Here is a 57,671-nt window from a genome sequence, read left to right as displayed (position 1 = left end):
CCAGTAACCGGTGCACAATTAAATCAGGATAGCGGCGTATTGGTGAAGTGAAGTGGGTATAAAATTCAGCAGCCAGACCAAAATGACCAGCATTTTCTTCTTTATAGCGAGCTTGCTGCATTGTTCGTAAGGCTAACGTTGAAATGATTTTCTCCTCAGGACGGCCTTCTACAGCAGTTAATACTTTTTGTATTGCCAGCGGGTCAATATTATTGGTTTTAGTATTTTTATTTATATGCAGGCCAAAGGTTGCCAATAAATCATTGAGATTAGCAATCTTTTCTGTATCGGGCTGTTCGTGAACACGATAGATAAATGGAAGTTGTTTTTTGGCCATATGCTGGGCTACCGTTTCATTAGCTATGAGCATACATTCTTCAATTATTGATTCGCCCAAAGATCCCTCACGTTTTAATAAAGCTGTTGGGATACCCCGCTCATTTAATTTTACTTTTACTTCGGCTATATTGAAATCAATTGAACCGCGGATGTGGCGTCGTTTTTTTAATATATTGCGTAGATCGCTCAGTGTGTTTAATAAATTTAAAATATCCTTGTTGGCAGTAATTGTTTCTGGATCTTTTTCTACAAGAATTTTATTAACAAGATTATAGGTTAAACGGCGATAAACATGAATGACTGTAGGGAAGATCTTATAGGAAATAACCTGGCCGTCAGAGCCGATTTCCATTTCTGCAGCCATGGATAAGCGGTCCTGGCCGGCATTTAAACTGCATATTCCATTTGATAAACGGGTTGGCAGCATTGGAATAACACGGTCGACGAGATATACACTAGTGCCGCGTTTGCGTGCTTCGATATCCAGTGTGGAATTTTCGCGTACATAGTGGCTGACATCAGCAATATAAACACCTAATAAATAATTACCATTGTCTTTTTTGGTGACATAGACGCCATCGTCTAAATCCTTGGCATCATCGCCATCAATAGTTACAATTGGTAAATCACGCCGGTCTTCACGTTTTTTATATTCTTTTTCCATGACGGACATTGGAACGTTTTTGGCAGCGGCGGCAACTTCAGCAGGAAAATCGAGTGGCAGATCGTACTGATGAATTACAGAGAGTATATCGATACCAGGGTCATCGGCCTGTCCAAGTATCTGTATGATTTTACCTTCAGGATTATGGCGTTTGCGCGGCCATTTAGTGATTTCAACAATTACTTTAGCCCCAACAGGAGCTTTGTTGAAATTGCGTTTATGGATAAAAATATCCTTGGTTATTTTGGTATTGTCTGGTGTTACAAAGCCAAAAGCGGTGCTTTTTTCAAACGTGCCGACAATTTGTTTATTGGCACGTTCTAAAATGCGAATGATCTCACCTTCGCGAGCTCTTTCACTAGTGCTGGTCTCGTTTAATCGACAAATAACCTTGTCATTATGCATGGCTGATCCCAGCAATGAAGGGGGGATAAATACATCACCGAGCTCAGCTTCATTTTTATCCTGTGGCAAAATAAAACCATAGCCTTTGCTGTTCATGCTTAGGGTGCCGACGACAAGATTCATTTGTGCAGGTAAACCGTAAAGATCGTTGCGGTTGCAGACGATAAGGCCGTCGTGTTCTAATCTATCTAAGATTGAAAATAATTCAATTAATTCTTCATTGGTCAAATTTAAGGCACTGGCCAAAGCTTCTTCACTGACTGGTCCAGTTGCCTCATTTTCCATATAATATAAAATTCGTTCTTGTAATTCCATAATCTCTCCAATCGTTATTTTATTTATTTTGTATAAAATCTGCTATAGCAGAAAAAACTATTTCTTTTTCGCTGTCCAAAGTTATTAGATGTCCGGAATGATTCAAATGTAAAATTTTTTTACTTGGACTTTGGACATTATCATAAAGGTATTGCGCACTTTTGGGGCTGGCAGTGTGGTCGTTATTACTTTGTATTATTAGTAAAGGAGCAGTAATGTTTTTTAAATTTATTTTTAAATGATTGATGCATTCAAGTAATTCATAAACACAAATTACTGGGGTTTTTTTATAATGGACAGTATAATGTTCATCAACGCCGGGATATTTGCGAGAAGGCTTAGGAATAAAATCATCATGACATTGTTTACGCGGCGGCAATGAATTTAAGCCGCGCTGAGCAGCAATGAATAGCGGGGTGCTAAGAGCAATGAGCTTGTCAACGTGATAATCAAGACTTAGCAGCAATGATAAGATACTGCCCATAGATAAACCGATGGCGGTTATCTGCGAGCAACAGCCTTTAAGCAGTAAGTACCCATCACAGACAGATTGATACCAATCCTGCCAAATAGTGTGTGACATATCTTCAGGTGTTGTTCCATGACCACATAGACGTACACCTAAAACAGTATAGCCAAGTTTATTGAGATACTCGCCTAACAGCAGCATTTCAGAGGGAGAGCCGGTAAAACCATGTGTTAATAATATACCATTTTCTTTATTACCTGGCAGAAAAAATGGTTCAGCACCCTTTAAAATCATGATAAAATACCCCGTGGAAAGATTTTATTAAAAAAAGCTCCCTATCGTGATGATAGAGAACTTTTTTTAGGCAGTCATTTTTGCAATTATTACAGTAAGAATTCCAAATAAAATTGCAAAAACAACTGTAACTTTAGCCATTAATGCATCCAGTCCTCTGGCTTTGGAACTAAATACTGTATCGGTTTCTCCAGAAAGTCCGCCCATGCCGGCACTTTTCCCTTCCTGTAAAAGAACAGAAGCGATTAAGCCGATAGCGATGACAGCATCTATTATCATTAAAATAGTTAACTCCAAACAATAACCCTCCTAATGAGCAAAGTTTTACATTTAAACATATAATATACTTTATATTTTAGCATGTAAGAAAGTATTTGTCTATAAATAGGCAGGGTTGAAATTTTACTATATTTATTTGTATAATATTTAGAGTTAATAATAAATTTTTATAGATATTTGAGGTTATAACGATGAACAAAAAGTTACAGGCAACAGGCCTGTTAGTACTTATGCTGGCAGGAATGCTGCTGACAGCAGGCAAAGAAGGATTTTTCATCAAGTTACTGCATAATGGTTTTTTAGCGGCAATGATAGGCGGCTTAGCGGATTGGTTTGCTGTTACGGCACTGTTTAGGAAACCTCTGGGAATATCGTGGCGTACAGCAATTTTACCGCGTAATCGAGGTCGAATTATGGATGAACTTATTAATTTTATTAGTAAGGATTTATTAAATTCTAATAATATCATGAAAGACGTTATTCGTTATGATATGGGACAGATGCTTGTCAATTATTTGACAAAAAAAGGTGGGACAGAACGATTATATACTACAATAACATCTTTGGGCAGAGAACTTATAAAAAAAATGGACATTACGGCTATCGTAACTGATGTACAAAATGTTGCTAAAAAAAATGATGAAAAATTATATAAAGAAGCGATAGTTAATATATTAGCTGGAATTATAAATTCTAAGCAGCTTGATATATTTATGAAAGCCGTGGGCATTTTTATTAACACGATGCTGGCTGATAAAAAAATGCAGTCAATGCTGGAGCAGCTTATTCATGATGTTAAAAATGAATATAAAAGTGGCTCTACTTTGCGTGAGATGGCAATTGCTATGCTGGATTTAAGCGATGAAAGTATTATGCAGGATGTTTTAGGCAAGCTGAACGCTTTTATCACTAAATGGGATAATAAAGATGATGAAAACAGGAAAAAATTACAAATCTGGCTGCGTGACACATGGCTGGTAGATTTGCAGCAGGAGGACAAATATAATGAGATGTTTGCTGCGATAGGCCGCGCTATTAATAAAAATAGTGATTTTGTCCAAATAAGCAATGATTATTGGGGAAAACTATTGGCTGATAAGCAAATGCAGCAAGAATTATTTAATAAAATCAATAATATTATTGATGGTCAATTGAAAAATTTTATTAATGATAAAAATATACAGAAGGTTTTTGATGGTTGGTTAAAGGACAAGCTGGCCACATTAGTGGAAAAAAGTGCGCCATACTTGCTGAATATGATAAAAAATAAATTAAACAGTTATTCGACAGAAGAATTTACAGCATTAATTGAAGACCATATAAGCAGTGATTTACAGATGATAAGGATAAATGGTTCTTTAGTGGGCGGCATGGCTGGTATAGCACTATATGTACTTACTTATATGGCAGAAAGGTTTTGTAATTGATGAAAAAATATAATCGTGCCGATAAGGTGTTGATAGTGGCGGCTATATTATTTATTGCTGCATTATATATAAAAGTACAGTATCCTAATAATATTTTCGTACAGGGCGTTTTATTTTGTGTGGAAGCAGCCTTAGTGGGAGGGATTGCTGACTGGTTTGCGGTTAAGGCACTTTTTGGCAGACCGCTTGGCATAAGCTGGCATACAGCAATTTTGCCGCGTAAACGTCAGGCTTTTACACAGGCTACTACCAAATTAGTACAGCAGCAATTCTTTTCCCGTAAAAACATATTTTTACAATTGCGCTCATTAAATGCTGTTGATAAAATTATTGTTTGGGCAGATAAAGAGGAGTATAAAGAAATTGCTGCCGATAAAATAATAGATACGGTAAAAACGGAAATAAAACGCAGCACTACAGAAGAATTTATTAATGAGTATATAGTAAAAATAATTACTGAAAATATATCAGCAACTGAAATTAAAATATATTTGAGTGAATGGCTGCAAAAACCACAGCTCCAGCAGCAGATTCTGCACAAGGTATTGCTGGTAGCCGGTAATAAAATAGCTCAGCCGGAAAGCAGACAGTATATCGAAAAAATATTAGACGAGAAAATGAAATCTAATGTGCCGTCATTTTTATTTTCTTTGGGAAGTATGCTTGATGTTATAAATACAGCTGAATGTGCAGTATTGGTGCAGAAAAAATTAATTGATTTTTTGCAGGAAATGATGCAGTCAGAAAGCCAGGTGCATCAGGATATAAGTCTAATTATTGCCAATAATATTGATGAATTAACAAAAAAAGATGCCTATGACAATATTGTGGTACAGTTGCAGACTGCTATTGCAGAAACAGATGTTGTAAGAAAAATTATTAGGGAATGGACTAATAATGTATGTAGTGATTTTGATTTGAATGAAGAACAGAGCAGATTGCAAAGACAGCTGCGATCGTTTATTAAACAGCAATTTGATGATGTCTTTATATTATTGAAAGAAAATATATATCTGCGTAAGCAGCTGGAAAAATTTATAAATGATGTTATTGGACGATCAGCGTTGCAGGGACAAAATATGATTGGTGATATTGTAAGACGGGTTTTAATGAATATGAGTGATGCGCAATTAAATGAGATTGTTTATTCCAAAATAAGTACGGATTTAATTTGGATAAGGGTAAACGGTTCATTGGTTGGCGGCAGCATTGGTTTATTGATTTTTATCATTGCACAAATGCTTAAGTAAAAGCATTTGTAAATTATTTATAACAGATAGATACAAATAATAATTTTTTTGTTATACTATACTACAGTATATAGACTAGGAGGTTTTTGTATGGGGAGAGCGCTGATTATCGGTTGTGGTGGTGTAGCCAGTGTTGCTATACACAAATGCTGTCAAAACAGTGAGGTATTTGAGGAAATTATGATTGCCAGCCGTACTAAAAGCAAATGTGATGCTTTAAAAGAAAAATTGGCAGGTGGCAGAACAAAAATAACTACAGCACAGGTAGATGCGGATTCTACTGAGCAATTGATAAATTTGATAAATGAATATAAACCAGATGTTGTATTAAACTTAGCATTGCCATATCAGGATTTGACGATTATGGATGCTTGCTTGGCGACTAAAACTCATTATGTGGATACAGCTAATTATGAGCCGCCAGAAACGGCTAAATTTGAATATAAGTGGCAGTGGGCGTATCGGGAAAAATTTAAAGCGGCAGGAATAACAGCTCTTTTGGGCAGCGGCTTTGATCCAGGTGTAACTGGTGTATTTAGTGCGCATGCGTTAAAGCACCATTTTGATGAAATAAACTACATTGATATACTTGATTGTAATGGCGGCGACCATGGTTATCCATTTGCGACCAATTTTAATCCAGAAATAAATATTCGTGAAGTAACCGCTAATGGCAGCTATTGGGAAAATGGCCAATGGGTAGAAACAAAGCCAATGGAAATAAAACGCGAATATAGTTTTGCCGAAGTTGGACAAAAGGATATGTATCTGCTCCATCATGAAGAACTTGAGTCATTAGGATTAAATATAAAGGGCATAAAACGCATTCGCTTTTTTATGACATTTGGGCAAAGCTATCTTACACATTTAAAATGCTTAGAAAATGTAGGAATGACTTCTATTGAACCAATAGATTTTGAGGGTAAAAAAATAATACCATTGCAATTTTTAAAGGCAGTTTTACCTGATCCGGCAAGTCTTGGCCCACGCACAGTAGGTAAGACAAATATCGGTTGTATCTTTACCGGCAAAAAAGACGGCAAAGAAAAGCATTATTATGTTTATAATGTTTGCGATCATCAGGAATGTTATAGGGAAGTAGGGTCGCAGGCAGTTTCTTATACTACCGGAGTTCCGGCGATGATTGGGGCCATGCTGGTCATGAATGGCACATGGCAAAAACCAGGTGTATATAATATTGAAGAATTTGATCCAGATCCGTTTATGGACGCACTTAATAAGTGGGGATTGCCTTGGCAGGAAGATTTTAATCCGACTATGGTTGATTAAATACTTATAAATAATACCGTTGTCAATTAATTGACAACGGTATTATTTATAAGTATAGTTTATTTATGAAATAAAAAGAAGGTGTTTTAATATGCAGAATGTATTTGATGCGGCGAAAAAATTACCATCGCCGTGCTATATAATATACGAAGAATTGTTGGAAAAAAATTTACAAATATTGGCAGAGGTGCAAAGAAAAGCAAATTGTAAAATACTTTTAGCGCAAAAAGCTTTTTCTATGTATTATTTTTATCCATTAATTAGTAAATATTTGTCGGGAGCAACGGCCAGTGGTATCTATGAAGCACGTTTGACACATGAGTATATGCAGGGAGGAGAAAATCATATTTTTTCACCAGCGTATAGCGAAGTGGATTTTCCCGAAATTGTCAAAATTTGTAATCATATTGTTTTTAATTCATTTGCTCAATGGGATAAATTTAAAGAACAGGCACTAAAACAAAAATGCCAATGTGGATTGCGGATTAATCCAGAATTTTCTACGCAGGATCATGTTATTTATGATCCCTGTGCTCCAGGGTCGCGTTTGGGAATAACTTTGGATAAATTTACTGGACAGGATCTAGAAGGTATAAGCGGACTGCATTTTCATACTTTATGTGAGCAGGGTGCTGAGGATTTAGCAGCAACACTAAAAGTGATTGAAGAAAAATTCGGTAAATATTTATATAAAATGAAATGGCTTAATTTTGGCGGCGGGCACTTAATAACCCGGCAAGGGTACAATATTAATTTATTGATAGATTTAATAAAAAAAATGCAGCAAAAATATGATGTTGAAATTTATTTAGAACCAGGTGAAGCAGTAGCTCTTGATGCTGGTTTTTTGAGTAGTAGTGTTTTAGAGATAGCTGTTAATGGTCAGCAAAATGTTATACTGGATACATCAGCAGCCTGCCATATGCCCGATGTAATAGAGATGCCCTATCGTCCTAATGTTATAGAGGGCTTTATGCCGAAAGAAGAAAAATATACCTATACCTTTGGCGGACCAACATGCTTAGCTGGTGATATTATTGGTGAATATTCTTTTGCGGAGCCATTAAAGATAGGTGATAAAATTATATTTTGTGATATGGCAATTTATTCTATGGTAAAAAATAATACCTTTAATGGTATGCCGCTGCCCGCAATAGCAGCAGTTGGCAAAGATGGAAAAATAACAATTGTGAAACGATTTAATTATGACGATTTTAAAATGCGATTATCATAAATATTATATAAAATATGGATTTATGATAGCAGTAATCTGTATAATGAATTTTTATCATACTGCTATGGCTGGGGCACAGGTCGAGCTGCCGCAAATGGCAGCGCCCGTGCTGGAAACTCCACAACTGCCCGCAATTCCAATGCCTAAAATGCCTGAAATTAAATTGATTGATACTGATAAAATTTCACAGGAAATAGAAGAACATGCCCGTATAAAACAGTCAGAAGAAAAAAAACAGACAAATGATCACGATACTGATAAGAGTGACAGCAAGAATGATAGTAAAAAATCACAGGCATATGATAAAATCCGGGATAATAAATATATAAAACGTGATAATAATAATGATGATAAAAAAGAAACAGTTGATGCAAAAAAACAGCAGGTAAGTGCAGCACTGCCGGAGACTGAGCAGGCACAAACAGATAAAAAAAATCAGCAGCCTGATGCTGCTGGTAATGTATCAGCTAAAGATTTATTGCAGTCACATTTTTTAGCGGTGATGTTTTATATTTTTGCTAAAACCTCATTAGCAGCAATAATTTTATGGACCGTATTTTTATTTGTAAATAAAAGAAAGTCAGCTGTTATAGAAACAATTGTATTTTTTGTTATAAATATAATTGGCAGTATGCTGTATTTTTCATTTGTAGCTAAAATGGAAAACGGTGTTTGGCATTTTGCCGGACAGGCGGTATTAGCCAGGGAGTTTGGACTTATAATAGGAGCTTTTGCCGGCTGCATGCTGTTTATGGCGGGATTAATAAGTGCAGCTATGGTACTATGGCCTAAAAATAATAAACTTTAGAGGAGAAATATAATGAGTAAAATTCCTAAAAATTTATCAGATAAAGATATGTTTAAAGATTATAAAGAAGAAAAAAAAGAAAAATCCCTGTTTGATATTGCCCGCGAATTTGATAAGAACAATACAGCAGCAGGTAAAAAAAATAACAACAATATTAAAGACAGCTATATTGATGCAAAACTTGCTGTTGATTTGGAAAAAGAATTGCTTAAACTAAAGCTTGATTTATACAAAGAGGGTATTGTTGATTATCAAATTAAGGTAAAGCGGGAAGATAATAAAATAATATTAGTACCAATGGTTAAAAAACACAAATAATTAGTCAAGCCGATTTTGGTTTCTGCCAATTTATATGAATGTATTTATTTTGTTTTATAATGGGTTTAATACAGGCTGAAATGGCCGCATAACGTGCTAATACCCGTAAATCTTTTGCTTTGATAATGTGGCTGTAACCGAGATGTTTCATAATGTTAACCTCCATTAAATAAAAAAAATATTTAGTTTTCTTAAAAAATAAAATTCAGATTTCTTTACACACATAATACACTAAAAAAAATATTTTGACAAGAATTATTTTCAATTTTATAAATCATTATATTTTTACAGGTTGATTTTTCCGAACAAATTAGGTATACTAAATAAAAACTGGAGGTTTAGATTATGACTGAGTTTGCTGAACGACTACGAAAATATATGATGGCAGCAGAGATAAGCCAAACAAAATTATCACGACTGACGGGGATAAATAAATCATCTATTTGTGAGTATTTATCAGGCAGTTATGAACCAAAACAGCAAAATGTTTTAAAGATTGCTGCAGCACTTAATATACCACCAGAATATTTTTGGGGAATGAACCTGCTCGATAAAGCTAAAAAGGATGTTAACGAAAAGGTAAAAAAGATTCCATTGATTGGCAGTATTGCCGCGGGCAGGCCAATATTGGCTGTTCAGGATTTTGACGAATATATACCATGTGACAGTTCTTTAAAAGCAGATTTTTGTCTGCGTATTTCAGGGGACAGCATGATAAATGCCCGTATATATGATGGTGATATAGTTTTTATTCATGAACAATCCGATGTTAACGATGGTGAAATAGCTGCCGTACTGGTCGATGATAGTGCTACACTTAAACGTGTTTATAAATATGGAAATATGGTACAGCTGCGCGCAGAAAATCCTAAATATAAACCTATGGAGTTTGATCGGAAAACCTGCAGTGATATACGAATTTTGGGTAAGGCCGTAGCATTATTGGGAAACGTTATATAAAATAATTATTTGGAAGACGATAAAATGAAAAGTAATGAAAAAGCATTTAAACAAGCAGTGAATGCCTGTATCTGCAATGTTAAAGCAGCTTTAGCCATATGTCGTAAAAATTCACTTAATACCAATGCAGCAGCATTAGCATATGTTTGTCAGGCACATAATTGTGCTAAACAAGTGCAATTATTGGCAGTAATAACAGGCGATAATAATTATAAGGATTTTTATAATTATTTTATTCGCTTCAATAGAAGTTTTATGCAGGCGGCCAGTAATAATATGCCGCAAACAGAAGCGTGCGGGCAATATGAACTATTAATACAACAATATGAGAAGCTCAGTTTTTCAGACTGATAGAAAGAAGCCAGAACCGTAAGGTTGTGGCTTTTTTGCTAGAAATATGCAGTAATTGTGTTTGAGAAAAGTAATGTTTTTGGGTATAATATTATATAGAATATTATTATACTGCTGGGGGGCTTTTTATGATTAGATGCCCATATTGTGCTAAATATATCAATGAAGATGATGAGTTTTGCCGTTTTTGCGGACAGTCCTTACAAGAAAAAAAATTAGTTTGTCCAGTGTGTGGTGAACATTTGAATTTAACGATGCAGACCTGCCCAAGCTGTGGACAAGAATTAAAATCTTTATTGTTGGTGGATAAACATCTTAAATATCAAAGAGCTGTAAGACGAAAGATAATGATTTTTTCTTTGATTTTTATATTATTGGCAGCGGGAATTACTTCATATGTTTTTTTTCGGCAAAGGGAGCTGAACAATTATAATCTGCAAGTTAGTTATTATATCCAAACCGTAAATAATACCAATAAAATATTAGCGGCAATGTTTATAAAAGATAAGAATTTAACACCGGAAGAATGTAGAAAACAGCTGCAAATACAGGCGAAAAATATTGATGAAATAAATAAGAAAAATGCAGCATTATTAGTACCACAGGAATACAATAAACTTGCTGCAGATATGAAGCAGTTACTAATAAATGAAAACAATCTTATACAACAATTATTGACTATTGTTAATACGCCAGTAAAAAATTCAATTGATGCTGATGCCAATAAAGTTAAAAATAACATTAAAGAGATAAAGCGTTTGGCAGCAACAATTGCAGTTGCAGAACAAAAAATTACTATTGATAATAATTTTTTGGCAATCAATGATAATGTGCTGGCGTGGGTAAAAAAATTACGAAATGATTATGAACAAAATAATAAACAATTTACTAATATGGCACAATTTTTAGCAGCAATAGAAACTGATGTACAGGAATATGAAATAATAAAAGAAAGATTGCCGGATATTTTAAGTAATTTGCGTAAAGGCGGCTATACTTGGGCCGAGTATTTTTCTGAGCTTGATAAAGCCGAGGCTAAACGTACTGAATTGCAGGGAGCAGTTGATAATATTACGGCTAATGTTCCAGAAGGAGCGGTTTTGCGGCAGTCACTTCATAATGTTTTAAGTATTTCGCTGCAGTACGTGCGTGCAGCAAGGCAGGCAGCGCGTATTGAATTTGAAGATAATGACTATAAAGAGGCCAAACCATATTATGATAAGGCCGAGATTATTCATCAGCGCGAAGAAGATGTTTATAAAAGTTTTATAAAACAATATGATGACGAAAAAAAGAATCAGGAAAAATTGCAAATTCTAGTAAAATAGGCAAAATATAATTAGGATACGATGATTAATGATATAAATAGATAGGGAGATAACTGTGCAGGAAAAATTAACTAAGCGGGAAAATAAAAAAATACAGTCCAAAAAAAGTATTATTGAAGCGGCTACTAAATTATTTATAGAAAAAGGTATGGCTGAGACTTCTATTGCCGACATAATGAAGGAAGCTAAGCTGGGGTTAGGGACATTTTATAATTATTTTGAATCGAAGGAAACGCTGTTAAAAGAATTGCTCAACCAAATCGCTAAACAGATAAAAGAATCTTTTATGGCGATATCACAGACGTCAGCTGACTATACTAAAATATTAGAAACAGTAATACTAGAAACGGCAAATTTACTTGATAAAAATCGTTTTGTTTTACCATTATTTATTAAGGCTGCTGATAAAAGTGCACAGCCTAAAGATATGGAACACAATAATAAAACAGCACCACTGTTTAAAAATGTTTTTTACGGCATAATAAAAAAAGGTCAGGAAAACAATGAGTTTCGTGATGATATCCCAGCGGAAATTATTACGGAAATGTTTCATTCTATTTTTCAGGCTGCGGCGTTTAGCAGCTTGGAAATTCCCTTTTGTGAAAATGTTGATTATAAGGTAAAGCTCATAATTGATGGTTTGCAAAAGAAATAATGGGTCTAGGTAAATACTAGTGGGTAAAACACAAAAAGACAGGCATAACGCCTGTCTTTTTGTGTTTTGCAGTATTAAATTATTTATGTGAAGTTAAGGGCTTTTTCAATATAGCAAGAATTAACATACTAACAGCTGAACCAATGATGATAGCTGCTAAATATAGTAAAGGATTGCCAATAGTTGGAACTACGAAGATGCCGCCATGCGGTGCACGCAGTGTGCAGTCAAAAGCCATGGATAATGCACCAGCTGTAGCTGAGCCAACAATACAGGACGGAATTACACGTAATGGATCACTGGCGGCAAAAGGAATAGCGCCTTCAGTAATAAATGATAACCCCATTACATAGTTGGTAATACCGGATTTTCTTTCACTGGCCGTGAAGCGGTTTTTAAAGAAAGTGGTGCATAAAGCAATTGCTAATGGTGGTACCATACCACCGGCCATAACAGCAGCCATAATACCAAATTCGCCGTTAGCCAGCATACCAGTACCGATTACATAAGCAGCCTTATTTACCGGACCGCCCATATCTACGGACATCATGCCGCCAAATATTGCACCGACTAATACACGGCTGCTTGTGTCCATATGTTTTAAAGTATCAACTAGCCAAGCATTAATGCCGGCAACAGGTGGATTTATTATAAAATGAATAACTATACCAATAAGAAGGACACCAAATAATGGATAAATAAGAATACTTTTTATACCCTCGAGTGATTGTGGTAAAAATGCAAATACTTTTTTTAAGCCGATAATTATATAACCAGCAGCAAAACCAGCAATAAGTGCACCAAGAAAGCCTGAACCACCAGCATTGGCTAAAGCACCACCAACAAAACCAGCAACAAGACCAGGTCTGTCAGCAATACTCATGGCGATAAATCCGGCAAGAATTGGAAGCATAAAACCAAAGGATGCACCACCGACCTGCATGAAGAAAGCCGCTAAAGGAGTATTAGAACCAAATTTAGAAGGGTTAGCCGGATTAAAGGTATCAAATAAAAATGCTAGTGCTATTAAAATACCGCCGCCGACAACGAAAGGCAGCATATGGGAAACGCCGTTCATAAGATGCTTGTAGATTTGACGGCCTACGCTTTCACTTTCATTATCAATAGTCTCGCCGGAACTGTCGGCATCATGTTCATAAATTGGAGCTTTGCCACTCATGGCTGTATCTAAAAGTTCATCAGCTTTATTGATGCCGTTGGCAACTTTGGTTATGACGACAGGGCGTCCATTAAATCTGGCCATTGGGACATTTTTATCAGCGGCCACAATAATGCATTTTGCTGCTGCAATTTCTTCGGCTGTTAATTTATTTTTAGTTCCTTCTGAGCCATTCGTTTCTACTTTTATGGTGATATTTCTTTTCTTGGCATGCTGTTCTAAGCTTTCTGCTGCCATGAAAGTATGGGCGATACCAGTAGGACAGGCTGTTACAGCTAAAACTTCATAGCCGCGGGCTGCAGCTTTTTCTGTTTCGGTCGCTGCGGGAGCAAATCTGTCGGCTTCTTTATCATCAATAAGTTTTAAAAATTCTTCAATGCTCTCAGCTGCGATTAAGCTTTCCTTAAAATCACTGTCCATAAGCATGGTAGCCAAAGCACTGAGCATTTGTAAATGTTCATCATTATTGGAATCGGGGGCAGCAATCAAAAAGAATAAGTGGGCTGGATTACCATCCATTGATTCAAAGTCCATACCGTCTTTTACTACCATAGCAGCAAGTCCGGCACTTTTGACAGCGGAACTTTTGGCGTGAGGGGTAGCAATACCGTCGCCTAAGCCTGTAGTACCAGAAGCTTCTCTATCCAGAACAGCTTTTTTATAAAGTTCCTTGTCAGACAGATTACCAGTGCTGTCCATTAAGTCTACCAGCATGCTTATAGCATTATTTTTATCAGCTGGTTTGGCATTAAGCATAATGCCGTCTTTTTTTAATAAGTCAGTGATATGCATAATCGATCTCCTTTTAAATAATGATATCCTTTAGTAAATTATCTATTTCAGGTTTGGTGGCGAGATTTTCGGAAAAAGCAGAAGCCGAACCTGACGCCACTCCCATGCGAAAAGCTTCTTTATAATCATTGGTATTGATATAACCAGCAACAAATCCAGCTACCATGGAATCACCAGCACCAACAGAATTTATTAGAATTCCTTTAGGCGCAGGGCACTGCATATAGTCACCTTTTTCAGTCAGTAATATAGCACCATCACCACCGCGTGAAATCAAGATATTGCGGGCACCTTTTTCCTGTAATAATTTGGCGTGTTCTACAAGTTCTTCAACGGTGGTTAGTTCTTTACCGAAAATACCGCTTAGTTCATGATTATTTGGTTTAATTAAAAATGGGTGGTAACTTAATACATTAACAAGCAATTTCCCTTCAGCGTCAACAATAACATTTATCTTTTTGTCAGATAAGTGCTTTAATATTTTTTCATAAATATCATTCGGCAAAGTGTTGGGAATGCTGCCAGCCAAAACAAGATAATCACCATCTTGTAGAGTACTTAATTTCTCAAACAATGCATTAAGTGCATTGGTGCTGATATCAGGACCTTGACCGTTGATCTCGGTTTCATTATCAGCCTTTATTTTTACATTAATGCGGGTATTGCCTTCATTTAAATGGATGAAATCACAATGACAATGAAAAATATCAGTTAATTGTCGTTCAATTTCTTTGCCGGTAAAACCAGCAGTAAAGCCTAAAGCGGTACTATCCATACTTAAATTTTTAAGAACAATCGATACATTTATTCCTTTGCCGCCGCAAAGAAAATTTTCATAATTTAAGCGATTAATAGTCCCGGATTGGAAAGAATCAAGACGGGCTATATAATCCAAAGAAGGATTAAAGGTTACAGTGTAAATCATTGGACGAACTCCTTTTAAAATAATGGTCAAAAAAATTCGAAATAATATAAATATTACTCAGCAACAATAATATTATATTTCATATATGATGCATCAGGTTTTTTATCAGTGATAATAGTTGCTGCTGAAAGCGGCGCAAAAGTAACAGGTGTTATTTTGCCGAATTTAGAACTGTCTGCCAGGATGTAAGCTTTTTGACAGTGGTTAATGGCAGTTTCTTTCACTAAAGCTTCTTCAGTGGTTGGGGTTGTAAATCCAGCTTTCAAACTTATGCCATTCGTACCTAAAAAACCAATGGTGAAATTATAGCGCTTTAAATTAGCAATGGCCATAGCACCCACTGTTGCATAAGTAACAGATTTCATATTGCCGCCTATGATTATTGATTTAAAGCCGCGGCTTATCAGCTGGGTAGCATGTGAAACATCATTGGTAATATATACAGCATTTTTTTCATGAATGTGCTTTACTAAAAAATCAGTACTAGTACCGGCATCAATGTAAACAACATCGTTAGGCTTTATCAGATTAGCAGCAGTGATTGAGATTGATTGTTTTTGTTTAATATTAATGGATTGACGTGTTTCAACCTTATCTTCTGTTGTTAAATAATTTTCGCAGGACATTGCACCACCAAAAATTTTAACCAATATACCTTTTTTATCAAGGGCAGTTATATCGCGGCGTATTGTTGCTTCAGATGCATCAAGCATTTGAGCTAAATCAATAACACTTACGGAATGGCGTTGACTTAAAATCTGCAGGATTTTGTTTTGACGTTGTGCAGCTAACATAGCAAATTCCTCTTTTTGATTTAATTATATCCATAAAGACAATCAAAGTCAATCAAAAATAATCAATAAAACACATAAGTTGAAATGTTAACAAAATTTAATCATACTATAAAGTGTTACAGCTATACAAAACACTGGAAATGTTGTATAATTAATATGTAAATTTAATAGCCTTTTATACCTGCTAAACGTTAGATGAGGTGATTTGATGGCGATAAGACAAGTTGTAGTAGACCGAAGGGATAGTGCGATCTATCGAAATGTATTAAAAAGAGGAGGGTTTATTTCGGCTAGTTATTTGTCAATCAATGGATTTGACGCTACACGGTTAAAGAAAATGGCTTTGCAGGGTAGGCTTGACGCAGTGCGCTGTGCGATTGGTAAATCAGTTCGCTGGTATTATCAGGAAAATCAGGCTGAGCTGGCGCATTTAAAAGGTGAAGTATAGAGAAAAAAATATGGCTGCTATTTATAGGTCGGGATATGCCGGCCTTTTTTTATTTTACCATTTATGAATATATATGTTATAATAATGAAGTATTTTAATTAAATTTGTATATTTGTGGTGTTTGATATGAATGAAAATCAGAAGACTGCTCAGCATTGGCAAGATGCTTTAAGCTGGATGCAGGCTTATATGAAGTCTTTTTATAGTGATAATGAAGAGATTCAAAAAGCAATATTGATAAAGGAAGAACATACAAAAAAAGTTGTTAATTTGTCAGAAAAATTGGCAGAACATCTTAAACTAGATATGCATGATGAATTTTTAATTAAATTTATTGGTCTTTTTCATGATATTGGCAGGTTTAAGCAATATACGCTTTATAAAACTTTTAATGATGGCAAGTCGGTAAATCATGCTGCATTGGGATTGGAAATATTACAGGAAATACCTATAATGCAAAAATTATCATCAGATGATTGTGAGCTTGTTAATTTTGCAATTGGTAATCATAATGCCAAGCAAATAGAAGCTGCAACTGACCCGCGTAAGATAGCTTTTGCTAAAATGATTCGAGATATTGATAAGCTTGATATATTTCGTGTCTTAAAACCATATCTTACTTATGATGATATAGAACCGTGCAGTTTAGATTTTATTGAACAGTTTAAGGCTGGCGGTCAATGTGATTATCAAAAAATGCGTACGCAAAATGACCGTAAATTAGTTCGTTTGCTATGGATTTATGATTTGAATTATTCGTGGACACTGCAGCAGATATTGCAGAAAAATTATATTGAAGAAATAATTAAAAGTTTGCCACAGACAAATGATATGCAACAGGGCTTTTCTATTTTGTATAAATATATTAAGAAGAAAGCTGCGCAGCAGGATATTGTTTTTTCTTAATATAAATATTTATACAGCGTAAAATCCATATGAGAGTTGTTAGCTTTTTTATGGTTATAAATACAATATTGTCATAAGACTCATTTAGAGAGAAAATATATATAATGTGTTTTTATGTCGAAAATTAAAATTAATGAGGGATAGTCAATGCCAGACAATGTAAAACTTTTATCTAATTTTATTCATAATATTATTGATGAAGATTTAAAAGAAGGAAAATATGCCGAAGGAATTCATACTAGATTTCCGCCAGAGCCTAATGGATATTTGCATATTGGACATGCAAAATCAATATGTATAAACTTTGGTACAGCCCAAAAATATAGTGGCTTATGCAATCTTCGTTTTGATGATACTAATCCGACAAAAGAAGATGTGGAATATGTGGATTCGATACAAGAAGATGTAAAATGGCTTGGTTTTACATGGCAGGATAGAAAATTTTATGCGTCGGATTATTTTGATCAATTATATGGATTTGCCGTAAAACTGATCGAAAACGGCAAAGCCTATGTTTGTGATTTAACGGCAGATGAAATTCGCCAATATCGTGGAACATTAACTGAAACTGGTAAGGAAAGCCCATATCGCAACCGTACAGTGGAAGAAAATTTAACATTGTTTGCTCAGATGAAAAATGGTGATTTTGCTGATGGAACAAGAGTTTTGCGGGCTAAGATAGATATGAGCTCACCCAATATAACAATGCGGGATCCAGTCATATACCGAATAGCACATATTCATCATCATCGTACCGGTGATAAATGGTGTATTTATCCAATGTATGATTTTGCCCATCCATTATCTGATGCTATTGAAAATATAACTCATTCGATATGTACTTTGGAATTTGAAGAACATCGTCCGCTATATAATTGGCTGCTTGAGTCATTAGGATTTGATATAATGACAAGACCAAAACAGATAGAATTTGCCCGACTGAATATTACTAATACAGTTATGAGTAAAAGAAAATTACGTCAGTTGGTTGAGGGGAAATATGTTTCTGGCTGGGATGATCCGCGTATGCCGACTATTTCAGGATTCCGTCGTCGTGGTTATACGCCTGAATCAATCCGTGATTTTTGTGAACAAATCGGTGTAGCAAAAAGCAATAGCCTTGTCGATGTGGCTATGCTGGAACATTGTGTACGGGAAGATTTAAATGAAAAAGCCGATAGAGTTATGGCGGTGCTTAAGCCGTTAAAGGTAGTCATTACCAATTATCCTGATGATCAGTGTGAATACTTATTGGCAGATAATCAGCCAAATTCCGATAATCACCGTTATGTACCGTTTACCAAAGAGCTGTATATTGAACAGACTGATTTTATGGAAGAGGCACCAAAAAAATTCTTCCGCTTAAAACCTGGTGGGGAAGTACGTTTAAAGCATGGCTATATAATAAAATGCACTGATGTTATAAAAGATGATGCGGGTAATATTACTGAGATACATTGCACTTATGATCCAGATTCCAAGACTGGCGGAGCAACAGCCGGCCGTAAAATTAAAGGGACGCTGCACTGGGTTAGTGCTCAGGAATGCCTGACAGCACAGGTGCGCTTATACGATTATTTATTACGTGAGGATGAAGATCCGGAAAAAGATTTTATTGCTAATTTAAATCCTAATTCTTTAATCACCATAGATGATTGTAAGATTGAACCGTCGGTAGCTTGGGCGGCAGTCGGTACAAAATATCAATTTTTGCGTCAGGGCTATTTTTGTATTGATAAAGACACACAAAAAGATCATTTAGTCTTTAATCGTATAGTGGGATTGCGCGATAGCTGGGCTAAAATGGCTAAAAAATAAGTGCTTTGCAGACAATTAATAAATTAATTATTATTACCCAAAACACTATGATGATAGTCATAGTATGCATACTCAATTATTAAAATACCGCCATGACACTATGGTAAAAATCAAACAGGGAAGGTGTAGGAATGTTAGAAACAAAAGCTATACTCGCTATAGTGATTTTTGTTTGTATTTATGTGTTAATTATTTCTGAAAAAATACAAAGAACGGTTATTGCTTTATTTGGCGCAATGATTATGATTTTATTGGGAATAATAACCCAGGATCAGGCGATCCATCATATCGATTTTAATACGATTGGATTACTGACCGGTATGATGATAATTGTCAATATAACAGCAGAAACGGGTTTGTTTAATTATTTGGCGATATGGGCCGTTAAAAAGGTAAAGGCTAATCCCATAAAGTTATTATTGGCTCTTGCCACTTTAACGGCAGTTTGTTCGGCCTTTTTGGATAATGTCACAACGGTTTTACTTACTGTGCCAATAACTTTTAGTATTACTTCGCAGCTGGAATTACCAGTTTATCCTTACTTGGTAGCGCAAATTTTATCTTCTAATATCGGTGGTACAGCAACGCTGATTGGGGATCCACCGAATATTATGATTGGCAGTGCTGTAAAACAGCTTGATTTTATAACTTTTTTAGATAATTTAGGTGTTGTTTGCACGATTATTTTTATTATTACTATGGCACTTATGATATTTATTTATCGCAAGCAGTTACATACTTCTAATGAGCTCAAGGCCAAAATTATGAGTCTCGATGAAAAAGCACAATTAAAGAGTCCGCGTTTGATGAAAAAATGTTTATTTGTTTTGGCGATAACAGTGGCTGGCTTTACGATTCATGGTGATTTAGGACTGGAGTCAGCGACGATAGCCATGAGCGGTGCATGTTTGCTGATGCTTATAAGTATGAGTGGCAGAGAAAAGATTATTGCCCGAGTGTTGAGTAACTTGGAATGGCTGGCTATTTTCTTCTTCGCTGGATTATTTATACTTGTAGGCGGTTTGGTGGAAACAGGTGTCATAAAAATGGCGGCAGAAAAGGTTATGAGCCTTACGCAGGGGAATTTACCGCTGACAACAATGCTGGTGCTATGGGTAAGTGCAATAGCTTCATCATTTGTTGATAACATACCGTTTGTTGCTACGATGATACCGATGATTAAAGATATGGGTTCGATGGGAATAACTAATCTTGAGCCCTTATGGTGGGCATTATCGCTAGGTGCTTGCCTGGGGGGGAATGGTACTATTGTTGGAGCCAGTGCCAATGTAATAGTCATTGGCATGGCGGCGCAGCATGGCAGGCCGATTAAATTTTTGGAATTTATGAAAATAGCATTTCCGATGATGATATTATCAATAATAATAAGCAGCCTGTTCTTATTTATTGTATATTTATGATATGGCAAGAAACTGTCACACTTTTAATAGGTGTGGCAGTTTTTTTATAAAAAAAATCAGGGTAAGCATTTTGTGCTTTCCCTGATTTAAAGCTGAAAGAATTAATTATCAGATATTACTTTTTTCCACGGAATCAAATATATCAGTTATTTCTTTGGCCGGGACTTTATCGATTATGCTTACAACATAAATTGCCAGCAATGAGAAAATAAACCCAGGAACGATTTCGTAAAGTCCCCAAATAGCAAAATGCTTCCAAACAATAACAGTTATACCCCCGACTAAAATGCCCGCTATTACACCGAGATTGGTGGTGCGGCGCCAAAATAATGCAGCCAGCAGTGCTGGACCGAAAGAAGCGCCAAAACCAGCCCAGGCATAAGACACCATATCTAAGATAAGACTCTGTGGATTCATACCGACAAAAACGGCAATAGAGGCAATTATAATTACAGAAAGACGACCGACCCATACAAGTTCTTTGGGATTAGTCGGTTTACGAATTACTGTTTTATAAAAGTCCTGCGCGAAGGCAGAAGCGGCAACTAACAACTGGGAGGAAGCAGTGCTCATAATAGCGGCTAAAACTGCCGATAGAATAAGACCGGCTATAAAAGGCGGGAAAATATCATTGGTAAGTACTAAAAAAACAGTTTCAGTAGCGCTGCCGTTTAAGGTTGAGGTCAGGAAAATTTTGCCGACCATACCGACAAGCACGGAAGCACTTAAGGAAATAATTACCCAGGTCATGGCGATATGAGAAGCTTGTTTTAACTCCGAAGAAGCTTTTATCGCCATAAAGCGAACGAGAATATGCGGCTGACCAAAATAGCCAAGTCCCCAGCCTAATAATGAAATTATTTCAATAAATCCCATATGAGTATTGTCGGGTTTTATAAAAGGATTAAAGACATGCGGTGTCATTAACTGCATTGCTGAAAAACTATTGGTAAAGCCGCCTAACATCAGCATGGCAAAAACCGGAACGATGATAATAGCGATGAACATCATAACGCCCTGGATAAAATCAGTCCAGCATACGGCTAGAAATCCACCGGCAAAGGTATAAAAGACGATAACAAATGCACCTAAAAATAATGCATATTCGTAAGGTATATTGAATACCGTATGGAAGAGCTTGCCGCCGGCAACAAAACCGGAGGAGGTATAAATAATGAAAAAGATGAGGATAAAAATGGCAGAAATGATGCGCAGGGCATCGTTTTTGTTATGAAAACGATTTTGGAAAAAGTCTGGTAAGGTTAGGGAATTGTTAGCCAGTTCCGTATACTTTCTAAGCCGTTTGGCAACAAATGCCCAATTGGCCCAAGTGCCTAAGGCTAGTCCTAAGGCAATCCATATGGCGTTTAACCCGGCAACATAGGCAAATCCAGGCAGCCCCATCAGCATCCAGCCACTCATATCGGAAGCTTCTGCACTCATGGAAGTAACCCATGGTCCAAGTTTTCGTCCGCCTAGGATATAATCAGACATATTATGGGTGCGATGGTAATAATAGGCACCGATAAACATCATCAATAAGAGATAACAGGCAAACGCTAAAATAATAGCAATGTTATTGAACAAAGAATCAACTCCTAATAAAATATATGAATGTAAACTTATCAATAATATTATGTATTTTGGCAGCATTATAAAATAGGTGAGATATTTGTTTTTTAATATAGATGAAATGATACCATAAATCTAAAATTTATTTATAAGCAATGTAGTAATTATATAATTTTTTTTACTTGCATTGCAACCTAAAAAAATATTATCTAGGCATGAAATCTTTTTATTAAAAGGAAAAACCATCGTTTTAAAAGAAAAAACATTAAAAAACACAAACTTTTACTGAAAAATGTTGACAAAAATACCAAAAAGTACTATCCTGTAATAAATCAATACAGCCTAGGCAAAGAAGCCTTGTTAAAGTGTTTACTTTAACAGGGCTTTTTTTCGTTGGGCAATTTGATAACTGCATTTATACATTTTTTTATGCAGACAATAAAGACGGGAAAGGATGATTTTTATGAAAAAATTTAGTTTGGCACTTACTGCACTGACGTTTATGGCAGTTACTGCTCCAACGGCTTTTGCGGCTGCACAGGGGACGGCAAAATATGTTTCGGCAGATACTACCTGGACATTGATTGGTGCATTTCTTGTTTTTGTTATGCAGCCGGGGTTTGCCATGGTAGAAACAGGACTAACCAGAGCTAAAAATGCTGCTAATATCGTAATGAAAAATTTTATGGATTTTAGTATTGGCAGTGTGGTTTTCTGGGTTGTGGGTTTTAGCTTGATGTTTGGCAATGATATATCAGGCATCATTGGCGCACCGGATTTTTTCTTAAGCAATTATACTGGTGGGGATGCACCTTATCCAGCACTGACTTATTTAATTTTCCAGACAGTTTTCTGCGCAACAGCAGCAACAATTGTTTCTGGAGCAATGGCTGAACGTACAAAATTTTCGGCGTATTGCGTATACAGCTTAGTAATCAGTGCTGTTATTTATCCAATATCTGGTCACTGGGCTTGGGGTGGCGGCTGGCTTTCTACTTTAGCTGTACCGTATCATGATTTTGCTGGTTCTTCCGTAGTTCATATGGTTGGTGGTGTTGCAGCACTGATTGGTGCATCGCTGTTAGGGCCGCGTATTGGTAAATATAATGCGGATGGAACACCTAATGCTATTTTAGGCCATAGCATGCCGCTGGCTGCTTTAGGTGTGTTTATATTATGGTTTGGCTGGTTTGGCTTTAATGGTGGGTCGACAGTAAGTGCTACTGGAGATGCCACTTTATTATCAATAAGTAATATATATGTAACGACTAACTTAGCAGCAGCAGTTGCTGCCTGTACGGTTATGATACTGACATGGGTACGCTATGGTAAACCAGATGTATCTATGACTTTAAATGGTGGTTTAGCTGGTCTGGTTGGGATAACTGCCGGCTGTGATGCAGTAAATCCTTTTGGCGCCTTTGCTATAGGCCTTATCTGCGGGATTGCCGTGGTATTTTCAGTGGAATTTTTTGATAAGATTGCCAAAATTGATGATCCGGTTGGGGCAATATCTGTCCATGGTGTCTGTGGCGCCTTAGGAACTATCTTAACCGGCATATTTGCTGTAGATGGTGGATTGTTATATGGCGGCGGAACAGCAATGCTGGTAACTCAGATAATTGGTGTTGCAGCTATTGCTGTATATGTAGCTGTAGCGATGTTTATAATCTTTAAAATCATTGATGCTGTTATCGGTCTTCGTGTCAGCAAAGAAGAAGAAATTGAAGGTCTTGATATTCGTGAACATGGTCTTGTGACAGCTTATGCCGGTTTTGGTTTTGAAAGAACAGGAGCTGCTAATATTACTGGTGCACCAATTAATATTCCATTATCGGTAGTGGAACACGATAATGAAGTGCCGGTTGAACACAAACCAGCAGTTACAACTTCTGATGGTCATAAATTAACCAAAATATCCATTGTGACATCAGAAGAACGTTTTGAATTATTAAAAGATGCGCTGGAACAGTTAGGGATAACTGGTATGACAGTAACCAAGGTAATGGGCTTTGGCATACAAAAAGGCCATAAGGAACTTTACCGTGGTGCAACAATCAAATCGCAGCTTTTACCTAAAGTAAAAATAGACTTAATTGTTTCGGCAATACCAGTTGATTTGATTATAAAAACAGCCAAAGATATTTTGTATACGGGTAAATATGGCGATGGTAAGATATTTGTTTATGATGTGGAAAATGTTTTAAAGATACGTACAGGTGAAGAAGGCTATGCTGCATTGCAGGATAAGCCTATAGAATAAAATTGTAAGTTGAAAATTCCCTTATAATAGATGAGGTGTTTCTTATTAGTTTATGTCTGCTGAAACATTTCATACTATTAGGGGAATTTTTTCTTACATGTTATAAAAATGAAAAGAGACGAAAATAGAAGAAAATCAGAGATTTTATCTGTAAAATGAAATAAATATAAAATACTTAAAAAAAATCGATAAAAGTATTGACACTTTTGTTGATTTTAAGTATAATGTTTTTTGTTGGCAACAACAAATATATGAAATTCCTTGATAGCTCAGTTGGTAGAGCAATCGGCTGTTAACCGATCGGTCGTAGGTTCGAGTCCTACTCAAGGAGCCAATTATATTCCTTGATAGCTCAGTTGGTAGAGCAATCGGCTGTTAACCGATCGGTCGTAGGTTCGAGTCCTACTCAAGGAGCCAATTATATTCCTCGATAGCTCAGTTGGTAGAGCAATCGGCTGTTAACCGATCGGTCGTAGGTTCGAGTCCTACTCGAGGAGCCAAAACGGGCCTCTAGCTCAGTTGGTTAGAGCCACCGGCTCATAACCGGTTGGTCGCAGGTTCGAGTCCTGCGGGGCCCACCAACCTGAACATAAATGCAAAGCATATGCTTTGCATTTTTTTGTTGTGCAGGGATTTGCTCTTTTTAACGATAACTGTTATAATACTTAACAAATAATAATTATTATAATTAGCTAGCGGTAACATAAATAAATTTTATTGTTTAACGATGAGAAAATTGTGTCTGAGGGGATAATTGAATTATTGTTAGTAAATATAAACTGATTTATGAGTTGTTTTATATGGATTATAATATATAGGAGGTTTTTACTATCAACTTTAAACAGATAGAAAAAGAAGATAAAGCGGTATTTGATTCGTACTTTAAAGCAAGATACTATGAGAATTCTCATTTTAATTTTACTAATCTTTTAATGTGGCGCAAACCGTATAATATGATGTGGTGTGTTGAAGACGACGTTTTGTTTTTGAAGGCACAATGGGAAACTGATGAATTTGCCATGCAGCCCTTCGGTCCGGCTGACAAAATGCAATTGGCAATAAAAAAATGGCTGGCATATTTTAAAGAGATAAATAAACCGCTTATTTTTTATGGCATAGAAGAATCGATGGCTGAAGAATTAAAAAAATATCCTGATGCTGAATTTACAATTATTGAGGATGAGGATAATTTTGATTATGTATATAATAGTGAGGATTTAATAAAGTTAGGCGGCAGAAAATTTCATTCCAAAAAAAATCATTTGAATAATTTCCATAAAAATTACCCTACGGCTGAATACGTTCCTATTTGTGAAGATATAATAACACTGTGCAAATTGACTGTTAATGGCTGGTATAAGACGCGCAGCCAGGACCTGCCGGATGATCCGTTTATTGCGGAAGAAAGAAATGCGATAATTGAGGTACTTAATAATTTTTCTGAGCTTAATCTAAAGGGCGGAGCAATAATGGATGGTAAACGTGTGTTGGCGTTTACGTTCGGTGAGCAGCTAAATGACGATACAGCTGTAATCCATGTAGAAAAGGCTGACCCTGATATTAATGGAGCCTATACCTTTATAAACCAAGCATTTGTTATGCATGAATGGGCGGATATGAAATTTATAAATCGCGAGGAAGATATGGGGATTGAGGGGCTGCGAAAGTCAAAAAAATCATATCGACCAGTGAAGATGATAAAAAAATATTTGGCAGAGATAAAATAAATATTATTAAAGCTGATGCTGTAAAAGGCATTGGCTTTTTTAGTGATGGGTGTATAATAACATGATTGCCCTTTTAATTATTAATAAAAAAGATATTTTATTAATTTATTGTTGGCTTTTATCAGTCAGTACGCTATAATAACTTATATGTTTGCAAAAAAGGAGTCGAAATGGAGAAGGTTATTTTAAAAGTAGAAGGCTCGCAGACCGATGCATTAGGGGAAACGACAAACATAAAATTTATGTCAGAAGGGCAGTACTACTATAAAGATGGTACCGGGTACGTTTTATATAATGAAATGGACTCACGTGGAATGGAAGGTACTAAGACACTTTTGAAAATTGCCGATAATACGGTGCGGCTTGTACGAAAAGGAAAAGTGGCACATGAACAGTTTTTTTCATATGGAGAAAAAAGTGATAGTAATTATCGTACACCGTTTGGCGATATAAAGATTACTGTATATACAAAGAAACTAGCGATTGACAAGGGCTTGATTTCTAGCAGTATACATATAATTTATGACATGTCAATTGATGATGCATGGCAAAGTAATAATGAATTGCACGTAGAAATTACTGCAGCCGATAAAACAAGTGAGTATTTAAATTAATGGGGAGGATTGTTTTTTGAATATCCAAAAGCTGATAATAGAAGCAATAAAAGAAGCGGTACAAAAAAATATTGATGCAAAAATTTTCCCGCAGGCACAGATTCCTGATATAGTACTAGAAGTGCCGCCGCAAAAAGACTATGGTGACTTTGCCACTAATTTTGCAATGCAGTCAGCACGTGTATTTCACATGGCTCCGAGAAAGATTGCTGAAGAATTGATAAAACAAATAGAGTCTGAATATCTTGTTAAAGCAGAGATAGCAGGCCCGGGTTTTATCAATTTTTATTTGAAGGCAGAAGTTGTTCACAATCAGCTAAAAGATGTTATCGATAAAGGGTTATCTTATGGAAATCTGCCAGCTAAAGAACATGCCAGAATACAGGTTGAATATGTGAGTGCTAACCCCACAGGACCATTGCATGTTGGACATGGTCGTGGTGCAGCATTTGGCAGTGCACTGGTTAACTTACTGCGGGCAGCAGGGTATGATGTACAAAGCGAATATTATATCAATGATGCTGGTAACCAGGTAGATAATCTTGCAGCCTCGGTTAACGCCAGATATCTTGAGCTTTTGGGAAAAGATACTGAATTCCCGGAAAATGGCTATCATGGACATGATATTATTGATACGGCACAGCGTATTATTGATAAAGAAAATGATAAATATTTATCAATGGATAATGATGAACGTTTAGCAATATTTAAGGAATTGGCTTTAAAAGAAAAACTGGCAGCATTAAAAGAAGATTTAGCAGCTTTTAATGTTCATTTTGATAAATGGTTTAGTGAACGTACGCTGCATCCTGCAGCGGTTGAGGATGCATGCGCAGTACTTATGAAAAATGGTGCTATGTATGAAAAAGATGGTGCAAAATGGCTTAAATCAACTGAATATGGTGATGATAAGGATCGTGTGGTAATTCGTGATAATGGTGTACCGACATATCTCGCTGCTGACATTGCCTACCATAAAAACAAATATGAACGAGGCTTTGATAAACTTATAAATATTTGGGGTGCGGATCACCATGGTTATATTTGTCGTGTAAAAGCGTCAATGAAAGCTTTGGGCTTTGATGCTGATAAGCTGGATGTGCTTTTGTTACAGATGGTAAGCTTATATCGCAATGGTGAGCTTGTTAAGATGTCAAAACGAACCGGTCAAAGTGTAACTTTATCGGAACTCATTGAAGAAGTGGGTAGCGATGCAGCCAGATATTTCTTTATAATGCGCTCATTGGACAGCCAGCTTGATTTTGATCTTGATTTAGCTAAATCGGAATCCAGTGAAAATCCAGTTTACTATGTCCAATATGCACATGCCCGTATTTGCAGTATATTCCGCCAAGCTAAAGAAGCCGGAATTACTGTAGATGAAAATACTGATTATAGTTTGCTTACAGATGAAGCAGAACAAGCACTGATGAAAAAGATATTGTCATATACCGATGAAATAAATTCAGCGGCCAGAGATTATGCCCCGCATCGCATTGCTAATTATGCCCATGATTTAGCCGCTGATTTTCATAGTTTTTATAATAAATGCCGCATTATCGGGGTGGATATGCCGCTGGCACAAGCACGTTTAGGCTTGGCCGCTGCTGCTAAAAATACTATAAACCATGCCCTTAATATACTCGGTGTGAATTCACCGGAAAAAATGTAAAAGATAATTGAGAGGAAAGATACTTAATGGATTTCACCAACAAACCAGAAGTGGACGTAGCTTACTATATTTTGTCTGAGCTGGGCGATACAATGTTTTACAAAGATTTGATTATGCAGGTAATAGAGAAGAAAAATAAACCAATACAGTCTTTATCGACAGCTATATCAGAAATATATACACTTATAAATATGGACAGCCGTTTTCGTCATGCTGGTAATGGTATGTGGCAGCTTTCTGAGTGGATTACACAGGAATAATAAATATAAGATTTAAATAAAAATAATATAGATTAATTATTGTATAATGGAGGAAGAAATGGCAAAGTATATTTTTGTTACGGGCGGAGTGGTATCGTCATTAGGGAAAGGAATAACAGCAGCTTCATTGGGACGCTTGTTAAAAAGCCGCGGTATAAAAGTTACTATTCAAAAATTTGACCCGTATATTAATATTGACCCAGGTACAATGAGCCCTTATCAGCATGGTGAGGTTTTTGTAACTGATGATGGGGCTGAAACGGATTTGGATCTTGGCCATTATGAACGTTTTATTGATATTAGTTTATCCAAGGCGTCTAATATTACAACAGGTAAAATTTATTGGTCAGTGCTAAATAAAGAACGTCGTGGTGATTATTTAGGCAGTACTGTACAGGTTATTCCACATATTACCAATGAAATAAAACAGCGTGTTTATGATGTAGCCGCTGCTGATGGTGCCGATGTAGTAATAACTGAAATCGGTGGAACAGTTGGTGATATTGAAAGTCAGCCATTTCTTGAAGCAATTCGTCAGGTAAAAAAAGAAGTTGGTAAAAATGATGCATTATATATTCATGTAACATTGGTTCCATATATTTCAGCTGCTGGTGAACTTAAAACAAAACCGACCCAGCATAGTGTAAAAGAACTAAGAAGTATTGGTATTCAGCCGGATATTCTTGTATGCAGATCGGAAAAAGAAATATCAGCTGATATGAAAAAGAAATTAGCATTATTTTGTGATGTTGATGTTGAGGCTGTTATTGAAAATAAAACTGCTTCAACAATTTATGAAGTACCGCTTATCATGCAAAAAGAAGGACTTGATAAGATTGTACTGCAGAAAATGAACATGGATTATAGTCCAGCCAATATGGAAGAATGGGAACGCATGGTCTATAAAATAAAAAATCCTAAACAGCGTATTAAAATCGCGGTAGTTGGTAAGTATGTGGAATTGCCGGATGCTTATATTTCTGTTACTGAGGCCTTGCATCATGCCGGTATATCGAATGAAACCGATGTTAAAATTACATGGGTTAATGCTGAAAAAATCGAAAATAATGAAGTAGAATTGGATGAAGCTTTTGCAGGCTGCAGGGGAATTCTTGTGCCGGGAGGATTTGGCGATCGTGGTGTAGAAGGTAAGATAACGGCAATTCGTTATGCCCGTGAACATAAAATTCCGTTTTTAGGACTTTGCCTGGGGATGCAGTGCTCTGTTATTGAATATGCGCGTAATGTATGCGGTATGGAAAATGCCCATAGTACAGAGTTTAATAAAGAAACACCATATCCGGTAATAGACTTGATGCAGTCACAGCTTAATGTGGAGGATAAAGGCGGTACTATGCGCTTAGGAGCATATCCATGCAAATTAACTGAAGGCAGTCATGCTGCAACAGCTTATGGACAGGCACAGATAGAAGAACGTCATCGTCATCGTTATGAATTTAACAATAAATTCCGTCAGATTCTGCAGGATAAAGGCATGGTTATTGCCGGCACCTTACCAGACGATAGTTTGGTAGAAATTGTCGAAGTTAAGGATCATCCTTGGTTTGTAGCGTCACAATTCCATCCAGAATTAAAATCACGTCCTAACAGACCACATCCATTATTCCGTGATTTCGTTAATGCGGCATTAAAATATGGAAATTAAATAAAATTACTGCCACCTGCTGCTGCGGGTGGCTTTTTGTTTTACATAGAAAAAACCACAGCTTATTGCGGCTATGGTTTTAATAAATGGATTTTATAATATATTTTTATTGATAATAAAGGTGCTGCTTAATTCATAAAATAATTTAAGTCCATAAAAAATAATAACAATGCCGCAGGCTAGATTTATTCTGGCAAAAATAGTACGGCTTATTTTGTGCTTGAAAGTGGAAACAAGAAAAGATAACCCAATAAACCAAATGAATGAGGCGCTGATGATACCACTGAGAAAAAGGATGGCTTGATTGTTATTGAAAATAGCATGAAAAGCTCCTAACATAATCGTACCGTCAACAATGGCCTGGGGATTGCACCAGGTGACAACACACGACTTATAGATAGTTTGCGTAAATGAGAGTGGAACAGTGTCAGTATTCGTATTTAGTGCAGGGTGCTGTATTAATTTATAGCCGATATAAATGAGTAAAATACTGCCTAGGCTAAGCATGATTAATTTTAGGGCGGAAAAATAATCTATCATGGTACCAATGCCAAAAAAACACGACAGGGATAACGTTATATCAAAAAAAATAACTATTAATGCCGAAATTATGGCACGGTGGCGATTGTGATTTATGGCAGTATTTATTACATATAAATTTTGCATACCGATGGGAGCTAGATAAGCCAGCCCGATAAGTAACCCTTCAAGAAAATAATACATAGTGTTCCTTTCCAACCAAAAACAGGTTAATATTTAATTTATAGCAATATTATAGTATAATTAAACTTATAAATATCCAACCAAAAAAATATTTAAAACCAACCAAAGGAAATACAATGAACAGTAAAAATAAACTTGATTTACCGGTGAGCTGGAAAGCTAAGGAATACACGATTAAGCCATTATATCAGCAGATTGTGGATTTCGTTTGTCAAAAAATTGCCTGTGGTGAATGGAGTATAGGGACAAAATTGCCACCGCAGCGCAAATTAGCCGAAATTTTTGGCGTCAATAGAAGTACGGTGGTTACGGCTATGGAGGAGCTGGCTTCGTATGGAATTATTAAGAGCTATGGTCGTTTAGGCACGAAGGTTGAGGCTAACACGTGGTCGGTAATGCTAACCTCATCATTGGATTGGGGGAAATATATAAATTCAGGTGCTTTTAAGGCTAATAATCATATTATCCAGGAAATAAACCGCTTAGAATTTAAACCTAATATATTGCGGTTGGGAACAGGAGAAATTGCGCCTGACTTATTTCCTTATAAAATGTGGGATAAAGTTTTGAGTAAAATCAGTAAAAAACATATTAAATTTGGTTATTTGGAAACGTTAGGCTCCATACAATTACGACAGGCATTGGCAGATCATTTGCATAAGCAAGGAATGAAAAATATAACAGCAGATAATATATTAATAACATCAGGATCACTGCAGGGGTTGCAATTGATATCGGTGGGGCTTATGCAGGAAAAAGCCGCTGTTTATATGGAAATGCCGACGTACCTAAAATCGTTGGAAGTATTCCAGTCGGCCGGGATGAAACTGCAAGGGATAGGCCTTGATAAGCAGGGGATTAAATATTGGCAGATACCATCAACTGTTAAAGATATTAATGAGAAAAAATTTCCGATATTATATACGATACCAACCAATCACAATCCAACAGGAATTAATATGTCCTTGTCACGCAGACAGGAATTGATAAAATTTTGTCAGGAACGGCAATTGCCGATTATAGAGGATGCTGCCTATCAGGAACTGAATTTTAAAAAAGTAATGCTGCCGTCACTAAAATCATTAGACAGAAATGATTTAGTAATATATTTAGGAACAGCATCTAAAACACTGGCACCGGGTCTTAGGGTGGGCTGGCTGGTAGCAACGGAAGCTATTGTGCAGCGACTGGGTGATATAAAAATGCAGATGGATTATGGAACCAGTTCGATTTCACAATTAATTTTGGCAGAATTTATTAACAGTGGTTTATATGAAAAACATTTATCAAATTTATGCGTCGAGCTGCAAAAACGCTGTAATAATGCCTTAGCGTTCATAAAAAAATTATTTGGTGATATTGCCGTATGGAATAAACCACAGGGGGGCTTTTATATATGGCTGACCTTTAATAAATATATTCCAATTGAAAAATTGTTTTTTATGGCGGTACAAAATAATATTTTGATAGCACCGGGAGATGTTTATGATTTTAAGCCCAATAACTCCTTGCGTATATCATATGCCTATCTTAACTGTGAGGAATTTGGCATTGCGATAACAAAATTGGCAAAAATAATAATGAAACTACTGTAAAATAAATACGCCTGTATAAATTGGATTTAACACTAATTTATACAGGCGTATTTTCTATTAATAGTTATCAAGTTTGGTAATTAAAATTTTGTCAATACGAGTTCTATCCATATCAACAACTTCAAATTTTAGATTCTGCCAGATTTTGTATTCGGCGGTTTTTGGAATATAGCCAAAATATGAGGTTAAAAAGCCGCCAATGGTTTTATAGTGACCACGTTCTTCGCCGGGTAGCTCCTCAATGTCAAATTTTTCCTTAAAGTCATCGATATCATATAATCCGTCAATATACCAAGAAGTTTCAGTACGCTGAATTATTTGTACAGCTTCCTTTTCTTCAACAGATGAAATATCACCAATTATTTCTTCAACGATATCTTTTAAGGTTATTAAACCGACAACACCACCATATTCATCTACAACAACAGCTTCGTGGATATTGTTGTCGCGAAATTTTTCCAGGACGCGAAATGTTTCCATGGAACGGGGGACAAAGATGGGCTTCTTTACAAATTTAGCCAAATCACATAAATCATTGGATAATGCAGCGTTTAATATATCCTTGGTGTAGATGATTCCTAAAAGATTATCTAAATCATCGCGGCCAATTAAAAAAAGTTCATGAGGGTTTTTTCGGATGACATTAAGATTGGTTATTAAATCATCTTCAATATCAAGCCAAATTATTTGGGTACGTGGTGTCATTAAGGAGTAGGCTGTCTGATCGCTCATATGGAAAATGCTGTCAACCATATCCTGCTCGGCTTTTTCAAATGTTCCTTCTTCTGTACCACGTTCTATGAGATCTTTTACTTCGTCTTCAGTAACGGAATCGTTATCGGGGGGGTTAGAACCGGTTATCATTAGAATAAAATTTACAGCATAGGATAAAAAAATGATTGGCGGCTGTATAACTTTATTAAAAATAACTAGAAAAGATAAATTGTGTATGATATAAAATTCTGGTTTTATCTGTGCTATCTTTTTGGGCAAATGATTAGCAAACAATATATCTATAAATAAAGTGATGATGGCACCAAGCAAAAAGGCCAGTTCATAAGAATAGGTGAATTTTATGGGCAATTTTTCCATTAGGTAATAGAAATAGGGGATGGTTGCAAAAAACGTTATTATACCAATGAAAAAATTTAGACAGATGGTACAAATGGAAAAACCTGTCAGTAAATTATCGGTTTCGTCAATGATGACAGCAGCTTTTTCTAAGCGTATATCATTGTTGTTAAGATTTTTTTCTAACTGACTCTTATGCGATTCGACAAGAGCTGTGCGCAGTAGGATAAAAAAACTATTGATAAAAAATATAATAATCAGTAAAATAAAAAATAAATCGGTCTCGGGAACGTCCACGAGAAAGTCACATCCTTATAAGTAAAGTTTTTTTTATTATAGCATAAATAGTGGTTTATTATCAGATAGTGGTTATAATATTTTTGTCATTGTAAGAAAAATTAATAATTACTGTACTTGGAGTGATAGGGCCGGAAAAATGGGGAAAAGTAAATATAGTATAAAATTTTTAATATGATTTTTTTAATTTAAGTATTGACATTTATTTTGTATAGTGTATAATAATATCCGTTGCTGTGGTTGATAGCAAACAAGCGGGAATAGCTCAGTGGTAGAGCACCACCTTGCCAAGGTGGGGGTCGCGAGTTCGAGCCTCGTTTCCCGCTCCATAATATGCGGAAGTAGCTCAGTGGTAGAGCACCACCTTGCCAAGGTGGGGGTCGCGAGTTCGAGCCTCGTTTTCCGCTCCATAATATGCGGGAGTAGCTCAGTGGTAGAGCACCACCTTGCCAAGGTGGGGGTCGCGAGTTCGAGCCTCGTTTCCCGCTCCATATCTGCGGAAGTAGCTCAGTGGTAGAGCACCACCTTGCCAAGGTGGGGGTCGCGAGTTCGAGCCTCGTTTTCCGCTCCAGAATATAATCCCGGCTATATGCCGGGTTTTTTTGTTTTATATATAAAACAAAATTATTTATGGGATAAATAAATAGTACTATTTTTACAGATATAAAAGTATGATGACAGCTAGTCCGTTACAGCATGTAAAGGCTTGTATTTGCAAAGGGTTTATGTTATTATGCTTATAGTATATTAGGTGTACTGCGGCCTTCATTCCCAATGGGTCGTTTTACATTATAATTTTAGGAGGTTATTTTATAAAATGAAAGTCAGTACAGAAAAAGCAGACAGCCAGAAATTGGTTCTAACTATAGAAATGCCGGCAGATGAACTTGCCAAGGCTGTAACAGCTGCTTGCAAGCAGTTAGGTAATCGTGTTAATATCCCAGGATTTAGAAAAGGTCATGCACCTAAGCATATTCTTGTTCAAAATATTGGTATGCAGACTATTTTGGATGAAGCTTTTGAAATTCTTGCACCTAAAGCTTTTGATGAAGCTTTAGCTCAGGAAAAAGTTGAACCAGTAGATCGTCCGCAAATTGAAATTGTTACTTTAGAAGAAGGTAAAGATGTAGTATTTAAAGCTACAGTTACAGCAAAACCTGAAGTTACTTTGGGTGATTATAAAGGTCTTACGATTGAAATGCCAAAAGCTGAAGTAAGCGATGAAGAAATTGATGAACAAATCAAAAATATGCGTGGACATCATGCTAAAATGGTAGATGCTGCTGAAGATGCTGTTGTTGCAAATGACAATTTTGTAACTTTAGATTTCTTAGGTACTGTTGATGGTGAAGCTTTTGAAGGCGGCGAAGGTAAAGATTATCCGCTTCAGATTGGTTCCGGCCATTTTATTGCTGGATTTGAAGAACAACTTATTGGCTCTAAAGTTGGTGAAGAAAAAGATGTATCTGTAAAATTCCCTGAAGAATATCATGAAAAATCTTTAGCTGGCAAAGATGCAATGTTCCATTGCAAAATAAAGGCTATTAAAATACAGGAACTTCCTGAATTAAATGATGAATTCGTAAAAAGTTCTACTTCTTATGAAACAGTAGAAGATTTAAAGAAAAATTTACGTGAGAATATGATAAAATCTGCACAATCACGTGCTGAAGGCGAATTAAGAAACAATGCTATGAAAGCAGCAGCTGATAATGCAGCTGTAGAAATACCTGATGTCATGATTGATAATCGTGTAAACAGCATGCTTAATGAATTAAATGCCAGCCTTGAACAACATGGCATGAAAATGGAACAATATCTTCAATACAGCAACACTGATATGGCTAAACTTCGTGATTCATATCGTGAGACAGCACAACAGGCTGTTAAGACTGATCTTGTTTTAGAAACTATCGCAGCAGCTGAAGGCGTTAAAGTAGAAGATAAAGAAGTTGATACTGAAATTGCTTTAATGGCAGCACGTTATGGCAGCACTGCCAAAGAAGTTAAAAAGATTATAACTAAAAATGGTTATATTGCTAGCCTTTACGATACAATTCGTCGTCAAAAAGCTGCACAGTTTATTGTAGACAATTTAGCAAAATAGTTGTATAATTCTCCGAAAAGGGAGGAGTGAGTCGTTATGAATTATGTACCAATGGTCGTTGAACAGTCAGGCAGAGCAGAACGTGCATATGATATTTATTCACGCTTACTAAAAGATCGTATAATTTTTCTTGGTGGTCCTATTGATGATAATGTTGCTAATGTAGTAATAGCACAATTGTTGTTTTTAGAATCGGAAGATCCTGATAAAGACATACATTTATATATAAACAGCCCTGGCGGTGTTGTTACTGCAGGACTTGCTATTTATGATACTATGCAGTACATAAAGCCAGATGTATCCACTATATGTATGGGACAGGCAGCTAGTATGGGTTCGCTGCTGCTGACAGCTGGAGCTGCCGGTAAACGCTTCGCATTGCCTTATTCCCGTATAATGATACATCAGCCACTGGGTGGTGCGCAGGGACAGTCTACTGATGTTCAGATACAGGCGAAAGAATTATTGCGGGCCAGAAAAATTTTGAATGAAATCCTAATGCGTCATACCGGTCAAAAGGAAGAAAAAATCGAACTTGATACCGAACGCGATAATTTTATGTCTGCGGCTGAAGCTAAGGCTTATGGGCTTATCGATGATGTTATAATCAGACCAGAAGATGCTGATAAAGCCAAGAAATCGGACAATAAATAAGAGCTTCGTCTTATTTCCAAGGAAGAGGTGATAAAAATGTTAAAATTCGGTGACGAAAAAGGCCAACTCAAATGTTCGTTCTGTGGTAAACCACAAACACAGGTTCGAAAGCTCGTAGCAGGACCTGGTGTATACATTTGCGATGAATGTATTGAATTGTGCAATGAAATAATAGAAGAAGAGTTAACTGACGGAATCGAAGTGGAACTTAAAGATATACCCAAACCCAAGGAGATAAAAGTTATACTTGACCAATACATTATTGGCCAGGAAGAAGCCAAAAAGACCTTGTCTGTAGCGGTTTATAATCATTATAAACGAATAAATGCAGGGTTAAAGCATAATGATATCGAATTACAAAAATCTAATATTCTTATGCTGGGACCTACTGGTTCAGGAAAAACCTTATTGGCGCAGACTATGGCACGGATAATTAATGTCCCTTTTGCTATTGCTGATGCTACATCGTTGACTGAAGCCGGCTATGTTGGAGAAGATGTGGAAAATATCTTACTCAAACTTATACAAGCAGCAGATTATGATATAGAAAAAGCAGAAAAAGGCATAATATATATTGATGAAATCGATAAAATTGCCCGTAAATCAGAAAATCCATCAATAACACGTGATGTTTCTGGTGAAGGAGTACAGCAGGCATTATTAAAGATTTTAGAAGGAACCGTTGCCAATGTGCCACCACAAGGCGGCAGAAAACATCCACATCAGGAATTAATACAAATTGACACGACTAATATATTATTTATTTGCGGTGGAGCTTTTGATGGTTTGGAAAAAATCATTGAAAATCGTCGCGGTGAAAAAAATATGGGATTTGGTGCTGAGGTAAAGAGTCATAAGGTCTATAATACCGGGGAAGCTTTTCACCATGTTTTGCCGGAAGACTTTTTGAAAAATGGCTTGATTCCAGAGTTTATTGGTCGTTTGCCAATTGTAGTAACACTTGATGCCTTAGATGAAGAGGCTTTAATAGATATTTTAGTGAAACCCAAAAATGCACTAGTAAAACAGTATAAGAAAATGCTGGAAATGGATAGTGTTAATTTGGAATTTGACAAGGAAGCATTAAGGTCAATAGCGAAGGATGCTATGAAGCGAAAAACTGGGGCACGTGGCTTACGTTCAATAATTGAAAAAATAATGCGCAATGTTATGTTTGAGATACCTTCGACAAAAGGTGTTACTGCTTGTCGTATTACCAAAGAGGTTGTGGAAGAGGGTATAGATCCTTTGTTGACTTATGGTAACAAGAAGAAGCAGCCTGCGAAAAAAGCAATAACAAGTGAAGAATCAGCATAAATATTATTGCCGTTAGTAATCTTAAACTAGATGTTTCTGGTAGTATATAATTGACAAGAACCGTGAGACACACGGGGTTAGCTCGCTTAGGCTTATAACGATAGTTATATCGAACGAGAACCCCCCACTTTAAATGATAAAACCTTAAGTGTTGGGAATATGTCACAGAGTTGTTATATCTATAGGGCTGAAAAAGTAGGAGTACTTTATTAGCTGCTTGGCAATGATGGTTCCTTATAAAGGAATTATCTGCAAAATATAGATATAGCAGCTCTTTTTATTATATTGAAATTTTGCAGGCAGGGAATTTAATACTTTTTAATGAATTAACTATAATAATAGTTTAAAGATATTTAATGATTCTTTCTAATGTATAAATACCAATTGAGTAGAGTTCTTAGTAAAAAATTATAAATTTTAGAGAGGAAGTGTATTAGATGGCAAAAGAAGAAAAAAGAAAGAAATTGCCGTTGCTAGCACTCCGAGGAATAGTTGTATTTCCTTATGTAATAGTTAATCTTGATGTAGGACGTGATAAATCTGTAGCAGCATTGGAAGAAGCTATGGTGCATGAGCACAAGATAATGCTTAGTGCCCAAAAGGATGCTGCGGTAAATGATCCTGGCGTCGATGATATATATGAAGTGGGAACTGTGGCAGAAATACGACAGCTTTTGAAATTACCAGGCGGCTCTATGCGTGTTTTGGTAGAAGGTATGTACCGGGCTCAGATTACTGATATTAACTTTGGTGAAAAATATAATGAAGCAGAGATTATCGAGTATAAGGAAGATAAGCAGGATGACTCGATAAATATGGAAGCTTTGACGCGTGGCGTAGTAAGCCAGTTTGAAAAATGGGTGAAATTGAGTAAGAAAATTCCACCGGAAACATTAGTGTCGGTGGTTATGATAGAAGATGGTGGTCATTTATGTGATTTGATTGCCAGCCACATGAATATGAAATTAGAGGATAAGCAGGATTTATTATCTTTAATTGACATTACAAAGCGTTTGGAAAAACTTTATGCAATTTTAACACGCGAAATGGAAATTTTAGGTATTGAACAGCAGATTAGTCAGCGTGTTCATAAGCAGATGGAAAAAATCCAAAAAGAATATTATCTGCGTGAACAATTAAAAGCAATTCATAAAGAATTGGGCGATAGAGATGGACAACGACCTGAAGTTGATGAATATAAAATACGAATGACTAAAGGCAAGTATCCAAGCCGTGTTATGGAGGTATTAGCTAAAGAAGTAGCACGCTTGGAAAGAATGTCACCGGCATCAGCAGAAACGGGTGTTGCACGCTCATATATTGAGTGTTTATTGGATTTACCATGGAATCGTACCAGTAAAGAAAAGCTTAATATTGATGCGGCCAGAGATATTATGGAAAAGGATCATTATGGCTTAAAGAAAGTCAAAGAACGTATTTTGGAATATTTGGCTGTGCGCAAATTATCCAATGGGAAGAAAGCTCCGGTAATTTGTTTGGTAGGTCCACCAGGTGTTGGTAAGACTTCTTTGGCCTCATCCATTGCTAGGGCAATGGGAAGAAAGTTTGTTCGGGCATCATTAGGTGGCTTGCGTGATGAAGCTGAAATCCGCGGTCATCGCAGAACATATGTAGGATCAATGCCGGGCAGAATAATAAATGGCATTAAAACAGCCGAAAGCAAAAATCCTGTATTTTTACTTGATGAAATTGATAAAATTGCGGCTGATTTCAGAGGTGATCCAGCAGCTGCACTGCTCGAAGTGCTCGACCCAGAACAAAATAATACTTTTTCTGATCATTATGTGGAAATCCCCTTTGATTTATCACAAGTGTTTTGGATAGTAACTGCCAATAATATAGCAAGAGTACCACGTCCTTTGCGTGATCGCATGGAAATTATAACATTGGAAAGTTATACCGAAGAGGAAAAATATCAGATAGCTAAGCAATATTTGGTAAATAAACAGATGGAAGCAGCTGGTTTAAAGAAAGCACAATTGCAGTTTATGGCGGGATCTTTGCAGAAAATAATAGCGGATTATACTAGAGAATCTGGTGTGCGTGAGCTGGAACGTCAAATTGGTGCTGTATGCCGGAAAATTGCTAAAAAAATTATTGAAGAAGAAAAAGATAAAATTCGCATTACTGCTAAAAATTTAGAAGAATTTTTAGGACGTGCTAAATATGCCCGTAATAAAGCTGAAAAGAAAGCTGAAGTAGGTGTATGCACAGGACTGGCATGGACAGAAGTAGGAGGGGATATTTTACCTACAGAAGTCACTGTCTTAAAAGGCAAAGGGCATTTAATATTAACCGGTCAATTAGGTGATGTTATGCAGGAATCCGCTAAAGCCGGACTTTCCTATATAAGAAGCCGCAGTGAAGAGTTAGGGCTTGATGAACAATTTTATGAAAAGAAAGATATTCATATTCATTTGCCGGAAGGAGCTATTCCTAAGGATGGCCCATCAGCGGGTATAACAATGGCTACAGCAATGATATCGGCGCTTACTGATAAAAAAGTTCGTAGTGATTTAGCCATGACTGGCGAAATTACGTTGCGTGGTCGTGTACTACCGATCGGCGGGCTTAAAGAAAAAACGCTAGCTGCTTATCGTGAAAAGATATATACAATAATTCTGCCGCAGGAAAATGAAAAAGATATTGAAGATATTGATGAAGAAGTCAGAGAAAAAATGACCTTTATACCAGTTGCCAGTATGGATGAAGTTTTGAAATATGCATTGGTGGACGAATGATAGAAAATAAAAAAGAAATGATAAATATAATTGGTGCTGAATATATAGCATCAGCGGTAAAACCAGAGCAATTTCCTGAGGAAAAAATGCTGGAAATTGCTTTTATTGGTCGATCCAATGTTGGTAAATCATCATTGATTAATTCGCTTACGCGTACACGCAATTTAGCGCGGATAAGCGGTACGCCGGGAAAGACACAGACTATAAATTTTTTCAAATTACGTGCTAAATATTACGAAGATGAATCGGTAAAAGATTTTTATCTAGTGGATTTACCAGGCTATGGTTATGCTAAAACAGGTAAATCTGCCCGAAAAATATGGGCTTCGTTTATCGAAAAATATTTTCTGACATCTGAGCAGATCTATTGTGTATGTCAGCTTATTGATATACGACATGACCCTATGCAGTCGGATATAGATATGTTTAAATGGCTGGTAAAAAATAATTTACCAGTTTTCGTAATAGCAACTAAAGCTGATAAAATTAGTAAAAATGCCGTAAATAAAAATATTGCGCGCATAAAAAAAGCTTTAGGAGTGCCTGAACTTATGATATTGCCGTATTCTTCCGTAAAAAATGACGGCCGTTCATATTTACTTGACTTTATAGGGGAAGCTTTGGTAGAATAATTATATTAAATATGAATCAGATTCAATTATATAATTATAAATACGAGGTAGATAAATGCTGACACTATCAGACAAAAAGATTTTGAATGCTATACAGACTAATCTGCCATTGACCCCACAGCCGTTTGCTGATTTAGGCAAAATCATTGGCCTGTCTGAGCAAGAGGTTATAGAACGGCTCAATAAATTAAAACAGGCTGGATATATTAGGCGAGTAGGTCCTTTTTTTGATTCTGCTAAGCTTGGTTATAGTGGGACATTGGTAGCATTAAAGGTAAAGGAAGGCTATATGAAACAAGTTGCCAGCGCGATAAATAATTATGAGGGAGCAACACATAATTATGAGCGCAAGGGGAAATATAACTTATGGTTTACTTTGCTGACACATAGTGAGCAGGATCGTGATGAGATTTTGTCAAATGTACGGAAACTGCCAGGCGTAGAGGCTGCAATGAATTTGGTTTCTCGGAAAAAGTATAAAGTAAATGTAAAATTTAATTTGAAGTAGGTAATGATATGGATACATTGGATAAAAAAATTATTAGAGTAATGCAAAATGATTTTCCTCTTGTAGCTAATCCCTATGAAGAATTAGCAAAACGCATTGGGATAACCGAGAGCGAATTATTACAGCGTCTGACTAAGTATAAAGAAAATGGCCAAATTCGTAAGATGGGTGCAGTACTGGCTCATTATACAGCTGGTTTTTCGGCAAATGTGCTTTGTGCATGGGTGGTTCCTGCGGAAAAGATGGATGAAATTGGCCGGGCAATGGCTGCTAATGCAGCTGTATCACACTGTTATGATAGAACAACTACACCGGACTGGCCCTATAATGTTTATACGATGATTCATGCAACCACTAAGGAAGAATGCGACGATATCGCTCAGACCTTAGCACAGGAAAATGGCTTAAATGAACGGGTTATGCTTTACAGTGTAAAAGAATGGAAAAAAACAAGCATGCGTTATTTTGAAGATGAAAAAATAGCACAATAAATAATTTTGGACTGCCATAAAGAAAGATGCTTTATGGCAGTTTTTTTTACATGCATAGTACGAAAAAATATAATTAAATGAAAGGAAAGTGAAAAAATTTGTTTAAACCAGCAGAAAATATGGATAATATTAGAAATAACCCGCATTTAAAAACAGAACGACTTAGTTCTATTGTAGAACGTAAAAGTGAATTTACGGAATGCTTTGCCCGATTAAAAGATATGATAGGTGAAGAGGATTTTGTTAAATATATCGAGCCTATCCATAATTTGTCTAAAAATGATAATACTTTACTTATTACAGCAGGCAATGAACTGCAAAGAATCCATATTCAGGATTTAACACCAGCGTTAAAACAAGTATTCAAGGTAAAAGTGGTAAAAGTTATCGGGATAATGAAGACAATGTTTTAATTAAAAAGGTTTCTATCCAAGGAATTATTAGGGTGGAAACTTTTTTATTGATAAAAAAGTCATTAAAGATTATAATTTATCTTAGACTGTTTTGACTTATAGGGGATTGTTTGATAAAATTTTACGTAGTCTATTCATAACGGAGAATAGGCTGCCAATATATTTGTTATTAACAATACTTAGTCTAATGCATAAAAATGTCTTTACTATAATAAGAGGTGACATATTTGTTAGGTTTTTTAAAAAGTTTATTAGGAGATAATAACGAAAAAGAAATAAAACGCATGCGCAAAATTGTGGAAGCAATAAATGCGCTGGAACCAGAGTATCGCAAGATGAGCGATGGTACATTGTGCGGAAATACTGAAAAATTCAAAACGCGTATAGCTAATGGTGAATCTTTGGATGCAATATTGCCAGAAGCTTTTGCTGTTGTACGTGAAGCATCACGCCGCAAGCTCGGGATGCGCCATTTTGATGTACAGCTTATAGGGGGTATCTGCCTGCATGAAGGTAAGATTGCCGAAATGAAAACAGGTGAAGGGAAAACCCTTGTAGCGACAACAGCTGTTTACCTTAATGCCTTATCACAAAAAGGTGTTCATATGATTACAGTCAATGATTATCTGGCTAAACGTGATAGTGAGTGGATGGGGAAATTATATCGTACACTTGGTTTATCAGTAGGCCTTATTACGCATGATATGGATTTTGCTGAACGTAAATTTGCCTATAACTGTGATGTTACATTTGGTACTAATAATGAATTTGGTTTCGATTATCTGCGTGATAACATGGTTATCTATAAGGATCAGATGGTGCAAAGAGATCTCAATTATGCTATTGTCGATGAAGTAGATAGTATTTTAATTGATGAAGCCCGTACACCACTTATTATTTCAGGTCCTGGTAGTAAATCAACCAATATGTATTCAATTATGGCAAGAGCAGTAGCACCTTTAAAAGAAGGCGAAGATTATACGCTCAATGAAAAAGAAAAGAATGTATCGCCATTAGAGTCAGCTGTAAGCAAGATCGAAAAGGCCTTAAACATTGAAAATCTCTATGATACAAGTAATATTGAAATGTCACATTGCTTTACCCAGGCATTACGGGCTAAGGCACTTATGATTCGTGATAGGGATTATGTAGTGCGTGATGATGAAATTGTTATCGTTGATGAATTTACCGGACGCCTTATGTTTGGCCGTCGTTATTCTGATGGTTTACATCAGGCTATTGAAGCTAAGGAAAATGTAAAAATTCAGCGTGAATCACAGACTTTGGCAACAATAACATTCCAAAATTATTTCCGTATGTATGATAAATTATCAGGCATGACAGGAACAGCTAAGACTGAAGAAGATGAATTCCTCAAAATTTATAAATTGCCGGTTATAGTAATTCCTACTAATAAACCTATTCAGCGTTTAGATCATCCTGATGTTATTTATAAAACGAAAAAGGCTAAATTAAAAGCAGTTGTAAATGCCATCAAGGAATATCACACTAAAGGTCAGCCGGTTCTTGTTGGTACAACTTCAATTGTGCAGTCAGAGGAACTGGGCGATTTACTAAAAAAACATCATATTCCGCATAACGTTTTAAATGCTAAATACCATGAACAGGAAGCGCAGATTATTACTAATGCTGGTCAGGCGGGAGCTGTTACTATTGCTACCAATATGGCAGGCCGTGGTACAGATATTACGCTGGGTGAGGGTGTTAAAGAAAACGGCGGGCTCCATATCATTGGTACGGAACGCCATGAATCACGCCGTATTGATAATCAGCTGCGTGGTCGTGCTGGTCGTCAGGGTGACCCTGGTTCATCACGTTTTTATCTGTCACTTGACGATGATTTGATGCGTTTATTTGGGTCAGACAATATTGCCAATATCATGGATAAACTTGGTATGGGCGAAGATGATCCGATTGAACACAAGCTGGTTACGCGTTCTATTGAACAGGCGCAAAAGAAAGTGGAAGCACGCAACTTTGATATTCGTAAGCATGTCCTTGAATATGATGATGTTATGAATCAACAGCGTGAAGTTATTTATGGACAACGTCGTACAGTACTGACCAGTGAAAATTTAAAAGATAATGTTTTACAGATGATTCATGAAATTATCGATGATGAAATGGATTTGTATGCTAATGAAAAACTTTATCCTGAAGAATGGAATATTGCTGATTTAATAGAAGATGCAGAAAAAGTTTATGCTGTACAGGGAAAATTACAGCAGGGTGGGCTGGAAAGCATGAGCCGTGACGAACTAAAAGAAATGTTATACAACATGGCTGATGAGAATTATAAAGCACGGGAACAGATGTTTGGCGAAGAAAATATGCGTGAATTAGAAAAAATAATCATGCTTAAAGTCGTTGATAATAAATGGATGGAACATCTTGACGAAATGGATATGCTGCGTGAAGGAATTGGACTTCGTGCTTATGGACAAAAAAATCCAATTGTTGAATATAGAACAGAAGCTTATGATATGTTCCAGGCTATGATTAATAATGTCAAGGAAGAAGTAGCTAAGCTGATGTATCGTGTTAATATCGTACAGGAACAACAAAGTCAGCTTGAAGACCATTTGCAGACAGCAACAGCATCACATGGCGGCGATGAGACTGAAGAAACTAAGAAGAAACCAGTGGTGAATAAAGAAACAGTTGGCAGAAATGACCCGTGTCCTTGTGGCAGCGGAAAAAAATATAAAAACTGCTGTGGACGTAATAAATAAAAAAATACAGCAATAGCCTATCTGGCTGTTGCTGTATTTTAAGAAATACCGGAGCGGGTATAATTTTATATAAATTTTAAGGATGTGAAAGACAGTGTTAGAAGATTTACGTACAACAATTGTAGACGTCAAGAAAAAACTGGATGAAATGGGGGCTTCACTTTGACGTCGCTCGCAAAAAAGAAAAAATAGCCGAGCTAGAATATAAAATGGGTGAACCAGCTTTTTGGGATGATCCTGAAAAAGCCCAGAAAGTATCTACAGAATTAAACGCATTAAAAGATGGTGTAGAACGTTACGAAAACCTTATCAATAAATATGAGGACATGCAGGTATTATGGGAAATGGGCATGGAAGATAAGGATGAAAGTGTCTGTGCTGAAGTTGAGGGTGATATAAAATTCATTCGTACACAGTTAGAACAGCTTGAACTGGAAATACTTTTATCAGGCCATTATGATGCTAATAATGCTATTTTAACACTGCATGCTGGTGCGGGCGGAACAGAAGCACAGGATTGGACACAGATGCTGCTGCGTATGTATGGTCGCTGGGCAGAAAAAAATGGTTTTTCTGTAGAAACAGCTGATTTATTACCAGGCGATGAAGCCGGTGTGAAATCGGTTACTCTGATGATAAAGGGGCATAATGCCTATGGTTATTTAAAGGCGGAAAAGGGCGTACATCGTCTTGTTCGTATATCACCATTTGATTCGAATGCTCGCCGTCATACATCCTTTTCAGCTTGTGATGTAATGCCGGAAATCGATGATAATGTGGAAGTCAATATTAACATGGTAGATGTTCGTGTTGATACTTATCGCGCCAGCGGTGCTGGTGGGCAGCATATCAATAAAACGGATTCAGCTGTTCGTATGACCCATATTCCAACTGGGGTTGTAGCTCAGTGTCAAAACCAGCGCTCCCAGCTGCAAAATAAGGAACAATGTATGCGGTTGTTGCGTGCTAGATTATTTGAGCTCGAACTACAGAAAAAAGAAGAAGAACTGTCTAAGTTGGAAGGCGACCAGCAAAAAATAGAATGGGGCAGCCAGATACGTTCATATGTTTTCCATCCATATAATATGGTAAAGGATCATCGTACTAATGTAGAAACAAGTGATACTCAAGGTGTCATGGACGGCGAAATAAACATGTTCATTGAAAATTATTTGCGGGCAAAGGCAAATAAACAAATTTAATATAGTTGATAGTGCAGGTGATAAATTTGCGAAAAGGTTTAGTTGTTGTTTCTTTAATAATAATAGTGTTAACAGTGCTGACTAATTTACTATTACCTAATTATATATCTTTTACAATACGAAGTTATTTAAAGGATAATATGAAGGCACAGCATATATATGGCGAGATATACACACATCCATCATTTATGATTGCTAATGGTAATATTGATAAAATTTCTTATACAGCGGATACAGCACTTATTGGAGAAACCGAGGTACATGATTTATCATTAGTTGGAACCAATATAAAAATAGATATGAGTTCACTGCTGGAAAAGCATTTAAAGATTGCTAAAGCTAAAAATATCACGATGTCATGTACTATTGACGAAAAGTCGTTAGAAAAATTATTAGCTAAACGTATAAGTAAGGTTCATAACGTAAATGTTGATATTATGCCTAAATTTGTAACAGTAAAAGCAGAAATTCCATTATTGGGGAATAAAATATTAGCTAATATGCGGGGAAATCTTTATACTAAAGATGGCAATATCTACTTTAAAGTTTCAGAACTTGATGTAGAGAATGATTTATTGGGAAAAATCAGCTTAAACAGCATGGAAAATATCCTATTAATTGATAAAACTAAATTGCCGTTTGATGCACAGATTGATACTGTAACACAAAGAGAAAATAAGCTGGCTATTGTAGCAAGTGCTCACAAAGAATAGACAAGGTGGGGAACATTTTGAAAGTTTTCAATTACAACCGTTGGTTTGTGTTGCTAATTGCAGTAGGTTTGGTGGCTGGATTAATAATCAGTTTTCAAAGATATCATATAGAACAAAGTAATAAGACTGTTGAGCTAGTGCTCGACTATGAAGATGTATTAGAATTAGCAGAAGATGAAGGCTTACCACCATCCGAAGTACTTGCACAGGTGAAAAAAGCAGGGATAACATCACTGGCTGTTTACGAAACAACATTTAAAAAATTAAACGTTAATGGAAAAGCCGCAGCAACACCAGGCAGCGAAATATTGCGAGCTTACTATAATGGAACATTGACTGATCCGGCTTGGCGAGAATTAGCAGAAAAAAATGAGATAAAAGCTGAGCAGATATATGTCACAGGTCATGATGCACAGACTTTTAAGGAAATAAAAGAAGATTTATTACTGCGCTTAGGGGCAAATAGAGTCCATCCAACAACAGTAGGCAGTCAAGAGGTATTAGTGGTAAAAGACCGCTATGAAGATTTTGAAAAAATGAATATTGGTATGCCAACTGATGAAATGAAAGCAGTAAATGCTGCTGGCTTTTATGTAGTGGCTCGTCCAAGCAACTATACTGATATTAATAAAGAAAAAATAGATGCTGTTTTTTCTCGTTTAAAAGGTATAAAGGTATCTGATATTGTATTTTCTGGTAAGGCAACATTGGGTGCACCTGATTTATCCGAGTATACAGTAGAACAGATGAAAAAACGTAATATAACACTTGGTATGATAGAAAATGTAACACAGCTGCAATTTTATCCGCAAGCAGGTCTTTTGGATTTGGCCAAAGGTTTGGATTATAAAGCAGCACGCCTTTATGTAATTCCTGAAGGTGAGCAGCCTAAATTGAAGATGGCAGATGCTGTTGAACGTTGGAGCAATACCGATGAAGAAAGAAACATTCGCATCGATTTACTAAAACTCTATAAACAGCCTGCACCAAATATGTCGTTGTTTGAGACCAATATGAAATATTTCAGTGCTGTCAAAAACAAACTTGAGGCTAAGGGTTTTAAAATTGGGCCGGCAAGTACTTTCAATGAATATCAGGCTAATCAGGGACTTAGAATACTTTTAATGCTGGGAGTTTGTGCAGCGGGAGTTTTATACCTGTCGCTTATTATTCCAGGTTTTAAAATGAAATATCAGTATGCATTGTTTATTATTGCATCACTTATCTGTGTAATTCCCTTAGCCATGGGACATGGCAATAAAATACGCTTGATAGGAGCATTGGCATCAGCTAATTTATTTCCCGCGCTATCAATGATTTGGGTGCTGGAACGATTAAAAAACCGTGATCGCAGTGAAGATAAATCAATTATTGCTGCTATTGTAACGGCGGTGGTGGGGATAATTGTTGCCAGTGTAATATCATTTATGGGTGCAGCATATTTATCAGGATTATTATCTGATGTAAGATACTTCCTTGAAATTGACTTTTTCCGTGGTATTAAATTGACCTTTGTTTTACCAATGATATTGGTGGGGATAGCACTTTGCCAGCGCTATAATATTCTGGATGACAATAATCCACTGGTACCAATGAAACTTATTGAGCAGATAAAATATTTACTTAATATGAAAGTATTAGTGAAGACACTGATGATATTCTTCTTTTTATTAGTTGTATTAGTGGTGTTTGTTGAACGTTCTGGTCATACAGCTGGCTTCCCAGTGCCGGGAATTGAATTAAAAATTCGTGCTATATTAGAACGGGCATTTTTTGCGCGGCCGCGCTCCAAAGAATTGTTTATTGGTCATCCGGCATTTATTATTATGGTGATAGCTTGGCTTAGAAAATGGCCGGTAATGTTATTTGGCATAATAGTTTTTGCAGCAACTATTGGACAAGGATCAATGATTGAAACTTTTGCGCATATGCGTACACCAATGTATATGTCATTAGTTCGTGGAATAGATGGCATTGTTTTGGGGGCATTGCTTGGTATTATAGCGGTATTGCTGTTGGAAGTATGGCGATACGTATCTTCTCGTTTAGAGAGGAGGAAAAATATCGGGCATGAATAACATTGTAGTTTCAGGGTATTATGGTTCAAAAAATGCCGGTGATGAAGCAATGCTTGCCGCAATGTTGGAAGTTTTTACAGAACTTGACCCTAAAACAAAATTTACGGTTATATCGGCAAATCCTGAGGATACAAAGAAAAGACATGGGGTAGATTCAATCGGTTGGCTCGATATATTGGCAATAATTAAGACCTTAAAGAAATCTGATTTACTGCTAAGTGGTGGCGGCAGTTTGCTGCAGAATGTAACAAGCGGCCGCAGTTTGTATTATTATTTGGGAATATTATTTTTAGCTAAATTACTTAATACGCCAGTAATGCTTTATGCCCAAGGAATTGGTCCTGTTTATGGCTGGCTGCCGCGTAAGCTAATGAAATGGATCTGCAGTAGAGCTAAGTATATTACAATTCGCGATGCTGGTTCACTCAGTGAATTAAAGCAGCTTAAAGTGACTAAACCGGCAATAAAAGTGACAGCCGATCCGGTTTTAGCTATTCATCCAGTAGCTATTGATATTGGTCGCAAAATATTGGCAGCTAACAAAGTGCTTTTAACAAAACCAATAATTGGCATTTGTCCTAGAGAATGGCGCGGTCTTAAGCATTATAAATTAACATTGGCAGCGCTTGCTGATAAAATCAATGAGAATTTTGCGGCACAAATTGTTTTCATACCAATGCAGTTTCCAGAAGATGTAAAAGTATCGGGAAAAATAGCATCATATATGAAAACAAAGCCCATAATCTTAAACGATGAATACACTACAGGCGAGTTACTATCATTGACGGGCAATATGGATATGCTTATATCTATTCGCCTGCATGCATTGATATTTGCTGGAGTTATGGGTGTGCCGATGATTGGCTTATCATATGATCCTAAAATAGATAGATTTTTAAATTCTATTGGGGAAAAAGCAGTAAATACACTTGAAGATGCTGATGTAGATAAAATATTGCATGAATTCACCCAAAAATGGCGTAATAAAGACGAATTCAAAGCAATGAATAAGAATCGTTTGGCACAGTTGCGAAAAGATGCTTATAGCAATGCAGAAACGGCACTTTCACTGTTAATAAAAAAATAATAGGTATATTATAAATCATAATTAAAAAAATACTTGTATTTTTAATAATTATGATTTATAATATATAACGTACTTAAGGAACTGACTCACTAGCTCAATTGGTAGAGCATCTGACTCTTAATCAGCAGGTTCGGGGTTCGATTCCCCGGTGGGTCACCATGTAAATTCAAGGCTTCTCGTATTCGGGAAGTCTTTTTTGTTGTAAAATGATGTCAAAAATGATGTCAGCTTGTATAGAAATAGCTTAATTAAATTTATATACTTAATAACTAGGAGATATTATCATGAATAATGACTATATTTTAAATTTACTTGCTTCTCAGGTCAAACATGAAAGAGAAAAAGGAATAAGATTGTTTGCTGAATATGGTGCTTCAATAATGCCGGTATTGAATGATAACTTTTATAGTGACAATACACGATTAACAAGTAGTATTATTAATATAGTATCTAAATTAGGTGATAATAAAATAATTGAATTATTTCATTGGTTTAATACATATTACATAAAGTATTATAATATGTTTGAGAAAGCACATTTGGGAATATTAAATGACACTAGTAATCACATAACCAATTCTTTGATTAAATATGTAGTAAATGATAGAAATTTAGACCAAATTATTAAATATATTTCTGAGATTTCTATAAACGCAAGAAATATCAGAAAAGATGCTTTATATAAGTTTACAGAAGAATATACTAGCATTTTAAATGAAAGGGATATAACGTTAAGGTTTAACTATAGTTACATCAGTAAAAATATATTAGGAAGCTATAATTATCCATTACAGGATTTTACTCGTATTATAAGATCATATATATTAAAAAATAAGAATAGAGAAAATATTTATAAACCATTAACAGATGAAGAGATCGAATTAATTATAGATTTTCCGATTGAAGATAAAATGTTATTTAATTATAAAGCTGTTTTAGCTTTATTTAAAAAAGTAGAAACATTAACGTATCACTCATACTGGTGTTATTTGTTAAAAAAGGCCAGTGAAAAAGGATGCATTACAGATAGGTCTAGAGTATCTAAAGTTTTATGTTTTACTAACGAGTCGGAAGTTACATTAAAAACCCCAGAAATGTTGATCAATAGATACAAGAGATGTGACAATGTTTTAGAAAAAGTTGATGTTTTATGTGAAATTATTTATATGATAAATGCAGGGGAAATAATACCTGATTTTAATTATTATAGAGAATATAAAAACATATTTAATGAGTATATTATTTGTTTAAATGAAGCTTCTGATGAGAATTTGATAACTGAATTTCACGAAAAAATAACATTATTGTCAAGGCGATTATTTCCATTTAGCGTAAATTTGATATTTGCATATATTACTTTTCTTGAGAAAGAAGAAAGAGCTAATTTTTTAAAAAAATTAAAATTTATTTTAGATGGTTTTTTTATTAATAATGACTTATGGCAGCAAGAGTTAATTAATTTAATGGAATTTATTGTTTTTAAAAGTACTTATAATAAAATATATTTTAATGATGTGGTGAATTTAAAATATTGTCTTGACTATAATAGGGGAGAAATAAATAGAGAACATTTACTAGAATATATAGGAAATGATGACTGGATGGGAAAGTTACCTACTGAAAAATTTACAAGAAATCTAACACGTCCTCTATGTGGTTTGTTTTTACTGCTTAGTTATGGCGATATTAGAGCAATCCCTATTTTAAAAAAATTAATTTACTACCTTTTAAAGACTAATGAATTAATTATTGATTTAGTAGACTTTAATAATTTAAATTTCTACTTGGAAAGTTTTTGTAAAAGCCAGTTAGAATTGAATAAAATAGTTGGTAAAAAACGTGATTTATTCTTTTATTTGGGAAATAAATGGGAAGTTATTTGTAAACAAATTGCTAGGGAAAAATATGGAAAAATACACTATCATGCTGTATTGCCAAATGGAAGTATACCAGATATTTGTATAGATAAAGATGTCTCTAATAAAATAAAATATTCACATATTATTATTGAATGTAAAAAATCATTCTATTTTACTATGTGGGGAAATAATTATAATATAAATGAAAATGAAACTACTGAAAAATATAAACCATTTTGTGATGAATTACACTATTGGCTATTAGATAAGAAAGCAGAGAATATTAATAATGTACATCCAAATATTAAATATTATTATGCTGAGGAATTCGTAAAAGATGTTTCCTTAAGTAAAAATATACGTCAAGACATACTTAATATTTTAAATGAATCACAAGAATCTCAAAAAATTGAAAAAAATCTATATAATAAAATTACATTAGGGATGTATAATGTGATTTTAGATGGTTTGGATATGTTAAAAATGCTAGTTGTAAAATAATTTAATATTTTATATTTTATTAGCTTTTTCTATACTAGAAGATAGAATATTATTCATCAAAGCAACGGTTTCTTGTTCAGCATTTTGTAATAAATGGGCGTAGACTGTTTGAGTTATAGTGCCGTTAGAATGACCTAACTTGCCTGCAACAGTTGTAATATCTGCACCAGCATGTAAGAGATAAGTAGCTGCCATATGTCTAAGACTGTGAGGGCTAATTGCTGGCAAATTATTTTTCTTAGCAAATTTACGTAACCAAATATTCATACTATCTGGATGTGATATATTGCCATCCCATGTTGTGAATATGAAGTTTTCATTAAAATCAGGATTACCACACCATTTATTAGCGAGTGTAATCTGTTCTTTATGTTTTATTTTTTTATAAACAGATAATAAATCAATCAATTCGTTAGATAAACTTAAAACTCTGTTAGAGCTATCTGTTTTAGGAGGTTTTAAGCTTAAGCCTTTACGGGGAATATATTGTACTGTTTGACAGATAGTTAATTTCTTTTCAGTGAAATTGACATGTTTCCATTGCAATGCGATAGCTTCTCCACGACGCAGTCCTAATGATAGACAAAGCATAGCCCAAAGTCGATGCTTTAGATTTTCCTGCCGTAAAGCAATCAAGAATATACCTAATTCTTTAGGTGATAGTATCTTTTTAGTATTGCGATATTTGAATTTTGGGGGATCGACAGCATCGGCAGGGTTATTTAAAATGAATTGCCACTGTGTAGCCTTTTTTAATATTAAATGCAATAAAGTATAGTGCTTGCGTATAGAGTTGTCAGATAGTCCGCCAGGACGATTATCTAAACGGGGACATGTTCGTAATTGATCTAAAAAAGCAAGGATATGCTTAGGCTGTAATTTATCTATAGGCATATGACCTAAAGCAGCATCAATACGACGAAATAAATCATCATAACTTAATACTGTTTTATCACGTTTTTTCTGTGCTTTTAAGTAATTATCTTTCCAGTAAGAATAAAAGCTATTTAAAGTCATAGACTGTGGATTAACATAATTTTTCTTAGCTATTTCACCAGCTAAGATTTTTTCATATTTTAAAGCTTCTGTTTTATTTTCTGCACGTATCGTTTTAGTTATTCGGATACGTCTGCCTTGTGGATCGCTGCCATTATTTATAGTTATTTGCCAGCTGTTTTTTCCTCGTTGTTGTACAGGCATATAAAATCACCTTCTAATTATTATTTATGGGGAACTTTGTAGAGAATAGAAAAAAGTGTTCCGGTTGATAATTGATAAAGTGTTGTTGAAGTTTACAAACAAGGACTATTGAAAATAGGACGAAGTCTAGATCCTTGTTTGTAAACAAAACAGCACTATTTTTATAAAAACCGGATTACTTTATAAATGTATATGAGACTGTATTTTAGTAGCAATAGAATTAATAGTTTTACTGGTGTTTAATTTTTGTGAGGCTTCTTTTATTGAATTTATGCTGAATTCAGCGGCATTTAAGGGCTTTTTAAGTATGCTGTGTTTAATTGAGTTTTTAGATATGTTTTTATTACGCAAGCTAGTGGATTGTTTGATCAAGAAATCATCTGAAGTGATTTTCTTTTGCCACTGTTTAATTTGATTACTAATGTTGCTTATATTATCAGTATAAATACTTATACCATTTTTTGCTCGACTGATATTAACATAATAAGCATTACGAGAATTTAAAGTAGTGTTTTTACTATTTATATTAACTATGGCTTTGTTTACAGTCATACCTTGAGATTTATAGCCAGTAAAACAATAACCATAATCAAGATGTTGATAGTTATTCATATCAATATTAAAGGATTTGCTATTGCTGGAAATAGTCATAAAATTGTTATTTATAGCAGTTATCTTTCCTAATTGTCCATTCATGATATTTAGTTTATGATTATTTTTGGTAAAAATAATTTTGTCACCAGGTGCAAAACTTTTGATTGTTTTTTCATTTTTATTAGATATAACAGCAAATCCTTTTTGATTATTTATATCAATTTGTCCGCTTCTTATTAAGGCGTCTCTTATTGATTCGTTTAATGTATTACGTTCAGTGTTTTTAGCAGTTAGGACAATAGTAGTGTCTTGTTCAGGCAATGATAATGAAGTATATTCTTTAGTTATTAACTTAAAACGTGTAATAGGTGATTTGATTTCTTTAATGTTTTTGGCTAGTAGGGAGATACTTTTACTTATATCACCGCTTACAGATTCTTTTACAGCATTTAAAAGTATTTCATCTGATTGCCGCCTTATATCAGTCAAATATGATGTAGAAATTTTACCAGATTGAACTAAAGATTGATAAGCATTACCTGGTCCAATGGGATTAAATTGATTATAGTCACCGACCAATAAGATCTTAGCATTTTTTGCTATAGCAGCTTTTTGTACAGATAAAAATAAATTATTATTTAAAGTGCCTGCCTCATCAATAACCCATAGTTCTTTGCCTGTAGGCTTCAGATTTGAGAAGTCCCAAGTTTGTTTTAGATCCGATTCTATAGAGATGTTAGTAGTTCTTTCTAAATGATTAAGAAAACTGTGTATTGTGGTACTTTTAATACCAGCTGTTCCTAGTCCTTCAGCTGCTTTACCAGTAAATGCCATGCCGCTAACTGTATAGCCATGTTTTTCAAACAATTCTCTAGTAGAATTTAACATATATGTTTTTCCTGTGCCGGCAAGACCCTGTACAGCGCTAAATTGCATATTGCTGTTAGCTATATTTAAGATAGCTTGTTTTTGTTCACTGGTTAATGAAAGATGCTGTTGACTAATAATATTATCTAAATCTTTTTTAGCATCTGTTATATTTTGTAGTTTAGAAGTGTTGGTGATATTGCTCATTATTTCTTCTTCTACGGCAATATTATTAGCAGTGGTATAGAAAGTTGTAGTATCAGCTATATTTTTTTGTGTACCTAAGTTGATCAGATCAGAGTTTTCAAAATGGGTAGTAAAATCACTTCTGTTCATGCCCAAAGTACAACCTTCTGCAAGTACGGCACGCTCAAGTTCTTTTCTTGTAAAAGCAAATTTTTGATTAGCAATACTATCAACGGCTTGATTAAAAGCATTATTTTTTTGAGAAGTGCTTATTTTTATTTTCAGTGGATTTTTATCAATGCTTATTTTACCATTTATTTGTTTTTGCCAGGACTTTTCCAGTAAAGAGAAATCTTTATTAATTTTTGCTTGGCGTGTGAGTAAAGTTGCTTTATCGGAAGCAAGGGCACTATTTGTGCCCCATTCCTTTAATTTTTCATTGATTTGTTGTCGACGAGTAGAAAAATTATCAATCCAGTCCTGTTCAATATTATCTAACTCAAAAAATCCTTTTTCGGTATCGGTTATATGACAAGAATAGCCAATGTCTTGTAGGTTTTTAGCTAGACGATTGCGATAGAGTTGACCATATAGAATCTTATTAGTATAAAGATTTTCATTTGATATAGCGTATTCTTTTCCATTGTATTCAGTTCGATTAAGTACAACACAATGTGTGTGCAGCTGCATATCTTGTTCACGACTAACAAAATGATTAAATTTAGCAACAGCTATTTTTCCTGTTAACACACGTTCAGTAATTCTGTTTTTAGTTATACGAGCTTCGATCTCATTAGCTTCTATTTCTTTAATAGTATCTGTTACAGCTTTATTATGTGCTTGTATCATATCTGCTTTTTTCTCATTATCTAATATCATTGCTATAGAAACTGACTTAGGTGCTGAAAAAGTTAAATCGTAAGCTGCACGTTTAGAATTTGGCATTGATTTTAGAGCATTGTCGAAATCCTTTGGTGAAAAACCTTTTTCGTTGCTATATTTCTGTGTTAAATTTCCTTGCCATTCGTCATCTTTATTTAAATTGCGCGTATAATAATCGTCTTCACTGTAGTACGTACTAGCTTGATTTAACCCAATATTATCTATACTTAGCATGATTTTATAGCCTGCCTTTACTTAAATAGCTTAAAATTTAAAAATAGGTGTTTGGGATTCTTTGTCTGTCCCCTTTTTTTCTGTGACTATGACATTTGACGTATTAGTAGAAGCTGCATTTATTTCTTCATCGGTAGCTATTTTATTAAAAAATGGCAAATAATACGGGGCAATATCGGGTAAATGATTATTACTGAACTGTATTTTGGCGATTGGATAAGCTCCTATTTTGACATAAGCACATCCCACTTGCAATTCTTGTAGTTCGCCTGGTAAAACTATAGCTTCAATATTTCTGTTTTCTGTTAGATTTTTGTTTGTGCTTGTTGAAAAACCGAAACCTTTATCACTATGTCCTTTACTTTTGTTTATCTTTAATTGTTCAGAGTTACCTAAAGCTCTTGAATGTAGCCGCTAACTTCCTTTGACCATGCCTTGCCCACGGCTTTTGTCCATGGCAGGCTGGAATTGCTCTCTTGAATTGTCTCTTGCCCGGGTATA

Annotated in this window: 48 protein-coding genes and 9 tRNA genes (1 of these 57 running past the window's edge); 44 read left to right on the top strand and 13 right to left on the bottom strand. The window is 35.5% G+C overall.

What is annotated here, in order from left to right; translation table 11 throughout:
• The 3 genes from rnr to secG form a co-directional block, all read right to left on the bottom strand.
• On the bottom strand, positions 1-1,723 hold the 5' portion of the coding sequence (gene rnr / locus HNR32_RS04935; RefSeq protein WP_183860264.1) for a ribonuclease R. Its footprint begins 608 nt before the window's first position; the window shows 1,723 of its 2,331 coding nt (coding positions 1-1,723); it begins with the start codon at positions 1,721-1,723; the stop codon falls past the left edge of the window.
• Positions 1,724-1,742: 19 nt separating this feature from the next.
• Positions 1,743-2,486: an alpha/beta hydrolase gene (locus tag HNR32_RS04930; protein ID WP_183860262.1), complete on the bottom strand. Its 744-nt coding sequence runs from the start codon at positions 2,484-2,486 to the stop codon at positions 1,743-1,745.
• A gap of 66 nt (positions 2,487-2,552) precedes the next feature.
• Positions 2,553-2,765 (bottom strand): preprotein translocase subunit SecG, encoded by a 213-nt coding sequence (gene secG, locus HNR32_RS04925; RefSeq protein WP_183860319.1) that lies wholly within the window; start codon positions 2,763-2,765, stop codon positions 2,553-2,555.
• A 191-nt stretch (positions 2,766-2,956) separates the two neighbouring features.
• On the opposite strand from secG, the gene HNR32_RS04920 reads away from it, so the two are divergent.
• From HNR32_RS04920 to HNR32_RS04895, 6 genes are all read left to right on the top strand, one after another.
• Positions 2,957-4,192 (top strand): DUF445 domain-containing protein, encoded by a 1,236-nt coding sequence (locus HNR32_RS04920; protein WP_183860260.1) that lies wholly within the window; start codon positions 2,957-2,959, stop codon positions 4,190-4,192.
• Positions 4,192-5,442 (top strand): DUF445 domain-containing protein, encoded by a 1,251-nt coding sequence (locus HNR32_RS04915; RefSeq protein WP_183860257.1) that lies wholly within the window; start codon positions 4,192-4,194, stop codon positions 5,440-5,442. The genes HNR32_RS04920 and HNR32_RS04915 overlap by 1 nt, the downstream gene beginning before the upstream one ends.
• 90 nt (positions 5,443-5,532) lie before the next feature.
• Positions 5,533-6,732 carry a saccharopine dehydrogenase family protein gene (locus HNR32_RS04910; RefSeq protein WP_183860255.1) on the top strand — a complete coding sequence of 400 codons (1,200 nt, stop codon included), beginning with the start codon at positions 5,533-5,535 and terminating at the stop codon, positions 6,730-6,732.
• A 91-nt stretch (positions 6,733-6,823) separates the two neighbouring features.
• A complete protein-coding gene (nspC, locus tag HNR32_RS04905) occupies positions 6,824-7,966 on the top strand; it encodes a carboxynorspermidine decarboxylase (RefSeq protein ID WP_183860253.1) in 1,143 nt (380 codons plus the stop codon).
• On the top strand, positions 7,938-8,774 hold the full coding sequence (locus HNR32_RS04900) for a hypothetical protein (protein WP_183860251.1): 837 nt from the start codon (positions 7,938-7,940) through the stop codon (positions 8,772-8,774). Before nspC ends, HNR32_RS04900 begins: the two co-directional genes overlap by 29 nt.
• 12 nt (positions 8,775-8,786) lie before the next feature.
• Positions 8,787-9,092 carry a hypothetical protein gene (locus HNR32_RS04895; RefSeq protein WP_183860249.1) on the top strand — a complete coding sequence of 102 codons (306 nt, stop codon included), beginning with the start codon at positions 8,787-8,789 and terminating at the stop codon, positions 9,090-9,092.
• Positions 9,093-9,096: 4 nt separating this feature from the next.
• Here the strand turns inward: HNR32_RS04895 and HNR32_RS04890 are convergent, their stop codons facing one another.
• The gene (locus HNR32_RS04890) at positions 9,097-9,243 is read right to left on the bottom strand and encodes a hypothetical protein (RefSeq protein WP_183860247.1); all 147 of its coding nucleotides are present in this window, start codon (positions 9,241-9,243) and stop codon (positions 9,097-9,099) included.
• A 194-nt stretch (positions 9,244-9,437) separates the two neighbouring features.
• Between HNR32_RS04890 and lexA the strand changes: the two genes are divergently transcribed.
• From lexA to HNR32_RS04870, 4 genes are all read left to right on the top strand, one after another.
• A complete protein-coding gene (gene lexA, locus HNR32_RS04885) occupies positions 9,438-10,052 on the top strand; it encodes a transcriptional repressor LexA (RefSeq protein WP_183860245.1) in 615 nt (204 codons plus the stop codon).
• A 24-nt stretch (positions 10,053-10,076) separates the two neighbouring features.
• On the top strand, positions 10,077-10,403 hold the full coding sequence (locus tag HNR32_RS04880; protein WP_183860243.1) for a hypothetical protein: 327 nt from the start codon (positions 10,077-10,079) through the stop codon (positions 10,401-10,403).
• A 128-nt stretch (positions 10,404-10,531) separates the two neighbouring features.
• Positions 10,532-11,731, top strand: coding sequence for a zinc ribbon domain-containing protein (locus tag HNR32_RS04875; RefSeq protein WP_183860241.1), 1,200 nt, complete (start codon positions 10,532-10,534; stop codon positions 11,729-11,731).
• A 55-nt stretch (positions 11,732-11,786) separates the two neighbouring features.
• On the top strand, positions 11,787-12,386 hold the full coding sequence (locus tag HNR32_RS04870; RefSeq protein ID WP_183860239.1) for a TetR/AcrR family transcriptional regulator: 600 nt from the start codon (positions 11,787-11,789) through the stop codon (positions 12,384-12,386).
• A gap of 79 nt (positions 12,387-12,465) precedes the next feature.
• Here HNR32_RS04870 and HNR32_RS04865 read toward each other — a convergent pair whose 3' ends face one another.
• Genes HNR32_RS04865 through HNR32_RS04855 form a run of 3 tightly spaced genes read right to left on the bottom strand, consistent with a single transcriptional unit; the run spans position 12,466 to position 16,077 of the window.
• Positions 12,466-14,358, bottom strand: coding sequence for a PTS fructose transporter subunit IIABC (locus HNR32_RS04865; protein ID WP_183860237.1), 1,893 nt, complete (start codon positions 14,356-14,358; stop codon positions 12,466-12,468).
• Positions 14,359-14,371: 13 nt separating this feature from the next.
• Positions 14,372-15,283, bottom strand: coding sequence for a 1-phosphofructokinase (pfkB, locus tag HNR32_RS04860; RefSeq protein ID WP_183860235.1), 912 nt, complete (start codon positions 15,281-15,283; stop codon positions 14,372-14,374).
• 53 nt (positions 15,284-15,336) lie between these two features.
• The gene (locus HNR32_RS04855; RefSeq protein WP_183860233.1) at positions 15,337-16,077 is read right to left on the bottom strand and encodes a DeoR/GlpR family DNA-binding transcription regulator; all 741 of its coding nucleotides are present in this window, start codon (positions 16,075-16,077) and stop codon (positions 15,337-15,339) included.
• A gap of 208 nt (positions 16,078-16,285) precedes the next feature.
• Here HNR32_RS04855 and HNR32_RS04850 point away from each other — a divergent pair, with 208 nt between their 5' ends.
• The 4 genes from HNR32_RS04850 to HNR32_RS04835 all read left to right on the top strand — a co-directional run bounded on the left by HNR32_RS04850 (position 16,286) and on the right by HNR32_RS04835 (position 20,670).
• Entirely contained in the window at positions 16,286-16,525 is a 240-nt protein-coding gene (locus HNR32_RS04850) for a hypothetical protein (protein ID WP_183860231.1), read from the top strand.
• 126 nt (positions 16,526-16,651) lie between these two features.
• Positions 16,652-17,431 (top strand): HD domain-containing protein, encoded by a 780-nt coding sequence (locus HNR32_RS04845; protein ID WP_183860229.1) that lies wholly within the window; start codon positions 16,652-16,654, stop codon positions 17,429-17,431.
• Between the two features lie 147 nt (positions 17,432-17,578).
• Positions 17,579-19,249: a glutamine--tRNA ligase/YqeY domain fusion protein gene (locus HNR32_RS04840; protein WP_183860227.1), complete on the top strand. Its 1,671-nt coding sequence runs from the start codon at positions 17,579-17,581 to the stop codon at positions 19,247-19,249.
• Positions 19,250-19,380: 131 nt separating this feature from the next.
• Positions 19,381-20,670: an ArsB/NhaD family transporter gene (locus HNR32_RS04835; protein ID WP_183860225.1), complete on the top strand. Its 1,290-nt coding sequence runs from the start codon at positions 19,381-19,383 to the stop codon at positions 20,668-20,670.
• Positions 20,671-20,778: 108 nt separating this feature from the next.
• Here HNR32_RS04835 and putP read toward each other — a convergent pair whose 3' ends face one another.
• Complete coding sequence (gene putP, locus HNR32_RS04830) at positions 20,779-22,257, bottom strand: sodium/proline symporter PutP (RefSeq protein WP_183860223.1); 1,479 nt, start codon at positions 22,255-22,257, stop codon at positions 20,779-20,781.
• A gap of 448 nt (positions 22,258-22,705) precedes the next feature.
• Here putP and HNR32_RS04825 point away from each other — a divergent pair, with 448 nt between their 5' ends.
• The 10 genes from HNR32_RS04825 (at position 22,706) to pyrG (ending at position 30,444) form a co-directional block, all read left to right on the top strand.
• Positions 22,706-24,505 carry an ammonium transporter gene (locus HNR32_RS04825; RefSeq protein WP_231038153.1) on the top strand — a complete coding sequence of 600 codons (1,800 nt, stop codon included), beginning with the start codon at positions 22,706-22,708 and terminating at the stop codon, positions 24,503-24,505.
• 258 nt (positions 24,506-24,763) lie between these two features.
• A tRNA-Asn gene (locus HNR32_RS04820) sits at positions 24,764-24,839 on the top strand.
• Positions 24,840-24,846: 7 nt separating this feature from the next.
• Positions 24,847-24,922, top strand: a tRNA-Asn gene (locus tag HNR32_RS04815).
• Between the two features lie 7 nt (positions 24,923-24,929).
• A tRNA-Asn gene (locus HNR32_RS04810) sits at positions 24,930-25,005 on the top strand.
• Positions 25,006-25,009: 4 nt separating this feature from the next.
• Positions 25,010-25,086: transfer RNA gene (locus HNR32_RS04805), tRNA-Ile, on the top strand.
• Positions 25,087-25,335: 249 nt separating this feature from the next.
• A complete protein-coding gene (locus HNR32_RS04800; protein ID WP_183860315.1) occupies positions 25,336-26,232 on the top strand; it encodes a DUF2156 domain-containing protein in 897 nt (298 codons plus the stop codon).
• Positions 26,233-26,402: 170 nt separating this feature from the next.
• A complete protein-coding gene (locus tag HNR32_RS04795; protein WP_183860221.1) occupies positions 26,403-26,846 on the top strand; it encodes a YwiB family protein in 444 nt (147 codons plus the stop codon).
• 16 nt (positions 26,847-26,862) lie between these two features.
• Positions 26,863-28,518, top strand: a complete 1,656-nt coding sequence (gene argS, locus HNR32_RS04790; RefSeq protein ID WP_183860219.1) for an arginine--tRNA ligase — start codon at positions 26,863-26,865, stop codon at positions 28,516-28,518.
• Positions 28,519-28,544: 26 nt separating this feature from the next.
• On the top strand, positions 28,545-28,778 hold the full coding sequence (gene rpoE / locus HNR32_RS04785) for a DNA-directed RNA polymerase subunit delta (protein ID WP_183860217.1): 234 nt from the start codon (positions 28,545-28,547) through the stop codon (positions 28,776-28,778).
• Positions 28,779-28,836: 58 nt separating this feature from the next.
• The gene (gene pyrG, locus HNR32_RS04780) at positions 28,837-30,444 is read left to right on the top strand and encodes a CTP synthase (RefSeq protein WP_183860215.1); all 1,608 of its coding nucleotides are present in this window, start codon (positions 28,837-28,839) and stop codon (positions 30,442-30,444) included.
• A gap of 93 nt (positions 30,445-30,537) precedes the next feature.
• Here the strand turns inward: pyrG and HNR32_RS04775 are convergent, their stop codons facing one another.
• On the bottom strand, positions 30,538-31,167 hold the full coding sequence (locus HNR32_RS04775) for a LysE/ArgO family amino acid transporter (RefSeq protein ID WP_183860213.1): 630 nt from the start codon (positions 31,165-31,167) through the stop codon (positions 30,538-30,540).
• 116 nt (positions 31,168-31,283) lie between these two features.
• Here HNR32_RS04775 and HNR32_RS04770 point away from each other — a divergent pair, with 116 nt between their 5' ends.
• On the top strand, positions 31,284-32,762 hold the full coding sequence (locus HNR32_RS04770; protein WP_183860211.1) for an aminotransferase-like domain-containing protein: 1,479 nt from the start codon (positions 31,284-31,286) through the stop codon (positions 32,760-32,762).
• A 57-nt stretch (positions 32,763-32,819) separates the two neighbouring features.
• On the opposite strand, the gene HNR32_RS04765 is transcribed toward HNR32_RS04770, so the two are convergent.
• The gene (locus HNR32_RS04765) at positions 32,820-34,130 is read right to left on the bottom strand and encodes a hemolysin family protein (RefSeq protein ID WP_183860209.1); all 1,311 of its coding nucleotides are present in this window, start codon (positions 34,128-34,130) and stop codon (positions 32,820-32,822) included.
• A gap of 254 nt (positions 34,131-34,384) precedes the next feature.
• Here HNR32_RS04765 and HNR32_RS04760 point away from each other — a divergent pair.
• The 19 genes from HNR32_RS04760 to HNR32_RS04670 all read left to right on the top strand — a co-directional run bounded on the left by HNR32_RS04760 (position 34,385) and on the right by HNR32_RS04670 (position 53,207).
• Positions 34,385-34,459: transfer RNA gene (locus HNR32_RS04760), tRNA-Gly, on the top strand.
• A gap of 6 nt (positions 34,460-34,465) precedes the next feature.
• A tRNA-Gly gene (locus HNR32_RS04755) sits at positions 34,466-34,540 on the top strand.
• A gap of 6 nt (positions 34,541-34,546) precedes the next feature.
• A tRNA-Gly gene (locus HNR32_RS04750) sits at positions 34,547-34,621 on the top strand.
• Positions 34,622-34,626: 5 nt separating this feature from the next.
• A tRNA-Gly gene (locus HNR32_RS04745) sits at positions 34,627-34,701 on the top strand.
• Between the two features lie 246 nt (positions 34,702-34,947).
• Entirely contained in the window at positions 34,948-36,237 is a 1,290-nt protein-coding gene (tig, locus tag HNR32_RS04740) for a trigger factor (protein ID WP_183860207.1), read from the top strand.
• 36 nt (positions 36,238-36,273) lie between these two features.
• A complete protein-coding gene (clpP, locus tag HNR32_RS04735; RefSeq protein ID WP_183860205.1) occupies positions 36,274-36,891 on the top strand; it encodes an ATP-dependent Clp endopeptidase proteolytic subunit ClpP in 618 nt (205 codons plus the stop codon).
• A gap of 36 nt (positions 36,892-36,927) precedes the next feature.
• On the top strand, positions 36,928-38,208 hold the full coding sequence (gene clpX, locus HNR32_RS04730) for an ATP-dependent Clp protease ATP-binding subunit ClpX (RefSeq protein ID WP_183860203.1): 1,281 nt from the start codon (positions 36,928-36,930) through the stop codon (positions 38,206-38,208).
• Between the two features lie 437 nt (positions 38,209-38,645).
• Complete coding sequence (gene lon / locus HNR32_RS04725) at positions 38,646-40,970, top strand: endopeptidase La (RefSeq protein WP_183860201.1); 2,325 nt, start codon at positions 38,646-38,648, stop codon at positions 40,968-40,970.
• Positions 40,967-41,602 (top strand): ribosome biogenesis GTP-binding protein YihA/YsxC, encoded by a 636-nt coding sequence (gene yihA, locus HNR32_RS04720; protein WP_183860199.1) that lies wholly within the window; start codon positions 40,967-40,969, stop codon positions 41,600-41,602. The genes lon and yihA overlap by 4 nt, the downstream gene beginning before the upstream one ends.
• 55 nt (positions 41,603-41,657) lie before the next feature.
• Positions 41,658-42,110 (top strand): siroheme decarboxylase subunit alpha, encoded by a 453-nt coding sequence (gene ahbA, locus HNR32_RS04715; RefSeq protein WP_183860197.1) that lies wholly within the window; start codon positions 41,658-41,660, stop codon positions 42,108-42,110.
• 8 nt (positions 42,111-42,118) lie between these two features.
• Complete coding sequence (gene ahbB / locus HNR32_RS04710; protein ID WP_183860195.1) at positions 42,119-42,601, top strand: siroheme decarboxylase subunit beta; 483 nt, start codon at positions 42,119-42,121, stop codon at positions 42,599-42,601.
• 98 nt (positions 42,602-42,699) lie between these two features.
• Positions 42,700-43,014 (top strand): DnaA N-terminal domain-containing protein, encoded by a 315-nt coding sequence (locus HNR32_RS04705; protein ID WP_183860193.1) that lies wholly within the window; start codon positions 42,700-42,702, stop codon positions 43,012-43,014.
• A gap of 227 nt (positions 43,015-43,241) precedes the next feature.
• Positions 43,242-45,767 (top strand): preprotein translocase subunit SecA, encoded by a 2,526-nt coding sequence (gene secA / locus HNR32_RS04700; RefSeq protein ID WP_183860191.1) that lies wholly within the window; start codon positions 43,242-43,244, stop codon positions 45,765-45,767.
• 94 nt (positions 45,768-45,861) lie between these two features.
• Positions 45,862-46,969 (top strand): peptide chain release factor 2 gene (prfB, locus tag HNR32_RS04695; RefSeq protein ID WP_183860189.1). Its coding sequence is split into 2 segments (ribosomal slippage): positions 45,862-45,930 and positions 45,932-46,969, totalling 1,107 coding nucleotides; the frame shifts between segments, so codons are not numbered across the junction.
• A 26-nt stretch (positions 46,970-46,995) separates the two neighbouring features.
• Positions 46,996-47,682: an LmeA family phospholipid-binding protein gene (locus tag HNR32_RS04690; protein ID WP_183860187.1), complete on the top strand. Its 687-nt coding sequence runs from the start codon at positions 46,996-46,998 to the stop codon at positions 47,680-47,682.
• Between the two features lie 17 nt (positions 47,683-47,699).
• The gene (locus HNR32_RS04685; protein WP_183860185.1) at positions 47,700-49,760 is read left to right on the top strand and encodes a DUF5693 family protein; all 2,061 of its coding nucleotides are present in this window, start codon (positions 47,700-47,702) and stop codon (positions 49,758-49,760) included.
• A complete protein-coding gene (csaB, locus tag HNR32_RS04680; RefSeq protein WP_183860183.1) occupies positions 49,753-50,847 on the top strand; it encodes a polysaccharide pyruvyl transferase CsaB in 1,095 nt (364 codons plus the stop codon). Before HNR32_RS04685 ends, csaB begins: the two co-directional genes overlap by 8 nt.
• A gap of 83 nt (positions 50,848-50,930) precedes the next feature.
• Positions 50,931-51,006, top strand: a tRNA-Lys gene (locus HNR32_RS04675).
• Between the two features lie 125 nt (positions 51,007-51,131).
• Positions 51,132-53,207 carry a hypothetical protein gene (locus HNR32_RS04670; RefSeq protein WP_183860181.1) on the top strand — a complete coding sequence of 692 codons (2,076 nt, stop codon included), beginning with the start codon at positions 51,132-51,134 and terminating at the stop codon, positions 53,205-53,207.
• A gap of 9 nt (positions 53,208-53,216) precedes the next feature.
• On the opposite strand, the gene HNR32_RS04665 is transcribed toward HNR32_RS04670, so the two are convergent.
• The 3 genes from HNR32_RS04665 to HNR32_RS04655 form a co-directional block, all read right to left on the bottom strand.
• On the bottom strand, positions 53,217-54,407 hold the full coding sequence (locus HNR32_RS04665; protein ID WP_183860179.1) for a tyrosine-type recombinase/integrase: 1,191 nt from the start codon (positions 54,405-54,407) through the stop codon (positions 53,217-53,219).
• Positions 54,408-54,587: 180 nt separating this feature from the next.
• Positions 54,588-57,170, bottom strand: a complete 2,583-nt coding sequence (gene mobF / locus HNR32_RS04660) for a MobF family relaxase (protein WP_183860177.1) — start codon at positions 57,168-57,170, stop codon at positions 54,588-54,590.
• A gap of 30 nt (positions 57,171-57,200) precedes the next feature.
• On the bottom strand, positions 57,201-57,419 hold the full coding sequence (locus HNR32_RS04655) for a hypothetical protein (protein WP_183860175.1): 219 nt from the start codon (positions 57,417-57,419) through the stop codon (positions 57,201-57,203).
• Positions 57,420-57,671: the final 252 nt, after the last annotated feature.

The organism is Pectinatus brassicae, from assembly GCF_014201835.1.
Lineage (GTDB): Bacteria > Bacillota > Negativicutes > Selenomonadales > Selenomonadaceae > Pectinatus > Pectinatus brassicae.
The sequence above is the reverse complement of the archived record's forward strand: the minus strand, read 5'-3'. Positions and strand labels throughout refer to the sequence as shown.

Bases quoted from the DNA above. Each gene is read 5' to 3' on its own strand.
- HNR32_RS04845 (WP_183860229.1), top strand. From the start codon at position 16,652: ATGAATGAAAATCAGAAGACTGCTCAGCATTGGCAAGATGCTTTAAGC.
- nspC (WP_183860253.1), top strand. From the start codon at position 6,824: ATGCAGAATGTATTTGATGCGGCGAAAAAATTACCATCGCCGTGCTAT.
- secG (WP_183860319.1), bottom strand. From the start codon at position 2,765: ATGATAATAGATGCTGTCATCGCTATCGGCTTAATCGCTTCTGTTCTT.
- HNR32_RS04835 (WP_183860225.1), top strand. From the start codon at position 19,381: ATGTTAGAAACAAAAGCTATACTCGCTATAGTGATTTTTGTTTGTATT.
- HNR32_RS04855 (WP_183860233.1), bottom strand. From the start codon at position 16,077: ATGTTAGCTGCACAACGTCAAAACAAAATCCTGCAGATTTTAAGTCAA.
- HNR32_RS04890 (WP_183860247.1), bottom strand. From the start codon at position 9,243: ATGAAACATCTCGGTTACAGCCACATTATCAAAGCAAAAGATTTACGG.
- pyrG (WP_183860215.1), top strand. From the start codon at position 28,837: ATGGCAAAGTATATTTTTGTTACGGGCGGAGTGGTATCGTCATTAGGG.
- tig (WP_183860207.1), top strand. From the start codon at position 34,948: ATGAAAGTCAGTACAGAAAAAGCAGACAGCCAGAAATTGGTTCTAACT.
- HNR32_RS04910 (WP_183860255.1), top strand. From the start codon at position 5,533: ATGGGGAGAGCGCTGATTATCGGTTGTGGTGGTGTAGCCAGTGTTGCT.
- HNR32_RS04840 (WP_183860227.1), top strand. From the start codon at position 17,579: ATGCCAGACAATGTAAAACTTTTATCTAATTTTATTCATAATATTATT.
- HNR32_RS04850 (WP_183860231.1), top strand. From the start codon at position 16,286: ATGGCGATAAGACAAGTTGTAGTAGACCGAAGGGATAGTGCGATCTAT.
- rpoE (WP_183860217.1), top strand. From the start codon at position 28,545: ATGGATTTCACCAACAAACCAGAAGTGGACGTAGCTTACTATATTTTG.
- HNR32_RS04795 (WP_183860221.1), top strand. From the start codon at position 26,403: ATGGAGAAGGTTATTTTAAAAGTAGAAGGCTCGCAGACCGATGCATTA.
- HNR32_RS04770 (WP_183860211.1), top strand. From the start codon at position 31,284: ATGAACAGTAAAAATAAACTTGATTTACCGGTGAGCTGGAAAGCTAAG.
- HNR32_RS04825 (WP_231038153.1), top strand. From the start codon at position 22,706: ATGAAAAAATTTAGTTTGGCACTTACTGCACTGACGTTTATGGCAGTT.
- HNR32_RS04775 (WP_183860213.1), bottom strand. From the start codon at position 31,167: ATGTATTATTTTCTTGAAGGGTTACTTATCGGGCTGGCTTATCTAGCT.
- HNR32_RS04915 (WP_183860257.1), top strand. From the start codon at position 4,192: ATGAAAAAATATAATCGTGCCGATAAGGTGTTGATAGTGGCGGCTATA.
- HNR32_RS04880 (WP_183860243.1), top strand. From the start codon at position 10,077: ATGAAAAGTAATGAAAAAGCATTTAAACAAGCAGTGAATGCCTGTATC.
- mobF (WP_183860177.1), bottom strand. From the start codon at position 57,170: ATGCTAAGTATAGATAATATTGGGTTAAATCAAGCTAGTACGTACTAC.
- clpX (WP_183860203.1), top strand. From the start codon at position 36,928: ATGTTAAAATTCGGTGACGAAAAAGGCCAACTCAAATGTTCGTTCTGT.
- HNR32_RS04920 (WP_183860260.1), top strand. From the start codon at position 2,957: ATGAACAAAAAGTTACAGGCAACAGGCCTGTTAGTACTTATGCTGGCA.
- HNR32_RS04670 (WP_183860181.1), top strand. From the start codon at position 51,132: ATGAATAATGACTATATTTTAAATTTACTTGCTTCTCAGGTCAAACAT.
- ahbA (WP_183860197.1), top strand. From the start codon at position 41,658: ATGCTGACACTATCAGACAAAAAGATTTTGAATGCTATACAGACTAAT.
- HNR32_RS04895 (WP_183860249.1), top strand. From the start codon at position 8,787: ATGAGTAAAATTCCTAAAAATTTATCAGATAAAGATATGTTTAAAGAT.
- csaB (WP_183860183.1), top strand. From the start codon at position 49,753: ATGAATAACATTGTAGTTTCAGGGTATTATGGTTCAAAAAATGCCGGT.
- HNR32_RS04930 (WP_183860262.1), bottom strand. From the start codon at position 2,486: ATGATTTTAAAGGGTGCTGAACCATTTTTTCTGCCAGGTAATAAAGAA.
- HNR32_RS04875 (WP_183860241.1), top strand. From the start codon at position 10,532: ATGATTAGATGCCCATATTGTGCTAAATATATCAATGAAGATGATGAG.
- HNR32_RS04665 (WP_183860179.1), bottom strand. From the start codon at position 54,407: ATGCCTGTACAACAACGAGGAAAAAACAGCTGGCAAATAACTATAAAT.
- lexA (WP_183860245.1), top strand. From the start codon at position 9,438: ATGACTGAGTTTGCTGAACGACTACGAAAATATATGATGGCAGCAGAG.
- lon (WP_183860201.1), top strand. From the start codon at position 38,646: ATGGCAAAAGAAGAAAAAAGAAAGAAATTGCCGTTGCTAGCACTCCGA.
- clpP (WP_183860205.1), top strand. From the start codon at position 36,274: ATGAATTATGTACCAATGGTCGTTGAACAGTCAGGCAGAGCAGAACGT.
- yihA (WP_183860199.1), top strand. From the start codon at position 40,967: ATGATAGAAAATAAAAAAGAAATGATAAATATAATTGGTGCTGAATAT.
- pfkB (WP_183860235.1), bottom strand. From the start codon at position 15,283: ATGATTTACACTGTAACCTTTAATCCTTCTTTGGATTATATAGCCCGT.
- HNR32_RS04900 (WP_183860251.1), top strand. From the start codon at position 7,938: ATGACGATTTTAAAATGCGATTATCATAAATATTATATAAAATATGGA.
- HNR32_RS04865 (WP_183860237.1), bottom strand. From the start codon at position 14,358: ATGCATATCACTGACTTATTAAAAAAAGACGGCATTATGCTTAATGCC.
- ahbB (WP_183860195.1), top strand. From the start codon at position 42,119: ATGGATACATTGGATAAAAAAATTATTAGAGTAATGCAAAATGATTTT.